Annotated in this window: 49 protein-coding genes and 2 tRNA genes (2 of these 51 running past the window's edge); 18 read left to right on the forward strand and 33 right to left on the reverse strand. The window is 67.2% G+C overall.

Features of this window, described 5'->3' with window-relative positions; translation table 11 throughout:
• Positions 1–576, reverse strand: the start of a protein-coding gene (locus tag ABIC35_RS15990) for a TonB-dependent receptor domain-containing protein (protein ID WP_121073288.1). 1,734 nt of this gene lie to the left of the window's left edge; the window shows 576 of its 2,310 coding nt (coding positions 1–576); it begins with the start codon at positions 574–576; its stop codon lies beyond the left edge, outside the window.
• Positions 577–837: 261 nt separating this feature from the next.
• Between ABIC35_RS15990 and clpB the strand changes: the two genes are divergently transcribed.
• Positions 838–3,417 (forward strand): ATP-dependent chaperone ClpB, encoded by a 2,580-nt coding sequence (gene clpB / locus ABIC35_RS15995; protein WP_121079074.1) that lies wholly within the window; start codon positions 838–840, stop codon positions 3,415–3,417.
• Positions 3,418–3,460: 43 nt separating this feature from the next.
• On the opposite strand, the gene ABIC35_RS16000 is transcribed toward clpB, so the two are convergent.
• The 7 genes from ABIC35_RS16000 to xseA all read right to left on the reverse strand — a co-directional run bounded on the left by ABIC35_RS16000 (position 3,461) and on the right by xseA (position 16,115).
• Positions 3,461–4,438: a 2OG-Fe(II) oxygenase gene (locus tag ABIC35_RS16000; RefSeq protein WP_354278512.1), complete on the reverse strand. Its 978-nt coding sequence runs from the start codon at positions 4,436–4,438 to the stop codon at positions 3,461–3,463.
• 68 nt (positions 4,439–4,506) lie between these two features.
• On the reverse strand, positions 4,507–7,686 hold the full coding sequence (locus ABIC35_RS16005) for a TonB-dependent receptor domain-containing protein (RefSeq protein WP_354278513.1): 3,180 nt from the start codon (positions 7,684–7,686) through the stop codon (positions 4,507–4,509).
• A 395-nt stretch (positions 7,687–8,081) separates the two neighbouring features.
• Complete coding sequence (locus ABIC35_RS16010; protein ID WP_121073286.1) at positions 8,082–10,094, reverse strand: tetratricopeptide repeat-containing sulfotransferase family protein; 2,013 nt, start codon at positions 10,092–10,094, stop codon at positions 8,082–8,084.
• A gap of 93 nt (positions 10,095–10,187) precedes the next feature.
• Positions 10,188–13,271 (reverse strand): TonB-dependent receptor plug domain-containing protein, encoded by a 3,084-nt coding sequence (locus ABIC35_RS16015; RefSeq protein ID WP_121073284.1) that lies wholly within the window; start codon positions 13,269–13,271, stop codon positions 10,188–10,190.
• A gap of 264 nt (positions 13,272–13,535) precedes the next feature.
• Positions 13,536–14,369, reverse strand: coding sequence for a M23 family metallopeptidase (locus ABIC35_RS16020; RefSeq protein ID WP_121073273.1), 834 nt, complete (start codon positions 14,367–14,369; stop codon positions 13,536–13,538).
• The gene (locus ABIC35_RS16025) at positions 14,366–14,566 is read right to left on the reverse strand and encodes a DUF2093 domain-containing protein (RefSeq protein WP_066721469.1); all 201 of its coding nucleotides are present in this window, start codon (positions 14,564–14,566) and stop codon (positions 14,366–14,368) included. Before ABIC35_RS16025 ends, ABIC35_RS16020 begins: the two co-directional genes overlap by 4 nt.
• 40 nt (positions 14,567–14,606) lie before the next feature.
• A complete protein-coding gene (gene xseA / locus ABIC35_RS16030) occupies positions 14,607–16,115 on the reverse strand; it encodes an exodeoxyribonuclease VII large subunit (RefSeq protein WP_121073271.1) in 1,509 nt (502 codons plus the stop codon).
• Here xseA and purD point away from each other — a divergent pair.
• The gene (gene purD / locus ABIC35_RS16035) at positions 16,114–17,379 is read left to right on the forward strand and encodes a phosphoribosylamine--glycine ligase (RefSeq protein WP_121073269.1); all 1,266 of its coding nucleotides are present in this window, start codon (positions 16,114–16,116) and stop codon (positions 17,377–17,379) included. The genes xseA and purD overlap by 2 nt on opposite strands.
• A gap of 101 nt (positions 17,380–17,480) precedes the next feature.
• On the opposite strand, the gene ABIC35_RS16040 is transcribed toward purD, so the two are convergent.
• The 7 genes from ABIC35_RS16040 to rpmI all read right to left on the reverse strand — a co-directional run bounded on the left by ABIC35_RS16040 (position 17,481) and on the right by rpmI (position 22,916).
• Positions 17,481–17,557, reverse strand: a tRNA-Arg gene (locus tag ABIC35_RS16040).
• Positions 17,558–17,620: 63 nt separating this feature from the next.
• Entirely contained in the window at positions 17,621–18,037 is a 417-nt protein-coding gene (locus tag ABIC35_RS16045; protein WP_121073267.1) for a hypothetical protein, read from the reverse strand.
• A gap of 4 nt (positions 18,038–18,041) precedes the next feature.
• Positions 18,042–20,465: a phenylalanine--tRNA ligase subunit beta gene (gene pheT, locus ABIC35_RS16050; protein ID WP_121073265.1), complete on the reverse strand. Its 2,424-nt coding sequence runs from the start codon at positions 20,463–20,465 to the stop codon at positions 18,042–18,044.
• Positions 20,462–21,553, reverse strand: coding sequence for a phenylalanine--tRNA ligase subunit alpha (gene pheS / locus ABIC35_RS16055; RefSeq protein WP_121073263.1), 1,092 nt, complete (start codon positions 21,551–21,553; stop codon positions 20,462–20,464). The genes pheT and pheS overlap by 4 nt, the downstream gene beginning before the upstream one ends.
• Positions 21,554–21,624: 71 nt before the next feature.
• The gene (locus ABIC35_RS16060) at positions 21,625–22,242 is read right to left on the reverse strand and encodes a LysE family translocator (RefSeq protein WP_121073261.1); all 618 of its coding nucleotides are present in this window, start codon (positions 22,240–22,242) and stop codon (positions 21,625–21,627) included.
• A 90-nt stretch (positions 22,243–22,332) separates the two neighbouring features.
• On the reverse strand, positions 22,333–22,698 hold the full coding sequence (gene rplT, locus ABIC35_RS16065) for a 50S ribosomal protein L20 (protein ID WP_066721145.1): 366 nt from the start codon (positions 22,696–22,698) through the stop codon (positions 22,333–22,335).
• A gap of 14 nt (positions 22,699–22,712) precedes the next feature.
• The gene (rpmI, locus tag ABIC35_RS16070; RefSeq protein WP_093298324.1) at positions 22,713–22,916 is read right to left on the reverse strand and encodes a 50S ribosomal protein L35; all 204 of its coding nucleotides are present in this window, start codon (positions 22,914–22,916) and stop codon (positions 22,713–22,715) included.
• Positions 22,917–23,068: 152 nt separating this feature from the next.
• On the opposite strand from rpmI, the gene ABIC35_RS16075 reads away from it, so the two are divergent.
• Positions 23,069–25,204: an AsmA family protein gene (locus ABIC35_RS16075; RefSeq protein ID WP_121073259.1), complete on the forward strand. Its 2,136-nt coding sequence runs from the start codon at positions 23,069–23,071 to the stop codon at positions 25,202–25,204.
• 43 nt (positions 25,205–25,247) lie between these two features.
• Positions 25,248–26,363: a GDSL-type esterase/lipase family protein gene (locus ABIC35_RS16080; protein WP_121073257.1), complete on the forward strand. Its 1,116-nt coding sequence runs from the start codon at positions 25,248–25,250 to the stop codon at positions 26,361–26,363.
• Positions 26,364–26,370: 7 nt separating this feature from the next.
• Here ABIC35_RS16080 and hisN read toward each other — a convergent pair whose 3' ends face one another.
• Entirely contained in the window at positions 26,371–27,153 is a 783-nt protein-coding gene (gene hisN, locus ABIC35_RS16085) for a histidinol-phosphatase (protein WP_121073255.1), read from the reverse strand.
• 64 nt (positions 27,154–27,217) lie between these two features.
• On the opposite strand from hisN, the gene ABIC35_RS16090 reads away from it, so the two are divergent.
• From ABIC35_RS16090 to ABIC35_RS16110, 5 genes are all read left to right on the forward strand, one after another.
• Positions 27,218–28,285, forward strand: a complete 1,068-nt coding sequence (locus ABIC35_RS16090; protein ID WP_354278514.1) for a phospholipase A — start codon at positions 27,218–27,220, stop codon at positions 28,283–28,285.
• Positions 28,286–28,339: 54 nt separating this feature from the next.
• Positions 28,340–28,891: a peroxiredoxin gene (locus ABIC35_RS16095; protein ID WP_121073253.1), complete on the forward strand. Its 552-nt coding sequence runs from the start codon at positions 28,340–28,342 to the stop codon at positions 28,889–28,891.
• Positions 28,892–29,145: 254 nt separating this feature from the next.
• Positions 29,146–30,207, forward strand: a complete 1,062-nt coding sequence (locus ABIC35_RS16100; RefSeq protein WP_121073251.1) for a GGDEF domain-containing protein — start codon at positions 29,146–29,148, stop codon at positions 30,205–30,207.
• A gap of 270 nt (positions 30,208–30,477) precedes the next feature.
• Positions 30,478–30,606, forward strand: a complete 129-nt coding sequence (locus ABIC35_RS16105) for a hypothetical protein (RefSeq protein ID WP_354278515.1) — start codon at positions 30,478–30,480, stop codon at positions 30,604–30,606.
• 97 nt (positions 30,607–30,703) lie between these two features.
• Entirely contained in the window at positions 30,704–31,561 is an 858-nt protein-coding gene (locus ABIC35_RS16110) for an SDR family oxidoreductase (RefSeq protein WP_121073249.1), read from the forward strand.
• Between the two features lie 18 nt (positions 31,562–31,579).
• On the opposite strand, the gene ABIC35_RS16115 is transcribed toward ABIC35_RS16110, so the two are convergent.
• The 7 genes from ABIC35_RS16115 to ABIC35_RS16145 all read right to left on the reverse strand — a co-directional run bounded on the left by ABIC35_RS16115 (position 31,580) and on the right by ABIC35_RS16145 (position 41,780).
• On the reverse strand, positions 31,580–32,194 hold the full coding sequence (locus ABIC35_RS16115) for a YbhB/YbcL family Raf kinase inhibitor-like protein (protein ID WP_121073247.1): 615 nt from the start codon (positions 32,192–32,194) through the stop codon (positions 31,580–31,582).
• A 54-nt stretch (positions 32,195–32,248) separates the two neighbouring features.
• Complete coding sequence (locus tag ABIC35_RS16120; RefSeq protein WP_121073245.1) at positions 32,249–32,920, reverse strand: glutathione S-transferase family protein; 672 nt, start codon at positions 32,918–32,920, stop codon at positions 32,249–32,251.
• Between the two features lie 170 nt (positions 32,921–33,090).
• Positions 33,091–37,611, reverse strand: a complete 4,521-nt coding sequence (gltB, locus tag ABIC35_RS16125) for a glutamate synthase large subunit (protein ID WP_121073243.1) — start codon at positions 37,609–37,611, stop codon at positions 33,091–33,093.
• Between the two features lie 46 nt (positions 37,612–37,657).
• Entirely contained in the window at positions 37,658–38,383 is a 726-nt protein-coding gene (locus ABIC35_RS16130) for a hypothetical protein (protein ID WP_121073241.1), read from the reverse strand.
• Entirely contained in the window at positions 38,380–39,846 is a 1,467-nt protein-coding gene (locus ABIC35_RS16135) for an NAD(P)-dependent oxidoreductase (protein ID WP_121073239.1), read from the reverse strand. Before ABIC35_RS16135 ends, ABIC35_RS16130 begins: the two co-directional genes overlap by 4 nt.
• Before the next feature lie 122 nt (positions 39,847–39,968).
• Positions 39,969–40,775 carry an undecaprenyl-diphosphate phosphatase gene (locus tag ABIC35_RS16140; protein WP_121073237.1) on the reverse strand — a complete coding sequence of 269 codons (807 nt, stop codon included), beginning with the start codon at positions 40,773–40,775 and terminating at the stop codon, positions 39,969–39,971.
• Positions 40,776–40,844: 69 nt separating this feature from the next.
• Positions 40,845–41,780 carry a complex I NDUFA9 subunit family protein gene (locus ABIC35_RS16145; protein ID WP_121073235.1) on the reverse strand — a complete coding sequence of 312 codons (936 nt, stop codon included), beginning with the start codon at positions 41,778–41,780 and terminating at the stop codon, positions 40,845–40,847.
• Positions 41,781–41,923: 143 nt separating this feature from the next.
• Here ABIC35_RS16145 and ABIC35_RS16150 point away from each other — a divergent pair.
• Positions 41,924–42,010 (forward strand) — tRNA-Leu (locus tag ABIC35_RS16150).
• 145 nt (positions 42,011–42,155) lie between these two features.
• On the opposite strand, the gene ABIC35_RS16155 is transcribed toward ABIC35_RS16150, so the two are convergent.
• Positions 42,156–42,758 (reverse strand): hypothetical protein, encoded by a 603-nt coding sequence (locus ABIC35_RS16155; protein ID WP_121073233.1) that lies wholly within the window; start codon positions 42,756–42,758, stop codon positions 42,156–42,158.
• Positions 42,759–42,869: 111 nt separating this feature from the next.
• Here ABIC35_RS16155 and ABIC35_RS16160 point away from each other — a divergent pair, with 111 nt between their 5' ends.
• A complete protein-coding gene (locus tag ABIC35_RS16160; protein ID WP_121073231.1) occupies positions 42,870–43,541 on the forward strand; it encodes a response regulator in 672 nt (223 codons plus the stop codon).
• Positions 43,538–44,845 carry a sensor histidine kinase gene (locus ABIC35_RS16165; protein WP_121073229.1) on the forward strand — a complete coding sequence of 436 codons (1,308 nt, stop codon included), beginning with the start codon at positions 43,538–43,540 and terminating at the stop codon, positions 44,843–44,845. Before ABIC35_RS16160 ends, ABIC35_RS16165 begins: the two co-directional genes overlap by 4 nt.
• 3 nt (positions 44,846–44,848) lie before the next feature.
• Here ABIC35_RS16165 and ABIC35_RS16170 read toward each other — a convergent pair whose 3' ends face one another.
• The gene (locus ABIC35_RS16170; protein WP_121073227.1) at positions 44,849–45,886 is read right to left on the reverse strand and encodes a LacI family DNA-binding transcriptional regulator; all 1,038 of its coding nucleotides are present in this window, start codon (positions 45,884–45,886) and stop codon (positions 44,849–44,851) included.
• A gap of 132 nt (positions 45,887–46,018) precedes the next feature.
• On the opposite strand from ABIC35_RS16170, the gene ABIC35_RS16175 reads away from it, so the two are divergent.
• Complete coding sequence (locus ABIC35_RS16175; RefSeq protein WP_121073225.1) at positions 46,019–46,363, forward strand: L-rhamnose mutarotase; 345 nt, start codon at positions 46,019–46,021, stop codon at positions 46,361–46,363.
• A 15-nt stretch (positions 46,364–46,378) separates the two neighbouring features.
• Here the strand turns inward: ABIC35_RS16175 and ABIC35_RS16180 are convergent, their stop codons facing one another.
• Together ABIC35_RS16180 and ABIC35_RS16185 are read right to left on the reverse strand one after the other, a co-directional pair.
• Entirely contained in the window at positions 46,379–47,386 is a 1,008-nt protein-coding gene (locus tag ABIC35_RS16180; protein WP_121073223.1) for a zinc-binding alcohol dehydrogenase family protein, read from the reverse strand.
• Positions 47,387–47,446: 60 nt separating this feature from the next.
• Positions 47,447–48,277, reverse strand: coding sequence for an amidohydrolase family protein (locus ABIC35_RS16185; protein WP_121073221.1), 831 nt, complete (start codon positions 48,275–48,277; stop codon positions 47,447–47,449).
• A 149-nt stretch (positions 48,278–48,426) separates the two neighbouring features.
• Here ABIC35_RS16185 and ABIC35_RS16190 point away from each other — a divergent pair, with 149 nt between their 5' ends.
• Positions 48,427–49,410, forward strand: coding sequence for an SDR family oxidoreductase (locus ABIC35_RS16190; protein WP_121073219.1), 984 nt, complete (start codon positions 48,427–48,429; stop codon positions 49,408–49,410).
• A gap of 38 nt (positions 49,411–49,448) precedes the next feature.
• Complete coding sequence (locus ABIC35_RS16195; RefSeq protein WP_147425818.1) at positions 49,449–49,667, forward strand: hypothetical protein; 219 nt, start codon at positions 49,449–49,451, stop codon at positions 49,665–49,667.
• 127 nt (positions 49,668–49,794) lie between these two features.
• On the opposite strand, the gene ABIC35_RS16200 is transcribed toward ABIC35_RS16195, so the two are convergent.
• Complete coding sequence (locus ABIC35_RS16200) at positions 49,795–51,054, reverse strand: DUF445 domain-containing protein (RefSeq protein ID WP_354278516.1); 1,260 nt, start codon at positions 51,052–51,054, stop codon at positions 49,795–49,797.
• 37 nt (positions 51,055–51,091) lie between these two features.
• Positions 51,092–51,826, reverse strand: coding sequence for an SDR family NAD(P)-dependent oxidoreductase (locus ABIC35_RS16205; RefSeq protein WP_121073213.1), 735 nt, complete (start codon positions 51,824–51,826; stop codon positions 51,092–51,094).
• Between the two features lie 159 nt (positions 51,827–51,985).
• On the opposite strand from ABIC35_RS16205, the gene ABIC35_RS16210 reads away from it, so the two are divergent.
• The gene (locus ABIC35_RS16210; RefSeq protein WP_121073211.1) at positions 51,986–52,273 is read left to right on the forward strand and encodes a DUF1488 family protein; all 288 of its coding nucleotides are present in this window, start codon (positions 51,986–51,988) and stop codon (positions 52,271–52,273) included.
• Positions 52,270–52,539 carry a hypothetical protein gene (locus ABIC35_RS16215; RefSeq protein ID WP_121073209.1) on the forward strand — a complete coding sequence of 90 codons (270 nt, stop codon included), beginning with the start codon at positions 52,270–52,272 and terminating at the stop codon, positions 52,537–52,539. The genes ABIC35_RS16210 and ABIC35_RS16215 overlap by 4 nt, the downstream gene beginning before the upstream one ends.
• Positions 52,540–52,740: 201 nt before the next feature.
• Here ABIC35_RS16215 and ABIC35_RS16220 read toward each other — a convergent pair whose 3' ends face one another.
• The 4 genes from ABIC35_RS16220 to ABIC35_RS16235 all read right to left on the reverse strand — a co-directional run bounded on the left by ABIC35_RS16220 (position 52,741) and on the right by ABIC35_RS16235 (position 56,325).
• Positions 52,741–53,106, reverse strand: a complete 366-nt coding sequence (locus ABIC35_RS16220; protein WP_147425817.1) for a hypothetical protein — start codon at positions 53,104–53,106, stop codon at positions 52,741–52,743.
• A gap of 66 nt (positions 53,107–53,172) precedes the next feature.
• Entirely contained in the window at positions 53,173–53,367 is a 195-nt protein-coding gene (locus tag ABIC35_RS16225; protein WP_121073207.1) for a hypothetical protein, read from the reverse strand.
• 243 nt (positions 53,368–53,610) lie between these two features.
• Positions 53,611–56,103 (reverse strand): DNA topoisomerase (ATP-hydrolyzing) subunit B, encoded by a 2,493-nt coding sequence (gene gyrB, locus ABIC35_RS16230; RefSeq protein ID WP_121073205.1) that lies wholly within the window; start codon positions 56,101–56,103, stop codon positions 53,611–53,613.
• A 48-nt stretch (positions 56,104–56,151) separates the two neighbouring features.
• The gene (locus tag ABIC35_RS16235) at positions 56,152–56,325 is read right to left on the reverse strand and encodes a hypothetical protein (RefSeq protein ID WP_183049288.1); all 174 of its coding nucleotides are present in this window, start codon (positions 56,323–56,325) and stop codon (positions 56,152–56,154) included.
• Positions 56,326–56,404: 79 nt separating this feature from the next.
• Between ABIC35_RS16235 and ABIC35_RS16240 the strand changes: the two genes are divergently transcribed.
• Positions 56,405–56,504, forward strand: the beginning of a protein-coding gene (locus tag ABIC35_RS16240) for a ligase-associated DNA damage response exonuclease (RefSeq protein ID WP_121073203.1). It continues 896 nt past the right edge of the window; only the first 100 of its 996 coding nucleotides appear in the window; its start codon is at positions 56,405–56,407; its stop codon lies off the right edge, out of view.

Raw genomic sequence — 56,504 nt, forward strand, 5'->3', positions numbered from 1 at the left:
CCAGAAATTGTCGCTGCCGCCGGTGGCGTTGACGTCGATGCCCAGCTTTTCCTTGGGATCGCTCGACAGGAATTCGAGCGTGCCGCCGAGGTTGTTGGTCGCCTGGGTGTCGATCGAGCCCGAGCCCTGCGAGACGCGGGTCTCGGCGATGTTCTCGCTGATGATCGCGCGGCTGATGTGCAGGCCGTTGACGTTGCCGTAGCTGGCGTCGCCCAGCGGAATGCCGTCCAGCGTGAAGCCCAGCTGATTCTGGTTGAAGCTGCGGATCGAGATGCGGCCCGCCCATTCATAGGCGCCGAACGGATCCGCGCCCTGGAAGTTGACACCCGGCAGCTTCTCGATCGCCTTCAAGGGACTGGTGCCCGGCGCGAGCAGCGCGATGTCGGCCTGGGTCAGCGTCTGGATCTGGCGAGTCTCGCCCTTGCCGATCACGACGATGTCATCGGCGCCGCTCTGCGGCTGGGTGTCGTCGATCAGCGTGGCGGTGGGCGCAGACTGCGCGAAGGCCGCGCCGGCAGTGAAGAGCGACGTGCCGGCGAGCAGGCCGGCAGCAAGCATACGGATGCGCATGCGCATGAACCCCTTGGGAAAGCACCAGGCCCCTCGCCCCGTGCTGGGCCGCCGCTAGCCGTGCCGCGTTGCAACATTCGATCGTTCGCGCTGCATTCTCGGGACTCCTGCGTGACGGCGCCGTGACATTTGGATTTACGCTTCGGAAAAGTCCGGATTTCCCGTTGTCCACCATACCCGCAGTACGATAGCCATGACGCACGTCGCCCCTCTTGTGTTGCCCATTTGCAACACTATCTGCTGGTCAACTTCGAACAGGGATCAGGCATGAACCTCGAAAAATTCACCGACCGCGCCAAGGGCTTCCTGCAATCGGCGCAAACCGTGGCGATCCGCATGAACCATCAGCGGATCAGCCCGGAGCATCTTCTGAAGGCGCTGCTCGAGGACGAGCAGGGCATGGCCAGCGGTCTGATCCAGGCGGCAGGCGGCGATGCCAAGCGCGCGCTGGGCGAGACCGATCTGGCGCTCTCCAAGATCCCGTCGGTCAGCGGCTCGGGCGCCCAGTCGACGCCCGGCCTCGACAACGATCTCGTGCGCGTGCTCGACCAGGCCGAGACGATCGCGCAGAAGTCCGGCGACAGCTATGTCACGGTCGAACGGCTGCTGGTCGCGCTGGCGCTGAGCCTCAACACCGCCGCCGGCAAGGCGCTGCAGGCGGCCAATGCCAAGCCCGAGGCGCTCAACACCGCGATCAACAGCATGCGCGGCGGTCGCACCGCCGACACCGCGTCCGCGGAAGATCGCTACGACGCGCTCAAGAAGTTCGCTCGCGACCTCACGGAAGCGGCGCGCGCCGGCAAGCTGGACCCCGTGATCGGCCGCGACGAGGAAATCCGCCGCACCATCCAGATCCTCGCGCGTCGCACCAAGAACAATCCGGTGCTGATCGGCGAGCCCGGCGTCGGCAAGACCGCGATCGCTGAAGGCCTTGCCCTGCGCATCGCCAATGGCGACGTGCCCGATACGCTGAAGGATCGCACGCTGATGGCGCTCGACATGGGCAGCCTGATCGCGGGTGCCAAATATCGCGGCGAGTTCGAGGAGCGCCTCAAGGGCGTGCTCGACGAGGTGAAGGGCGCCGAGGGGCAGATCGTGCTGTTCATCGACGAGATGCACACGCTGATCGGCGCCGGGAAAGCCGAGGGCGCGATGGACGCCGGCAACCTGCTCAAGCCCGCGCTCGCCCGCGGCGAGCTGCACTGCATCGGCGCCACCACGCTCGATGAGTATCAGAAGCATGTCGAGAAGGACCCCGCGCTGCAGCGGCGGTTCCAGCCGGTGTTCGTCGGCGAACCCACAGTCGAGGACACGATCTCGATCCTGCGCGGGCTCAAGGAAAAGTACGAGCTGCACCACGGCGTGCGGATCACCGACGCGGCGATCGTCGCCGCATCGACGCTCTCCAACCGCTACATCGCGGACCGCTTCCTGCCCGACAAGGCGATCGACCTGATGGACGAGGCCGCGAGCCGCATCCGCATGGAAGTGGAATCGAAGCCCGAGGAGATCGAGTCGCTCGACCGGCGGATCATCCAGCTCAAGATCGAGCGCGAGGCGCTGAAGCGCGAGACCGACGAAGCATCGCGCGACCGGCTTGCCACGCTGGAGGAAGACCTCGCCAACCTCGAGGAGCAGTCGGCCGAGCTGACCACCCGCTGGCAGGCGGAGAAGGACAAGATCAATGCCGAGGCGACGATCAAGGCGCAGCTCGACCAGGCGCGGATCGAACTCGACCAGGCCCAGCGTGCGGGCGATCTCGCGCGGGCCGGCGAGCTGTCCTACGGCGTGATCCCGCAGCTCACCCGCCAGCTCGACGAGGCGCAGAACGTCACCAAGGGCGCGATGCTGCGCGAGGAAGTGACCGCCGACGACATCGCCGGGGTGGTCGCGCGCTGGACCGGCATTCCCATGGAACGGATGCTGGAGGGCGAGCGCGAGAAGCTGCTCCACATGGAGGAACAGCTCGGCAAGCGGGTGATCGGTCAGGCCGACGCGGTGAAGGCGGTCTCCACCGCCGTGCGCCGCAGCCGCGCGGGGCTGCAGGATCCGAACCGGCCGCTGGGCAGCTTCCTGTTCCTCGGGCCGACGGGTGTCGGCAAGACGGAGCTGACCAAGGCGCTCGCCGAATTCCTGTTCGACGATCCCAACGCGATGGTGCGCATCGACATGAGCGAGTTCATGGAGAAGCACGCGGTCGCGCGGCTGATCGGCGCCCCTCCGGGCTATGTCGGCTATGAGGAAGGCGGCGTGCTCACCGAAGCGGTGCGGCGCCGGCCCTATCAGGTGGTGCTGTTCGACGAGGTGGAGAAGGCGCACAACGACGTGTTCAACATCCTCCTCCAGGTGCTCGACGACGGTCGCCTGACCGACGGCCAGGGCCGGACGGTGGACTTCTCGAACACGATCGTGATCCTCACCTCGAATCTGGGCAGCCAGTATCTCACCAACCTGGCCGACGGGCATGGGGTGGAGGAGGTCGAGCCGCAGGTGATGGAGGTGGTGCGGGCGCATTTCCGCCCCGAATTCCTCAACCGGCTGGACGAGATCATCCTGTTCCACCGGCTGGGCGCGGACCATATGGCGCCGATCGTCGACATCCAGGTCGGTCGGGTCGCCAAGCTGCTCAAGGACCGCAAGGTGGGCATCGACCTCACCCCGACCGCCCGCGACTGGCTGGGCCGGGTGGGCTATGATCCGGTGTACGGTGCGCGCCCGCTGAAGCGCGCGGTGCAGAAGTATCTGCAGGATCCGCTTGCCGACCTGATCCTGCGCGGCGCGGTGAAGGACGGGTCGACCGTCCATGTCGACGAGGGCGATGGCGCGCTGACGCTCAGCGTCGCGTGAAAATGCGAAGGGACCGCTGCCAGGCGGTCCCTTCGTCTATGATCTAGTTGGGATTCCAGGGAGAATAGGGGGCCGCGCGGATCCAGCGCGTGGCAACCCACTTCACCCCGGCCCGCACCGGCAGACCGGCGTGCCGCACGCGCGGATCGGGCCGGCCGTCTTCCAGCACATTGTCGAAGACCAGCGCGTCGCCGCCGCGTGCAACGACGTCGATGCCGAGCTGGTCGAACCGCGTTTCGCCGCCGGCAAAGCCTTCGTTGAGGTAGAGCAGCACCGTCTTGATCCGCTGGTTGGCCGATCCGGTGATCGCATCGAGATGCGGTCGATATTGCTGCCCAGGCGAATAGCGGAGCAGCGAGACCTGCTCGCCCTGGTGCACATCCGTACCCGTCGCCGCCGCGACCCGGCGTAAAATCGCCTGGACGACCAGACTTTCCCGCGTCGGGCCGATGACGGCATTGTCGGACGTCCGCACCGGATGGTGCACCATGCGATTGGTCGCCGGATCGAAGACGACCGCCGGCTGGAGCAGATCGGCGGACGACATTGCGAGATGCTCGCATTCCGCCGGGGTCAGCAGCTTCGGCAGCCGGAAGATGCGGGGGGAATCGTTCAAGATTTCGGCTTGCGGCAGGTGCCTCGGACCGCCGTGAGCGTCGAGCGCCATTGCGTCCACCAGCGCGAGATGCGCACGGGCGATGGCGTTGCCCTGTTCGACCGCGCGGCGCAGCAGACCAAGCGCGCGCAGCCAGTCGGGGCTGCCGCCCGCGCCGTTTGCGACCAGCGCAACTTCCATGAGCGCGGCGTCGCCATGGCCGGCCTTCGCCGCAGCGTTCAGGGCGAGCATTGCGCGCGGCAGGTCGCGGGGGATAGGCGATCCTATCAGTAGCCACATCGCCAGCTGGAAACACGCGTCACGATCTCCCGACGCACTGTGGTGTTCCACCAGGGTGACGGCGCCGCGCACGTCCCCCGCTTGCAGCAGACGATCGACGACGGCGTTGGAATAGCCGGATGCCATCGGACTCTCTCAAAGAAAAGGGGAGCGGGCTTGCCCGCTCCCCTCGCATTAGCAGCATTGCCGCAAGCTTAGAACTTCACGTTGAAGCCCGCATAGAAACGACGACCGATGTTGTCGTAGATGCCCGATCCGCCACCGATACCGGTGGATCCAAGCGGCGGCTTCTCGTCGGTGAGGTTGTCGACACCGAGGAAGAACTGCTGCTTCGGACGGATCGAAACGCCGACGCGCAGATCGTGATAGGTAACGGCGCGGTACCAGGGAATGTCGGCGAAATCGATATTGGTCGCCGGACGACCCTGGAAGGACTCGAGCGCCTCGATCGACGTCGCCGCCATCTTGCTAAGGTAGCGCAACTGATACCCGAAGAAGAACTTGCCGAACTTGCCATCGATGTTGACGTTGAAGGCATCACGCGGATCACCCACTTCGCCGCGATAATTGTCGGCGAAGCCAGGCTGCGTGGGATCGAGGAAGGCTTCGTTGGTCAGCTGGTGGGTGTAGACGAAGCGCCCGCTCAGGCTGTTTTCCGGCGAGAACTTGTACAGGTACGAAACCTCTGCGTTGATGCCACGCACCTTCAACTGTGCGTAGTTCAACGGCCGCTCGAGCAGGCTTCCCTCCAAGATGCGGAAAGGCGTTCCGGTAACCGAACCGGCGGCATCATCACGCTTGAAGATGCTGCAGAACTGGTTGTTCGTCGTGGGCGAATCGTAGCAGGCGTTCGCGACCTGCTGCGGCGTCGGCGACGTGATCACGTTGTTGACGGAGATATTGTAGTAATCGACCGTCACCGACAGCCCCGGGATCATCGCCGGCTGCACGACGACGCCATAGGTGTACGAGTCCGACTTTTCCGCCTGCAGATTCGGATTGCCCGAAGCAGAGGTCTCCAACGACTGGGCATAGTTGTAGTTGAACCCGCTTCCCACCGCCGCGGCGCAATTTGCCGGACGATATTGCGTGCCGTTGGCGAGGTTAGCCTGCGAGCAGGGATCGCTGAACCCCGGCGCGAAGTTTTGACCGGGTGCTGCGTACAGCTCGGTCAGGTTCGGCGCACGCACCGAACGCGAGTAGGCCGCGCGGAACATGATGCCTTTCACAGGGCTGTATGTACCGTCAAAATTATAGGCCCAGACCGTACCAGCCCCGCCCTTATAGTCGGACACACGCGCTGCAGCGTTGGCAGTCAGCTGCTTGACCAGGAAAACGTCCTTGAGCAGCGGCAGGCTGATTTCGCCGAACGCTTCCTTCACCTCGAACGACGGCGGATTGAATTCGGCCAGTGCGTTGTAGAAGGTGTAGCCCGCTTCGACGAGAGGGTCCGCCTTGAAGAACGCCGTCTCGCGGCGATACTCACCACCGACTGCGACGCCAACCGGGCCGCCCGGAAGGTTGAAGAAGGTGCCGGTATCGCCGGACACGAAACCAGTGAAATCCAGCTGCGTGATTTTGCCATGCGAAACGGTGTCTTGCAGGATATAGTTCTTCGCGTCCTGCGAGACGTTACCTGCACCGAAGGGGTTGAGCGGCTTGCAAGCCGCAATGTCCTTCTGGAGAATCGCGTCGTTGCCGACGAAATCTTCCGCGCGGCTGGGATCCAGTTGCGAAGCGCAGACAATCTGGCCGGCAGCGTTGCGCGCCGAGTCCAGCGCCAAGGCAAGACGCTGCGTGTTCACGTTGCCGAGAACGTGCGTGTTCTCGATGAACTGACCGTAATTGCCCGCAACTTCGTAGCGGAAGTTGGAACCAAGGTCGCCGCGAACGCCGCCCACGATGCGGAATGTCTCGCGACGTGCCGCTTCCGAACGCATGCCGAGATCGGTCAGGTTCTTGCGGAGAACGAAGCGGGTGGCATTGGTGATGCTGCCAGGAGCGACGCCGCTGGCGATCAGCGCGTTGGTGATGGTGGTACGTGCCTGGGTCGAGAGGTACGGGTTATCGAGACGCGGACGTTCGTACAGGCCGTCGATGGTGCCGCCGGTGAAGAAGGCAGGGCCCGAACCGCCCGCGCTGAAGGAATCCGTCCGCACATACTTGGCTTCGATGAACGGCACGAAGGCGCTGGAGATATCGAAGTGCCCGATGACGTTGACCGCATAGCGATCGAGGCGCGGCAGAAGCTGAACGAGCTTGTCCTCGCGGCGGGTGTTGCCGTTACCGCCGATGAACGAGCCGCCCGGTGCCGTGTTGGTGATGGTCGTCGGATTCAAGCTCGCCGTGGTCGAGTTCTGAACGCCGACACGCGAACCGGTCTGCAAAACCAGATCGCCATTGGGAGCGAACAGATAATTACAGGTGAACGGTCGTCCGTTCGGAAAAGCGGCACTAGTCTGGTTGTCGCGGCCGCAGGGAGCGGCGCCGGATGCCGTCGAAGGCGCAAAAGAAACGAGACCACCGCTGTAGATCGTCGCACTGCGCACGTCGCGGAAGAAGACGTTGTCCGGAACGCCGTCAGACCCGTTCGGCAGGCCCGCCGGATCGTTATCAACAGTCAAAAGCGTATCGTTGCGCGCGAAATAGCTGCGGTCAGACGCGAACAGGTCGTTCTGGTGCGCGTATTCGAGATCAACGGCAAGGTTGCCGCGACCGCCCGCGAAGTTCTTGCCCGCCACCAGGCTCGCCGAATAGCTGCCGGCGTCGCTACGGTTGGTGATCGCACCTTGGCCACGCATCTGCAGGCCTTCAAAGTCCTGCTTGAGCTTGAAGTTGACCACGCCCGCGATCGCGTCCGAGCCGTAAACGGCCGAGCTGCCACCGGTGACGATCTCAACGTCCTCGATCAAGTCGGTCGGGAAGGTGTTGAGGTCCGGGGAAACCGCGTTGTTCAGAATGTCGGCGCCGACGTGGCGGCGGCCGTTGACCAGCACCAGCGTGCGCTGGGTGCCGAGACCGTAGAGGTCGACAAGGCTGAGGCCGCCGGTGCCGAGGAAGCGCGACGAATTCTGCTGGCTGAAGGTGCTGCGGACCTGCGGCAGATCGTTGATAACGTCGCCGATCGAGATGCGCGCGGTCTGCTGCAGCTGCTCCGCGGTAACCACGGTGACCGGGGCGGCGCCTTCAAGATTGGCCCGCGCAATGCGCGAGCCGGTGACGATGATGTCCTGCGCTGCAGGCTCTTCCTGCTGCGCACCGCTACCCGCGGTATCCTGGGCGTATGCCGGCAAGCCGGCAAACGCGCCTGCGCTCGCCAGGACCAGCGCCGAAAGCGCCGTTCCGGTACGCAGACCCTTCTGCATCTTGTTCATGGATTTCCCTCGTTTTATCCCGGCTGCGTTCCCCTCGCCGGGATTGTCTCCCCTTCCACCGGCCGCGCCCCATGCACGGCTGGCGGAGATGGTATGAAGGAAGCAAGGAATGCTACGCTCGTAAAGCATACATTCATCTCGCAGAAGCGTTGCGAAGGAAACGTCTCCATTTTGCAACAGTGGAGCAATCCCGTGTCACTCCTGCCCGTTCACGACGCAACATTCCGTTACAAACTACGACAGACTGCCCGAAAATTAAGCAAATCTCGCGGAATGCTTAATCGCAGACATGGAACACCGGCTGACGGCGCGCATGCAAGCGCGGCGCACCGCCTGCCACACGCCTCCCGCGACACGCCTCGCCATCGCCCGACACACCGCCAGGCCGCGGAGCGTCAGTCGCCGGCGTAGCCGAATCGCTCGACCCAAGGCTGCAGCGTCGGAAGTACCGGCGCCAAGTGCTGGCGGTACCGCTCCCATCGCCCAACGGCCCGCCGGTACAGGGACTCGGTCACCTGCGCGTAGCTGGCGGTGGAGATCACCCCCCGCTTCCGGGCCGTATCCCGATGAGCGAGGACGGAATCGTCCCATGGCAGCCCCAGCGACTGGAACAGCGGCCGCAGCGTCGCTTCCGGCGCGTCGACCATCGCCTCGTAGACGATCGGGTGCACCGGCCCCGCGAGCAAGGACGCGGCTTTGGACCAATAGCCGAACGCACGCGAATAGAATTCGGCGGCCGTCTCCAGCGTCAGGAAGTTCGCCATCGCGTTGTTCAGGTTGAAGTTGGTGATGAAGCAGCTCAGCACGACGTCGCAGGGGTGTCGAAGCGCCAAGATCACCGGGGCCTCGGGGAATAAGCGGCGGATTAGCGGAAGGCGCAAAAGATGGAGCGGCGACTTGTCGACCAGCAGGGCACCTTCGCGATGCGTCGCCAGCCGATCGACCTCCGCATAATAGCGGTTTCGAAGCCGATCTGCCTCCTCGTCGGTCAGCGTCGCTAGGCCGGCGAGCCCGCCTGCAGCCTCCTCGACCAGGCGGAGCGGCGGCTGCTCCTCCAGTACCTGCACGTCGGGATGGCCCATCAGCATGGTGTCGAGCAGCGTGGTGCCGGAACGCGGGAAACCCAGAAGGAACGCGACGCGCCGCGTTTCCGGGCGGCGGAGGGGTGCCCAGGAGTCGACCCAGGAAGGTGTCAGCAGGGCATCGTCGGCCGCCAGCGCCGCACGCGTCGTTGCCGCGCGCAGCAGCGGATTGGAAGGGTCGGCGGCGAGCAGATCGTTCATCCGCCGGAAGCTTGCGAACGCGTCGTCGAACGCGCCAACCCCCTCGTGAAACTGTCCGGCCAGCTGCGCGCTGCGGACCGGCTCGACCGTCGGCGGGACGCGCGAAAGGGCTTCCAGCCCTTCGGCGAAGCGCTTTTCGCGCCGGCAGAGCAGCGCTTCAAGAAAAGCTTCCGCGGCGGGCCCGCTGCCGGCCGCCCTTGCGGCGTCGAGGAGCGCCGGCAGCTCTGCCTCGCGATTGCGATGTTCGAGCAGCAGCCCCTGCATGATCAGGGCTTCAGCATGATCCGGGTGCAGGCGGAGGATGCCGGCGATTGCCGCCTCCGCACCGTCGGCGTCCCATTGGTTGAAGCGTTCGCTCGCGAGGGCGAGCTTGTATTCCAGGTTGGCAGGCTCGCGGCGGACGGCCTGTTCCAGCGCATTGATTGCATCCGCCGCGCGCCCCTGCTGCTTGAAGAGCGCCGCGAGTTCCGCCCAGGGCTTGGCGTCGTGGGGGAAATCGTCCGCACAGCGCGACAGCAGGGTGATCGCGTCTTCCGCGCGATCCGCCTGCGCCAGCGCGGCGGCGAGATTGAGACGAATGGGCGCAGCGGGCGAGAGTTCCGCCGCACGCGTGAGCGCCTGAACCGCGCCCGCGGCATCACCACGATCGGCACGCGCATTGCCCAGGTTGTTCCAACTCTCCGCATCGTCAGGAATGGCGGCAACCACGGCCTGGAAGCAGGTTTCGGCCTCGGCATAGTCTTCGCGCCGCTGGGCAAGATACCCGCGGACGCGCCAAAGGCGGCCGGAACGGTCCGCCTGGGCATCGAGCCCGTCTGCCAGCGCCTGCGCCTCGTCGAAGGCGCCCGCATCCGCCAGGGCGCGCAACAGGTTGACGGCGACGCCGACATCCGCCGGCGCATCGCGGTGTGCGATGCGCAGGAATTCGATGCCGGCTTGCAGGTCCCCCAACTGGCAGCACAAGGCACCCAGCAGCCCGGCCACGACCGCGGGAGCGCCGGCAGCGCGATATAATCGCTCGGCGCGGTCGCGCGCGCCGTGAACATCGCCGTGCGACGCAAGCGACAGAATGGAGCGTAGTTCGGACGCCTGGTCGGCAGTCAGCGGGGCGGCGAGCGACGTCATGGGCAGATCCTAGGCCCGAAATAGCTATCGGGCAAAAAAAGGGGCGGCGCCCCAACGGCGCGCCGCCCCTGTCGAGTATAAAACCAAGATGCGTCAGAAGTTGATGGTCGCACCCGCGAAAATGTATCGGCCAAGCGCGTCGTAGACAGCCGGATAGGTGTTGCCGTTGCACGGGCCGGTCGGGCAGGCCGAAGCCCCGCCCGACGCATCACCCGAACTGACCAGCGGCGGCTCGCGATCAAACAGATTGTTCACGCCGAGGCGCAGCGTGTACTTCTTGGTCGGCGCGAAGGTCAGCGCCAGGTCGAAGTAGCTCTGAGCCGCGAGACGCGAGCCGAAGTTGAAATAGTCGCCCTTCAGCGTCTGATCGTTGCTCGAAAGATCGACCTTGACCGGATCGATATAGCGCCACTGCAGCGAAGCACCGATGCCCGACTGCGAAGTGTAGCTCAGCCGTGCCTTGTGGCGCCACTTCGGGTTGGGTGCCGACGGGGTGCCCGACAGATTGCTGCAGGTTACGCCATAATAGCCGGCGCAATCGTACGGGTCGGTCAGACCGTTGTTGATCCGGAAACTGTCCAGATAGGTGCCGATCATCGTAAAGCTAAGGTCGCCGATGCCGTCAATCTTGCGGCTGTAGCCGAAGTTGACGTCGATGCCCTTCGTCTGCACGCGACCAACGTTGCGCGAGATGTCCTGGACGTAGCCGTCGGTGGTCAGCCAGAGCGAGCCGCTGACCGGATTGCGCTTGATCAGCGCGCACGCCGTAGGATTCAGCGAGTTGGTGCAGCTTGCAAGGATTGCATCGGCACCGAAGCCCTGAATTGCGCCCTTCACCTTGATATCGAAATAGTCGACGCTGAGGTTCAGACCCGGAACGAAATCCGGCTGGAACACGACGCCGAACGACTTGGTGGTGGCGATTTCCGGCACCAGCTGGTCGTTGCCGCCGATCAGGCCGTTATACTGGCCCGCCGGGTTAGCGGCGACGCGCTGACCGACGGAAAGCCCCTGCGCCAGACACCCCTTGTCCGCGGCGGTGAGCACGCGGTTCGCGCACGGATCGGTCGAACCGTCCAACGCGACATGCTGCACCGAGAACAGCTCCTGGAGGTTCGGCGCGCGGACAGCGCGGTTGTAGCTGCCACGGAAACGAACCGAGCGAACCGGGGCGAATTCAAGGCCCAACTTGTAGGTGTTGGTATTGAAGGAACGACCGTTGCTAATCTCGTAGTGCGAGTAGCGATAGCCGCCGACAAACGACAGGTCGTACACGAAGTTCTTGTTGACGAGCGGAACCTGTGCTTCGCCAAAACCTTCGGTGACGCGGTAGCTACCGGAGATCGGCAGGGTAGCACCACCCTGGCCGGTCAGGTCACCCGTCGCAAAGCCTTCGTCGACCTTCAAATCGAGCGCTTCGCGCCGATATTCGACGCCGAGATTGATCACCGCGCCGCGGTCCGCCCAAGGCGTCTTGATACCGTAGTTGCCGAGATCGCCGGTGACCGAGCCGCTGGCCACCTGCTCAGAGACGATACCGTGCTGGAAACCGGTCGCCGACAGGTAGTTGACGGCCGCCGGCGTCACCGTGGTAAGGCCACCGAATATGTCGTAGGGGACGCAGTTCGGATCGGCACCGGTGGTGACCGAGCGGCAGGTCGGCGTGCCGTTGACGTTCACGACGTCCAGCGCGTTGTTCAGCTTCCGGACCGAGAACTCGTTGGTGTAGATCTGCGAATAGGTCGTACGGCCATACTGATAGTAGGCGTCGTAGTTCCAGGTTTCGCCCAGCGCTCCCTTGGCGCCGATCACGCCGCGATACTGAGTATGCCCGAAGTCGGCCGAACGCGGACCGCCCTCGACGTTACGGCGCAGCAGCTGGAAGAAGGCCTTGTTGTAGGGCTGGCCGGTCGTCGGATCGATATAGGTGAGCGCGCCCGGACCAGGGTTGGAGACCGCCGTCAGCGGGTAGTTGCCGAGGAAGCCGTTGACCAGGTTCTCGTTCGCGCAGACGATCGACTTCTGCTGCGCCGACATCAGCGGATTGTCGCAGTTGATCGTCAGCGTGTTGCCGAAGTCGCCCGAGGGCGCGATCTGGGCGACCGAGCGATCGTCCATGAAGTTGAACTCGAGATAGGGATGCAGCGCATCGCTGACCTCGTAGTTCACGAAGGCGCCGCCGGTGTAGCGCTCGTCCGGGCGCTGGAAATAGTTGGTAGGCGCGAAATTGTAGCGGGTACGGCCCGGCTGCAGCGTGCGGCCGCTGCCGATCTGGAAGAAGGTCGAGGTGCCGCCGTTGTATAGCACGATGTTGCCCGGCGCCGAAGTCGACGAACCACCGCACTGCAGCGCGGTGGCGCTCGCATTCTGGATGGTGCAGGCGCTGTAGTCGCGGTTCGACTGCACGACGGCGTCGACCTTGCGGTAGCCGAAATAGGCAACGGCATGGCCGCGATTGTCGTCGAACTTGGCGCCGACCGACAGCGTGGCGTTGACCGTGCCGCCGTCGGTGACGCTGCCGGTGGGATAGCCGAAGCCGGAGAAGCCGGCCTTGGTGCGCGCGTCGAGCAGCGGCGGCGTGATGTCGTTGCTGTTGTTGTGCTGGTACAGGCTGTACTGGCCGTCGAGACGGATACCGGTGAAATCGGTGTCCATCACGAAGTTGACGACGCCGGCGACGGCGTCGGCGCCGTAGGTCGACGAGGCGCCGCCGGTCAGCACTTCAACGCGCTTCACCAGCGCATCGGGAATCGAGTTGAGGTCGGCGGCCGACGTCGTCGGATCGCCCGGCATCAGGCGACGACCGTTGATCAGCACCAGCGTGCGCTGCGGCCCCAGGCCGCGAAGGTCGACCGTGGCGGCACCGCTCGCACCGTTCGAGACCGTGCTCGACTGGCCGGCGAACACCTGCGGCAGCGAGTTCAGCATGTCCTCGACGCGGGTCGTGCCCTGCAGCTTAAGGTCTGCGCTGTTCACCACCGTGACCGGGCTGACCGACTCCAGGTTCGGCTGCGGAATGCGCGACCCGGTAACGACGATCTCCTGCGGCGCGGCGGCAGTATCGGCGCTCGCCGGAACCGTGTCTTGCGCCACGGCGGGCGCCGCGAACAGCGCGCCAGCCAGAACGACTGCGGAAAGGGCACAGCCTCCCCGCAGCATCATTTGCGTATTTTTCATGCAGCTACCTCTTTCCCCGGCACGCGATGCATTGCAGCGCATCCCGGCATGTCTCCCCAGCCCTCCCGTTTCGGTCATTCCGGCCGGAAGAGCTTGATGCAGAACGAAGCAGCTATTCTTGGAGGTTGTAAAGCGCAGCTAAGGCCGCAGTGGCCGGTTTAGCAAAACTGTCGCTCAAAAGTCACAGCGTAGCACAGGAAATTACGAGCGTCCGGTTACGAATTGTTACAAAGTTTCCAGACACAGAGCATAATTGCGTAGAAATCAGGCAGGCATTCTGCCCGCGACCAGCAACGGGTCGATACGCGCGCCCCGCCACATGATACCCCAGTGCAGATGCGGACCGGTCGCACGGCCGGTCGCACCGACGGCGCCGAGCAGTTGCCCCTGGCGGACCCTATCCCCCTCCCGCACGTCGATCCGCGACAAGTGCAGAAAGGCGCTCGACAAGCCCATGCCGTGGTCGAGCATCAGCAGATTGCCCTCCAGGGTGAACGGCGCCTCGGCGGCGAGAATCACCACGCCGTCGGCGGGCGCACGCACCGGGGTGCCAGTGGGCAACGCGATGTCGATGCCCGAATGATAGGCACCAGGCTCGCCGGCATAGATGCGCTGCGAACCAAAGAGGGTGGAGATGCGGCCCGTGGCAGGCCAGGCGAAACGCTGGCGCCAGCCTTCCGCCGCGGTCTCAAGAGCGCGCGCGGCCTTGATCCGGGCGAGTTCGGCAGGACGTCGCGCCTCGAACTCCGCGCTAGGCACGGGATATTTGGGGAGCTGATCCAGCCGAGAAATATTCCAGCCGCGCGGCGCGATCTGCAGGTCCTCGCGGACCAGACGGCCATCGCTACCCTTCCCCTCCAGCACAGCAGTGGGGGCGGCATCGCGGTCGAACGCGATCAGGAAGCGGCGGTCGGCGGCGACGGGGATCGGCTGGCCATTGAACTGAAGCTCGGTGGTGCCGGGCGGCACCTGCCCGCGGGCGATGCCGCCCTGCTCGAAGCTGCCGTCGAGCGCGAAAGCGTCCCCACCCGCGCGGGCCGTGCGCGCGATCAGCGTCGTCGCCAGCATCGCCGCGGCAAACCGCCGCCGGTCGATCATGCCTCGAGCAGCGCCTTGGTGGCCGCCTCGGGCGTGGCATAGGCTTCCTGCCGCGCCACGCTCCAGTAGCGGAGCGAGTCGACGGGGATGCGCTCCCCGGTTACCGCGCACAGCACATGGTCGCCGGGCGAGAGGACGCGGAAGCCGTTGGCCATATAGTGCAGCTTGGCGACGCGGGCGGTGTTGGACATCAGCATGGGCGGCGCCATTCCTGCTCTTGAAGGTGGTGGGTGCGCCCTAGAGCAGCGTCGGCTGTTCGGGCTTGGGCGGAACATAGGCCTTGCCCGCGCCGCGCTCAACCCGGGCATCCACCGAACCATCGGCGAAATGCAGCGTCACGGCCTGCGCTGCGCGTGCATCCTCGGCCGAGGCCACCACCTTGCCGGTGCCGCGCCCCTCGACCCACGCATAGCCCTTCTTGAGCGGCAGTTCGGGATCGAGCAGTTCGAGATGCCGGCCCATCGCCGCCAGACGTTCCGAGGCGGTGGCGAAGCGGCGCTCCAGCGTGGCGAGCTTGAGCGCTTCGGCCGGACGGGCGAAGCGCTGGCGAAGCGCGACCAGCTCGCGATCGGCGGCGCGATCGAGCGCAATGCCGCCCAGCCGCTGCCGCGCGGTCGCCAGCCGCTGTTCGAGCGTTGCCGGGCGCAAGGCGGCGCCGGCGCGATCGAGCTGTCCCCGCGCAACGGCCGCGCGACGTTCAAGCCCCAGACCCAGGCGCGCGGCGGCGTCGTCCAGTCGCTGGCGCTGAGGGCCAAGCAGCGCATCGCGGCGCGGCAGCACGCGGACCAGCGCCGCCAGCCGCTCGCCGGCGCGCTCGTGATAGCGGCGTACGCACCGCTCGGTGCGGTGCGACAGCGTCGCGATGCCGTGGCGGACTTCGGAAAGCACCGGCACCGCGATCTCCGCTGCAGCGGTGGGTGTGGGCGCGCGAAGATCGGCGGCGAAGTCGCACAGCGTCGTGTCGGTCTCGTGCCCGACCGCCGAGATGATTGGGATCGAACATTCCGCCACCGCCCGCACCACGACTTCCTCGTTGAACGACCAGAGATCCTCGATCGAGCCGCCGCCGCGCGCGACGATTAGCAGGTCCGGACGCGGCACCGGCCCGCCGGGCTGGATCGCATCGAACCCACGCACCGCCCGCGCGACCTCCTGCGCCGATCCGTCGCCCTGCACCTTTACCGGCCAGACCAGAACGTGGCTGGGGAAACGATCCTCCAGCCGGTGGAGGATATCGCGGATCACTGCGCCGGTGGGCGAGGTCACCACGCCGATCACCTTGGGCATATAGGGCAGCGGCTTTTTCCGCTGGGCGTCGAACAGCCCCTCGCCGGCCAGCTTGGCCTTGAGCTTCTCGAGCAGCGCCATCAGCGCGCCTTCGCCTGCGAGCTCCATCCGCTCGATGACGATCTGATACTTCGAGCGCCCCGGATAGATGGTGAGCTTGCCGGTGGCGATCACCTCCAGCCCGTCCTGCGGCTGGAAGGGCAGCGCGGAAGCCGCACCGCGCCAGATCACCCCGTCGATCACCGCGTCCATGTCCTTGAGCGCGAGATAGGCGTGGCCGGAGGCAGCGCGCTTCCAGCCCGAAATCTCGCCGCGCAGGCGGACATGGCCGAACTCGCCCTCCACCATGCGCTTGAGCCGGCCGGAGAGTTCGCTGACGCTCATCGGCGCCGCGTTGTCCCCGGGCACCGCCTCGGCTACGAGCCGCGTCGATGAAGTCTCGAAAAGGGGGTCGGCCATGAACGTCCTGCTACTGGGTTCGGGGGGGCGCGAACATGCGCTCGCCTGGAAGCTCGCGCAATCGCCGCTGCTGACGCAGCTCTTCGCCGCACCGGGCAATCCGGGCATAGCGGCGCACGCCACGCTCGTCGACCTCGCAGCCACCGATCCGGCGGCGGTGCTCGCCTTTGCGCAGGCGAACGGCATCGGCTTGGTCGTCGTAGGTCCCGAGGCACCGCTGGTCGCGGGTGTGGGCGACGTGTTGCGCGAAGCCGGCGTGCCCGTGTTCGGGCCCAACCGCCTGCCGGCGCAGCTGGAAGGATCGAAGGGCTTCACCAAGGATCTGTGTGCGCGGGCGAACATCCCCACGGCGGGCTATGTCCGCGTCCATGGGCTGGACGAAGCACTGGCGGCGCTGGAGCCGTTCGGCCTGCCGGTGGTGGTCAAGGCCGATGGCCTGGCTGCGGGCAAGGGCGTCACCGTCGCGATGACCCGCGGCGAGGCGATCGGCGCCCTCGAGGCGATCTTCGCCGATGCGGGCGCGAGCGCGGTGATCGAGGAGTTTCTCGACGGCGAGGAAGCCAGCCTGTTCGTCATCACCGACGGCACCGACGCCGTGCTCTTCGGATCGGCGCAGGACCACAAGCGCGTCGGCGAAGGCGATGTCGGCCCGAATACCGGTGGCATGGGCGCCTATAGCCCCGCCCCGGTGCTTACGCCCGCGCTGGAACGCGAAGCGATGGAGCGGATCGTCCAGCCGACCATCGCCGCGCTGGCGGCCGGGGGCATCCCCTATTCGGGCGTGCTCTACGCCGGGCTGATGCTGACCAAGCAGGGCCCCAAGCTGATCGAATACAATGCCCGCTTCGGCGATCCCGAATGCCAGGTGCTGATGCTGCGGCTGGAGGACGACCTGCTCGACCTGCTGCTGGCAACCGCACGCGGCGAACTCGCCGGCCGGCCCGCCCCCCACTTTAGCCCCGACACCGCGCTGACCGTGGTGATGGCCGCGCGCGGCTATCCGGGCACGCCGGAAACCGGCGGCGCAATTCAACGCATCGAGGCGGCGGAAGCCGGCGGCGTGCAGGTGTTCCATGCCGGCACCAGGCGCCAGGGCGATTCGCTCGTGGCGAGCGGCGGCCGCGTGCTCAACGTGACGGCAATGGGGCCGGATATCGCGACGGCGCAGGCCGCGGCCTATCGCGGCGTCGATGCGATCGACTTCCCCACCGGCTTCTGCCGACGCGACATCGGCTGGCGCGAGCTGGCGCGGACGCGCGGCTGACGAACGAAGGAGGCGGCTGCACGCGCAGCCGCCTCCCGACAGCGAAACCGATCGCTACCGTCTGTCGGCGCGATGGGTCGTCCAGCGATGTCGGAAGAAATTGGCGCGCCCGGAACGATTCGAACGTCCGACCCTCAGATTCGTAGTCTGATGCTCTATCCAGCTGAGCTACGGGCGCGCGGTGAGGTGCGGCGCCTAAACGAGGATCGGGGGTAGCGCAACCCCTTTTTGCATCTGCCCCTCAATTATCCCGATAGGGCAGCATGTCCTCGTCGAACGAGCGCGGCTCGCTGCAGTGCCAGGTCGCGCCGTCCCAGCGGTCCTCGCGGTCGTCATACTGGATCAGCGTGCCCACCGGGCAACCGAGCGACGCCAGCTCGTCGCGGCAAAAGGCACGGCCGCGGTCGAGGTCGGTAAGGTCGACGTCGAGGATCGCGCAGGCCGGGCGCCACTGGCCGGCATCGTCGAGCGTCTCGATCAGCGTGCCGCCGCCGCAGGTGCCGAGCCCGGCGATGCGCAGCTCGGCATCGAGGAACACGCCGTAGCGACCCTCGCGCTCGTGCGGGTCCATGTCGCCGGGAAAGGCTACCGAAACCGAATGCGTGTCGAGCGGCTCTGCCAGAAGGGCGTCGAGCCCGGGTAGGAACCGCTCGATCATCGCATCATCCTCGCAGGGTTGCGCCCAGCTTCGTCGCCGCCGCGACGACCTTGTCGGCCACTGCCTTCAGGTCCGCGTCGGTGAAGCTCTTTTCGCCCGGTTGGAGCGTGACTTCAATGGCCAACGACTTCTGCCCCTCCGGCACGCCCTGGCCGGTGAACAGGTCGAACAGCCGTGCGTCGACGATCGTGCCTTTGTCGGCCCCCTTCACGGCGCGGACGAGATCGCCCGCCGCGAGGGTGGTCGGCACCAGGAAGGCGAAGTCGCGCGTCACCGCCTGCAGCGCCGGGGGCGTGAAGGGCGGGCGGGTGAAGCCGGCAGCCTTCTTCGCGGGCAGCGCGTCGAGGTGGATCTCCACCGCCGCCACCGCGCCGTCGAGGTCGAACGCCTTGAGCACGCTCGGGTGCACCATGCCGAAGCTGGCGAGCACGGTCTTGGGCCCCAGCCGCAGCGTCGCCGACTGGCCGGGATGGTAGGCGGCACCCGCCTCCCCCATCACCTGCAGATTGGCGACCGGCGCACCGGCGGCCTCCAGCAGCGCCAGCGCTTCGGCCTTGGCGTCGAAGGCGGTGAAGGGCTGGGCCTTGCCGGCCTGCCAGCCGCGGGCGGTCTTGGCGCCCGCCAGGACGACGCCGAGCGTCAGGCGCTCCTTGTCCGCCAGATAGCGGCGGCCGACCTCGAACAGACGGACGCTGGTCGCGCCGCGCTTTAGGTTGCGCTCGGCCGCCGCCAGCAGGCCGGGCAGCAGCGAGGGGCGCATGACCTTCATGTCCTCGCTGATCGGGTTGGCCAGCGTCCAGGCGCCACCGCCGAAAACTTCTGCCTGTGCTTCGGAGAGGAAGCTCCAGGTGATCGCTTCGTTGAGCCCGCGCGCGGCGGCGGTGCGGCGCATCCGGCGCTCGAGCTTCTGCTCGGGCGTGGCGGTGGGCGTTGCTACGCCGGGCGTGCGCGGCAGCGGGACGGACGGCACGTTGTCGATGCCGGCGATGCGGATCACTTCCTCGACGATGTCGGCGGGGCCATCGATGTCGCGGCGCCAGCTGGGTGCGGTGACGCGGAGTGCGTCGAAGCCTGCGTCCAGCGCGACCGGATCGCCATTGCCGTCGAGCGGCTGGACGGTGAAGCCGAGGCTTTCGAGGATCTCCACCTGCTGTTCCGCGGGCACGGCGAGGCCGCCCAGCGTTTCCGCCAGCTTCGGATCATAGCCGACGACCGCGCCGACCTTGGGCGGGGTGCCGCTGCGGGTCACCTCGCTGGGCGTACCGCCGCACAGCGCCAGCACCAGCCGGGTGGCGATCGCCAGCCCCTCGTCGAGGAACTCGGGATCGACGCCGCGCTCGAAGCGGGTGCGCGCATCGCTGGTCAGCAGCAGCTTCTGGCCGGTGCGGGCGATATGCTCGGGATCGAAATAGGCGCATTCGATCAGCACGTCTTTGGTGTCGTCCGAACAGCCCGAATGCTCGCCGCCCATGATGCCGCCGATGTCGTGCACCGCCGCATCGTCGGCGATCACGGTCATCGTGTCGGTAAGCGTGTAGGTCTTGCCGTTCAGGGCCAGCACGGTCTCGCCGTCCTTGGCCTTGCGCGCGACCAGCCCGCCCGAGAGCTTCGCCATGTCATAGACGTGCAGCGGGCGGCCCAGGCCGAACATGACGAAGTTGGTGATGTCGACCAGCGCGGAAATCGGCTTCTGGCCCACTGCCTTGAGGCGCTGCTGCAGCCAGTCCGGCGACGGGCCGTTCTTCACGCCACGCACGATCTGGCCGTAGAAGGCCGGGCAGCCCGCGGCATCGTCGGTCCGCACGTCCGGACCCGCGCCCTGTGGTGCGAGCGCCGGCAGACCCGCGACCACCGCATCGAGCGGCTTGAGCGTGCCGAGGCCTCCTGCTGCGAGGTCTCGCGCGATGCCGCGCACGCCCATGCAATCCTGGCGATTCGGCGTGATCGAGACGTCGATGACGGGATCGTCGAGGCCGGCATAGTCCGCATAGGCGGTGCCGACCGGCGCATCGGCCGTCAGCTCGATGATGCCGTCATGGTCCTCGCCGAGCTCCAGCTCCATCGTCGAGCACATCATGCCGTTCGATTCGACGCCGCGGATCGCCGAGATCTTCAGCTGCATGCCGTTGGCCGGCACCACCGCGCCGGGAAGACCCAGCACGCCGACCAGCCCCGCCCGCGCATTGGGTGCGCCGCAGACGACCTGCAGCACGCCGTCGCCGGTCTCGACGCTCAGCACCTGCAGCTTGTCGGCCTGGGGGTGGCGCTCGGCGGTCAGCACGCGCGCGACCCGGAAGCCCGTCAGCCGCTCGGCAGGGTTCTCGACGCCTTCGACTTCGAGGCCGACACGGGTCAGCGCCTCGAGGATCTCGGTCAGCGAGGCCTCGGTCTCCAGATGCTCCTTGAGCCAGCTCAGGGTGAACTTCATGCGCCCACTCCCCCGCTCAGCGTGGGCACGTCGAGCGCCGAGAAGCCGTAATGCTTGAGCCAGCGCAGATCGCCGTCGAAGAAGGGGCGCAAGTCGTCCATCCCATATTTGAGCATCGCAAGCCGGTCGACGCCGGTGCCGAAGGCGAAGCCCTGCCATTCATCGGGATCAAGCCCGCAGGCCTCGATCACCCGCCGGTGCACCATGCCGCTGCCCAGCACTTCCATCCAGCCGCCGCCGGGCGCGTCGCCGCTGCCGCCGATCACGCGCTTGCCGTCCTTCCAGGTGAAGCCGACATCGACTTCGGCCGATGGCTCGGTGAAGGGGAAATAGCTGGGGCGCAGGCGCAGCACGATGTCGTCGCGCTCGAAGAACGCCTTGAGGAAGGTCTCCAGCGTCCATTTGAGGTGGCCGAGGGTTATGCCCTTGTCGATCACCAGGCCTTCGATCTGGTGGAACATCGGCGTGTGCGTCGCATCCGAATCCGAACGATAGACGCGGCCCGGCGCGATGATGCGGATCGGCGGCTTCTGGCTGGTCATGGTGCGGATCTGCACGGGGCTGGTGTGCGTGCGCAGCACCATCGGCCGTTCGTGCTCGCCGGCGATGTAGAAGGTGTCGTGCATCGCGCGCGCCGGATGCGTCTCCGGGATGTTGAGCGCGGTGAAATTGTGCCAGTCGTCCTCGACCTCGGGGCCGGTGGCGACCGCGAAGCCCAGATCGGCGAAGATCTCGGCCAGCTCGTCCATCACCTGGCTGACGGGGTGGACCGAGCCGGGCGCGACGCCGTCGACCGGCAGCGTCATGTCCGCCGTCTCGCTGGCGAGGCGCGCGTCGAGCGCGGCCTGCTCCAGCCCCGCCTTGCGGGTGGCCAGCGCCTCGGTGACGGCTTCGCGCAAGGAATGGATGCGCGGACCCTGTTCCTGGCGCTCTTCGGGGGTGAGCTTGCCGAGCGTCTTGAGCAGGCCGGTGATCGCGCCCTGCTTGCCGAGCGCCTGGACGCGCACCGCCTCCAGCGCATCGAGCGCGGTGGCGGCATCGATCGCGGCAAGCAGCTCGCCGCGCAGGGTATCGAGATCGGTGGTCATCGTTTTCCGTTCACTGTGCGAGATGGCTGGAACCCCAGACAGGCCCCTAGGTCAAGGCGTTTAAGGGACCGCTACACCCGGCTGCCGAGCAGCGCGGCGCCAAAGGCGACGAACACGCCGCCGGTGACGCGATTGAACATCCGCTGGCGCGCGGCCGGGGCGAGCCATGCCGCGAACGATCGGCCGCCCAGCGCATAAACCGAGAACCAGAAGGCCTCGATCACCACAAAGGTGGCAATGAGGATCGCGAGCTGCGGCAGGAAGGGCCGACCCACGTCAAGGAACTGCGGGAACAGAGCCGCGGCGAAGACGATCAGCTTGGGATTGGACAGCCCCGTGCCGAGCCCGGTCAGATACCGCGCCCGCACCGACTGACGCACCGGCCGCGGCGCATCGGCATGGGCCTCCTCCACCGGCGCGCGCCAGGCCTTGATGCCCAGCCACACGAGGTAGGCGACCCCCGCATAGCGCAGCACGTCGTACAGCCCGGGCGACGCCTTGAGCAGCGCGCCCAGCCCTGCCGCCGAGGCGATCAGACAGAACAGGTTCGCGCTCATCAGCCCCGCGGTGGTCGGCAGCACGCGGGCGGCGCCCTCGCGGATGCTCTGCACCATCACGTGGAGCATGTTCGGCCCCGGCGTCATCGACACGAAAAACACGGCGGTGACGTAGAGCCACCAGGTCTTCATCGCCACGGGATCACCTCCCCCGGTTGGAATGAAAAAGGGCGCCGAAGCCGCAGCCTCGACGCCCCTATATCAGCTTGCGCGCAGGTCCGCTCAGGCGGCCTGGGGCAGTGCCGCCTTCGCCTGCGCGATGATGGCGCTAAATGCCTCACCTTCGTGCATCGCGATGTCGGCCAGGACCTTCCGGTCCAGTTCGACGCCCGCCAGCTTGAGGCCGTGCATGAACTGCGAATAGGTCAGGCCTTCGGCGCGCACACCAGCGTTGATGCGCTGGATCCACAGGGCGCGGAAGCTGCGCTTCTTTACCTTGCGGTCGCGATAGGCGTACTGGCCGGCCTTTTCGACGGCCTGGCGCGCGATGCGGATGGTGTTCTTGCGACGGCCATAATAGCCCTTCGCCTGATCCAAAATCCGCTTATGCTTCGCCTTGGTGGTCGTACCACGCTTCACTCGTGCCATTTTTCAGGACTCCCTTACTTCAGGCCGTACGGCGCCCACGCGACAACGCGCGCGACGTCTGCATCGGCCAGCACGGAGGTGCCGCGATTGGTACGGATATACTTCGAATTGTGCGAGATCAGGCGGTGACGCTTGCCAGCGACGCCGTGCTTGACCTTGCCGGTGGCGGTGAACTTGAAGCGCTTCTTCACACCGCTCTTGGTCTTGAGCTTGGGCATTTTCGTCTCCTTTTGGTTCGACGATTGCAGACAGCCGCGGCAGCCCTATTAGCCGGACGGTCCCTCGATCGCGGAAAGGCGGCCCCTTAGCCGATGGTTTGGCGATATGCAACCACCGGGGAACCGCGGGACCGCAGGGGATTTTGAAGACCATGGCCGATCTGGACACGCCCGTTCTCGCCGCCGAGCAGGCAGCCCCGCCGCCCCGGCCGGCGCGCGCCATGGGCACGCCGCTCGCCGCGACGATCGCGGTCGTCACGAGCCTCGTCGGCCTTATCGTGCTCGCCTGGGCCATCCTGTTCGTCACCAAAGGACGGTTTCTCAAGGGCACGTTCGAATCGATCGCCAGCAGCAGCGCCCAGCGCAAGGTGCGCGTGGCGGGCGACTTCCAGCTCTATTTCGCGCCGTTCAACCTGAAGTTCGTGGCCGAGGGGCTGAGCGTCGAGAATCCCGATTGGGCCGGCACCAGCCCCTTCTTCACCGCGAAGCGAATCGACGCGCGAATCGCCACCTTCTCGCTGCTCGCGGAGCAGAAGCGCTTCCAGTGGCTCGGCCTCACCGACGGGCGAATCGACCTGCAATGGGATCGCGACGGCAAGCAGAATACGTGGACCTTCGGCAGCGGCGGCGGCAAGCCGCTGACCATGCCGCTGATCCAGCGCGCGCGAATCGTCGGCACGCAGATCCGCTATCTCGATCCGCGCCACCAGCTCGATGCGGCGATTCGCGTCGACACCGTGGCGGCCGAAGACAATCGCTTCGCCGATACGGTCCGGTTCGACGGCAACGGCACCGCGCGCGGCGCCCGCTTCACGCTGGCGGGGGCCCTGCTCTCGTCCAACAAGACGCTGGCGGGCGGCGAGAACCGGCTGCGGCTGCATGCCGAGGGCGTGCGCAGCCAGGTCGACATCGCGGGCACGCTGCCCGGCGCGACGGTGCTGGAGGGCGCCAAGCTCCACATGGACCTGCGCGGGCAGAACCTCGCCGACGTGTTCCTGATCGCCGGCATCGCGGTGCCGGATACCCGCACCTATCGGCTGACCTCGGTCGTCACCAAGGCAGGCGACGAATGGCGCTTCACCGGGATGAAGGGTAGGTTCGGCGACAGCGATCTCGCCGGCAAGTTCACGGTGAAACTGGGCGAGCCGCGCATGCTGGTGACCGCCGACCTGTTCACCCATGTACTCGACATCGTCGATGCCGGGCCGTTCATCGGCTACAACCCCAATGCGCTGGCCGCCCAAGGCGCGCAGGCGGCGGTGACGCAGGTCTCCGGCACGCCGCGGCTGCTGCCGGACGCGCCGCTGCGGATCGATGCGCTCAAGAATTTCGATGCCAAGGTGCAGTGGCAGGTCCGCACCGTCCGCGCGCCCAACCTGCCGGTATCGAACATCGAGCTGGGCCTCGACCTCGACGACCGGCTGCTCAAGCTGAGCCCGCTCAACTTCAGCCTAGCGCGCGGCACGGTGACCTCGGACATCAGCGTCGACGCGCGCAAGACGCCGGTATTCACCACCTACGATATCCGCCTGTCGCCGACGCCGATGGGCGTGCTGCTCGCCGGTTTCGGTGCCGAGCAATCGGGCACCACCGGCATGCTCAAGGCACGCATCCAGATGAGCGGCAGCGGCAACAGCGTGCGCGATTCGCTTTCCAGCGCTAATGGGCGCATCGCGGTGATCCTGCCCAAGGGCGATTTCTGGACGCGCAACACCGAGCTCGCCGAGTTCGACATCGGCACCTTCGTCCAGAAGATGTTCGAGAAGAAGCTGAAAGAGCCGGTGCAGATCAATTGCGGGCTGATCGGCTTCACCGTGCGCGACGGCATCGCCGCGGCGGACCCGATCCTGATCGACACGCAGAAGAACGTGATGCTCGGCCGCGGCGGGTTCAGCTTCAAGAACGAGACGATCGACCTCGCCTTCCGCGCCGATTCGAAACGGTTCAGCCTGTTCTCGGGCCAGTCGCCGGTGGGAATCGGCGGCTATTTCGCCAAGCCGGGGATCAGCGTGATCAGCCCCGAACTGGTCGGCCGTGCCGGCGTCGGCCTGGGGCTGGGCGTCGCCGCCTCGCCGCTGGCTGCCGTGCTCGCGTTCGTCGATTTCGGCGACGCCAAGGCGGCGGATTGCGGACCGGTGCTCTCGGGCGCCACTGCTGCCAGCCAGCGCGACGTGAAGGGCCGCCAGCGCGACGATGTCGGCCGCGGCACCACCGCCAAGTCGGAGAGTGGCAAGGCGAACGCGGGCGAAATGAAGAAGCAGCGCAAGAAGTTCCTCGGCATCTTCTGATCCGCTTGCGGGCATATCGAGGCAGGCGCAGGATCGATCCGCGATGCTGCGCCTCCTGATCCTCTCCGCTGCGCTCGCCATGGCGGGCGACGCCCGACCGCCGCAGCGGGTGACGATCGCGCCCGCCGCGCCGGGGGCGCTGGAACGCGTACCTGTCCATATCGGCGGAAGGGTCGAGGCCACTGCTGCCGGCTATCGCCATCAATGGCCGGGCATCTATTTCGAAGCGGCCTTCCGCGGCCCCCGCGTGGTGCTGCGCTTCGACGACGCGATCAACGAATGGCGCGCGAGCATCGACGGCGCACCGCCGGTGACAATCGACCGCCCGGGCAAGGCCGATGTGACGATCGACGGCCTCGCGCACGGCACGCATCGCATCCGGCTCGACAAGGTTACGGAGAGCGCCGCGCCCGCGCGCTTTGGCGGCTTCTTCGTCGCGCACGGAGGCGGGTTGCCCGCCCCCCGGCCGCGCCGGCGACAGATCGAGTTCATCGGCGATTCGTCGATGGCGGGCTATGGTGCGCGGGCCGATCGGATCGACTGCACCCAGGCGCAGGTCCGCGCCACCACCGACACGCCCGATGCTTTTGCGGCGCTTGCTGCGCAGCATTTGGGGGCCGACTATCAGGTAAACGCGGTCTCCGGCCGCGGCCTGATCCGCAACTTCGGCGGCACCGCGCCGCAGGGGACGATGGAGCAGCTATGGCCGCGCCGCCTGCCGGCCGAGCCCGCGCCCTATGATGATCCGCGCTGGCAGCCGCAGATCGTGATGCTAAAGCTCCAGGCCGACTTCGTCGGCTTCCACCCCGATGCGCGCTGGCCGACGCTGGACGCGCTCGTCGCAGACTATGCCGCGCATTACGGCCAGTTGCTCGCACGGCTCCATGACCGGTACCCGCGTGCTGTCTTCATAGTGTGGTGGTTCGACACCAGCGGCGCGCCGCCCGAGCAGGCCGCGATGCTACGCACTGCCGAAACCCGAATCAGCACCGCAGCCCGGGCCGCGGGCGCGCGCGACCTGCTGTTCCTGCCCTTCCCGGCCGCGCAGTTCCGCGCGACCGCCTGCCATGGCCATTATGGCTTAGAGGCGCAGCGACAGATCGCCGACTGGCTGGTACGCGCGATCGATGCGCACCCCGGCTTCTGGGACAGCCGCTAGCCCAGCCTCAGTGCCCGCGGCAGTCCATCGCCTCGAGGATGTCGTCGATCCGCGCCGGGTCGCCCGCCGCGATCACTTCGCCGTTGCTGCCCGCGTGGAGCGGATCGCCCTGCCAGTCGCACATCCGCCCGCCCGCGCCTTCGATCACCGGCACCAGCGCGGCGAAATCGTGCAGCTTGAGCCCCGCCTCGACGACGATGTCGAGCCAGCCGCTCGCCACGCAGCCATAATTGTAGCAGTCGCCGCCCAGCACCGTGCTCATCACCTTGGCATCGAGATGTTCGAAGGCGTGGAGTTGGCCATCGTCGAACAGCGCAGGCGAGGTGGTGGCGAGGATCGCCTGGTTGAGCTCCCGGCAGATGCGGGTGGTGGCGGGCTTGCCGTTGAACAGCGTCTGGCGGCCGGTCACGCCCAGCCAGCGCTCGTTGATGATCGGCTGGTCGATCACGCCCAGCACGGGCCAGCCATTGTCGACCAGCGCGATCAGCGTGCCGAACACCGGCCGCCCGGCGATGAAGGCGCGGGTGCCGTCGATCGGATCGAGCACCCATTGCCGGCCGCTGGTGCCTTCGCGCACGCCGAATTCCTCGCCGATGATGCCGTCCATCGGCCGCTCCGCGATCAGCAGCTTGCGCATCGCTTCCTCGCCCGCCCGGTCGGCAAGGGTGACGGGCGACTGGTCTTCCTTCGCCTCGACGCCGTGCTCGGCACGGAAATAGGGGCGGATCGCGACGCCGGCGGCGTCGGCGAGGCGGGCGGCAAGCGCGATGTCGGTTTGGGAAACGGCCATGCCCCAGCCCTACCGGGCCGAATTTGACTCGCCAAGGTCACAAACGCCTGCCACTCCGCGGTTTATGCGTGGTGTTACCGCTCTCTCCCTGTTCAGCCTCAGCTTCGTCGCCGTGCCTGCGCTGGCACAGGTGCGCGCGGTGCCGGCCCAGCCCGCCTCGGAGCAGGCGGCGCTGCGCGGCGTCGAGGTGTTCCTGGTCAACGAAGGCGAGGCGCCGATCGCCGATGCCGGCCCGCGCCAGATCGAGATCACCGCCGCCGACGGCACCCGGCTGATGCTGGAACGCACGCCCGGCCCCACGCCCACCATCGCGCCGCACGGCTTCGCCAAGGCGCGCTACGTGCCGGTGGGCGTCGCCGGCGTCGCGGTGCCGCCGGCTGCGCAGCACAAGCCGGCCGAGATGCCCGAGCAGGAAACGGTCGTGCAGAGCTCGACCGGCAGCTCCAGCGGCCTGCTCGCCCGCTTCGAGCCGCACGAGCCGATCTATGGCGCCTTCGGCACCGACGATGCGGGCGGCAAGGTGCAGGTCAGCTTCGCGGTGCGCCCCTTCGCCGAGAATGCCCCGCTCCAGCTTGGCAATCTCCGCTTCGCCTATACCCAGACGATGTTTTGGGCGGTGGACGAGCCCTCGGGCCCGTTCCGCTCGACCAACTACAGCCCCGAACTCTATGCCGATGTCCCCGTCGACGAGACGACGCGGGTGGCGCTGGGCTGGCGGCACGATTCGAACGGCGGCGGGGTCACCGATTCGGTCGACCTCAACCGCATCTTCGTGCGCGGCGAGAAGACCTTCGACCTGGGCGGCGACTGGCGGATCGACGTCGCGCCGCAGGCCTGGTTCTATGTCGGCAGCAGCGGCACCTTCCATGACATGAAGGATTATTACGGCTACACCGCGCTGGCCGCCTCGATCGCGCAGAAGGAGGGCATCAAGCTTGCCCTGACCGCACGCGGCAATGTGAAGACCGGGCACGGCGCGGCCGAAGCCTTCCTCTCCTATCCGCTGCGCCGGCTGGGCGGGGGCCTGGGCATCTACCTCTTCGGACAGGCATTCACCGGCTATGGCGAAGCGCTAGACCGCTACAACGTCAACGACACGCACGCGCGGATCGGCATCGCCTTCACCCGCTAGCCGCCGCGTTTAAGCTGGCGTAGACACGAGCCCAACCAGATCCGGGAGATCGTTATGCGCCTGAAGCTCGCCCTTGCCGCCTTTGCCCTGCCCTTCGCCATGATGCCGGCCAATGCCTCGCTCACCACCGGCGCCAAGGCACCCGTGTTCACCGCCAAGGGCGCGGTGGCCGGCAAGCCGATCACCGTCGACCTCAAGGCCGCGTTGAAGAAAGGCCCGGTCGTGCTCTACTTCTTCCCCGCCGCCTTCACCTCGGGCTGCAATGCCGAGGCGCATGCCTTCGCCGAGGCGCTGCCCGATTTCACCAAGGCGGGCGCGACCGTGATCGGCATGACCGCTGGCAATGTCGACCAGCTCGAGCAGTTCAGCAGCCAATATTGCGCAGGCAAGTTCGCCGTCGCCGCAGCCACACCCGAGGTGGCTACCGGCTATGACGTGGCGCCCAAGAAGCCCGATGGCACCGTCGCCAAGTTCACCAGCCGCACCAGCTATGTGATCGCACCCGACGGCAAGGTGCTGTTCGTCCATTCGGATCCGAACCCGGCCGACCATATCCGACTCACCCTTGCCGCGGTCCAGAAGTACCGCGCGACTCACCGGAACTGACCCCAAGCCGGGTCTGCCAAGGGATTTTCTTCGCACCGATCCGGGGGCGTTAATCCTCCGCATCGGTGCGAAATGCCGGTCGTTCCGCACCAAGCGGCTGAATTCCTGCTATAAAGTGTGGATACCCTGCATTGGCCGGCCGTGTGCGCGTTCAGGATGAACCCAGCGGCAACCAGATATTAGCACTCTCCGCTTATTCCTTGTGCGCAACATAGCGGCCGTCATGCCGTGATTTGCACGGGGGTTAGGAGCGTATGCGCATCGCGCGTGCCATTCGTTCAGAGATGGAGGGGGAGGAGGGCCAAGCGCTCTTCGAGCGGATCGGCGCGTTCCTTCTCGACCAGCGGCTGGCACCGACGCCGACCAACTACGCCTTCGTCCATCGGCTGTTCACCGAACCCGACGACGCGCTTGCCCGCGCAGTCGAGTTGATCACGGAGCGCGGGGTACGGATCACCCCGCGCGACATCCAGACGCTCACCGCCGATCATGGCCCCGAAGAGTCCCAGCAATGCCATGTCGACCTGAAGGCGCGCGCCGAAGGACTGGTCGCACGCACCCAGATGCAGGTCGAAGGCTTTGCCGACATGGTCACTGCCATGCGCGCCGAGACGGCTGATTTCGGCCGCGACCTGGCCGCCAGCGCCGAAGCGATGTCGACCGGCAGCGATGCGCCGAAGGGAAGTGACGGGGTTGTCCGGATCACTGCGGCGATGCTCGATCGCATCCGCGTCGCGGAGGAGAAGCTCGAGAGCACCACGCGCGAGGCCAACGACCTGCGCGAAAAGCTGGAAGAAGCGCGCGACAATGCGCGGCGCGATCCGCTGACCCAGCTGCCAAATCGACGCGCCTTCGAAGAGGCCTTCGCCGCACAAGAGGCAAGCGGCGGCCGCATGTGCGTGGCGGTATGCGACATCGATCACTTCAAATCGGTCAATGATCGCTTCGGCCATGCCGTGGGGGACCGTGTGCTGCGCGTGATCGCCGACGCGCTGAGCGAATGCTGTCGCGGGCATCTGGTCACGCGCTATGGCGGGGAGGAATTCGCCATCCTGTTCACCAATGTGCCGATCGAAACGGCACGCGCGGTGCTCGAACATGCGCGGGGGACGGTCCAGACGAAGCGATACAAGCTGCGGGACAATGACGCGCCGTTGGGGGAGATAACCTTCTCCGCGGGTCTCACGCCCGTCGAACCTGGCGAGATGCACCAGACCGCATTTCACCGCGCGGACCGACTTTTGTATCTCGCGAAGAACGAAGGGCGTAATCAGGTGAAGATGGGCATATCAGACCTTGGCAACTCCCGCCGTTAGATAGCATTTTACGCCGGGCTGGCAGGCATTTTTCGCCAGATTATACGACCCAAAATCAGCACCTTCGTTGATTTACAAATACTTACAGCAGTTGGCACGCTCCCTGCAAACTTGTTGGCATCGGCCGCCGGATGGTCCGCCAGCCGAACCACAGGGAGTAAATACCATGACCGCTCGTCTCGTTTCGCTGCACCAGACCGTTGCCGTAAGCGCCGCCGTTCTGATCACCGCCGCGCTTGTCCTGTTCTCCACCCCCGTGATCCCGGTCGCATGATCGCGCTCGCACCCATGGAGAAGATCAGCATGTTCCGCAGCTTTCTTATCGGCATCGCGTCGTTCGGCATCACCACGGTGATGATCCTCGGCAGCGGCCTGCAGGGCTCCAGCCTCCTCGGCTGACCCTGCCGGCCGCCCCGGCGGCCCCGTTTATTCGGAACTTGAGGCACGCACGCCCGGTTCTTTCGGCACCCCTCCCCAAGACCCAGGAGCCGTGCCGATGTCCGACCAGCATATTATTGACCGAGTCCACGAGGATGCGCTCCCAGGTGAGGAGCGCTCCCTCGATCCCAAGCCGCAGTGGCAGCCACGCTATCGCGGATCGGACCGACTGAAGGACAAGGTGGCTATCGTCACCGGCGCCGACAGCGGGATCGGCCGCGCAGTCGCCGCGCTCTATGCCCGCGAAGGCGCCGATGTCGCGATCGTTTATCTCAACGAACACCAGGATGCCGAGGACACCGCAGAAGCGGTCCGCGCCGAAGGCCGCCGCGCGATCACGATTCCCGGCGATGTCGGCGACAAGGCGTTCTGCGAAGAGGCCGTCGCCAAGGTGATCGCCGAGTTCGGCCGCCTCGACATTCTCGTCAACAATGCCGGTGAGCAGCATCCTGACAAGGACATCACCGACATTACCGAGCAGCAGCTCCGCCGGACCTTCCAGACCAACATCTTCGGGATGTTCTTCATGGTGCAGGCTGCCTCGCCGCACCTCAAGAATGGCGCCGCGATCGTCAACTGCACCTCGGTGACGATGTACCAGGGCGAGCCCGAGTTGCTCGACTATAGCTCGACCAAGGGGGCGATCACCGCCTTCACCCGCAGCCTATCGATGAACCTGATCGAGAAGGGCATCCGCGTGAACGCGGTGGCGCCGGGCCCGATCTGGACGCCGCTCAATCCCAGCGGCGGCGCGTCGCCGGAGAAGCTCGAGCATTTCGGCGAGGACGTGCCGATGGGCCGGCCGGGCCAGCCCAACGAAGTCGCCCCGGCCTTCCTGTTCCTCGCGTGCGAGGATTCGAGCTATATGTCGGGCCAGGTACTCCACCCGAACGGCGGCACCGTCGTAAACGGCTGACCGGCGCCCGCGCCGGTCTCAGACCGGCGCGGTTTCGCCGACCAGCCCCGTCGGGGCTTCCTCGCCGCGCGAATAGACGCCGGTGAGCAGTCCGGCAGCGAGCACATGCCCCGCCATCGCCTTGACCAGCGCGCTGCGGCCGGGATTGTCGCCGATCTCGCACCCGCCGCCGAGCGCAAACAGCTGGAAGGCGTAATTGTGCGGGCCATGGCCGGTCGGCGGATCGGGCGGCAGCCAGCCCTCGCCAAGGAAGCTGTTGCGGCCGACATCCTTGCCCTCGGCATCGCCGGTCCCGTCGGCGCGGATCGCACCTTCCTTCAGGTCGCCTTCGACCGGCAGCCCCCAGATCACCGCGTGGACCAGCGGCTGCGGTGCCGGCGCATCCGGATCCTCGACGATCAGCGCCAGGCATTCGGTACCTTCAGGCACGCCGGTCCAAAACAAGGGCGGGGAGACACCCTCGCCGTCCGCGGTGAAGCGCTCGGGCAGGCGGCCGCCATTGGCAAAGGCCGGGCTGGCGAGGTGCAGCACCTCGAAGCTGCCGAGTTCGGGCTGGACGATCGCCAGCTTGTTGGCGCCGGCGCGCAAGCCTTTCAGCGCGCTTCCAAGCCAGTGCGGTATATGTTCGAGCATCGCGGTCTCTCCCGTTTGGCAGCCAAACGCGCCGGGCCCCGCGATTATCCCGCGTTAGAGGTCCAGCTTCTCGTAATCGGCCGGCGGCGTGATTCCCTCCATCCGCTCGGCGAGCAGCTGGCGGAAGCTCGGGCGGCTCTTCATCCCGATATACCAGCGCTTGGCGAGCTCGTGGCTTTTCCAGTCGATGCCGCCCAGATAATCGGCGACCGAAATCTGCGCCGCCGCGGTGATGTCGGCAAGGCTCATCGTCGCGCCCGCCAGCCAAGTGCGGTGGTCGAGCAGGTAATCGATATAGTCGAGATGGCCGACCGCGGCCTTCATCGCGTCGCGCAGCACCTTGGCGTCGGGCGGCTGGCGATAGACGATGCGCTTGATCATCCGCTCGTGGAGCAGCGGCGCGGTGATGTCGCTGTAGAAATTGTTGTCGAACCACACCACCAGCCGGCGGATCTCGGCGCGATCGACCGCCGAACCGTTGAGCAGCGCGTTCTTGCTCACCGTCTCCTCGAAGAATTCGCAGATCACGGTAGAGTCGATGAGGGTAACGTGGCGCTCGGCGTCGATCATCACCGGGGTCTGGCCGGTAGGATTGAGGTCGAGAAATTCGTCGCGGCGCAGCCACGGCGATTCGCGCACCGGCTCATAGGCGATGCCCTTCTCGCCCAGCAGGAGCCGGACCTTGCGCGAAAAGGGACAGAGCGGGAATTGAAGGAGCTGCCACATGGGAGAAGCCATAAGCAGCGGAAATGGGCCGGGGAAGACTCGTTGTAGCGCGGGTCGCAATTCTAGGAATCATTCGAGGGTCGAGCGCGCTCTTCCGGGGCACGACGGGCGAAGGTTTCCAGGCTTCCGGCAGGGCGAAGGAGGTGGGGACAGGCCCCACCTCCCGTCGATCATTCCGCCGCCACCGCCTCGACGGTGTCGTTGAGCGGATGCGGCAGCCGGGTAAGCATCTCCTTCGGCACCACCTGCCAGAACTTGCCCACTTCGCGGTCCCAGTCCTCCAGCAGGCCCTTCGACCATTTGCTATCGGTCTCCTCGGCATGCGCCTCGACCAGCGACCGGAGCCTGGCTTCCCAGTGGCTGGAGGCGAGCCGGTTCCAGGTGATGTTCTCCGGGTTGGCGTGGCGTTCGAAGCTGCCGTCCACGTCGTACACGAACGCCATGCCGCCGGTCATGCCCGCGCCGAAGTTCATGCCGACGCGGCCCAGCACCACCGCGGTGCCGCCGGTCATGTATTCGCAGCCGTTCGCGCCGCAGCCCTCGACCACCACGTCGGCGCCCGAATTGCGCACCGCGAAGCGCTCGCCCGCCTGCCCGGCGGCGAACAGCCGGCCCGAGGTCGCGCCGTAAAGCACGGTGTTGCCGATGATCGTGTTGTTCCACGATTCGATCGGCGAGCTGACCATCGGCCGCACGACGATCACGCCGCCGGACAGGCCCTTGCCGACATAATCGTTGGCGTCGCCGAACACCTCGAGCGTGATGCCCTTGCACAGGAACGCGCCGAGCGATTGGCCCGCCGAGCCGCGCAGCCGGACATGGACATGCCCGTCCTGCAGCGCCGACATGCCGAACGTGTTCGTGACCTCGGACGAGAGCCGCGTGCCCACCGCGCGGTGGGTGTTCCGCACCGAGTAGGTGAGCTGCATCTTCTCGCCGCGCGCGAACACGGGTGCGGCATCCTTGATCATCTGCGCATCGAGGCTGTCCGGCACGTCATTGCGGAAGGTGCTGAGGCTGAAGCGCCGCTCGGCATCGTCCGCATCCACCTTGGCGAGGATCGGGTTAAGGTCGAGATCGTCGAGATGCTCGGCGCCGCGGCTGACCTGGCGGAGCAGCTCGGTGCGGCCGATCACTTCGTCCAGGCTCTTGAAGCCGAGCTTGGCGAGAATCTCGCGCACTTCCTCGGCGATGAAGGTCATCAGGTTGATGACCTTTTCCGGCGTGCCGACGAACTTGGCGCGCAGCTTCTCGTCCTGGGTGCAGACGCCCACCGGACAGGTGTTCGAATGGCACTGGCGGACCATGATGCAGCCCATCGCCACCAGGCTCAGCGTGCCGATGCCGAATTCTTCGGCGCCGAGGATCGCGGCGATGACGATGTCGCGACCGGTCTTGAGCCCGCCATCGGTGCGCAGCTTGATACGGCCGCGCAGCCCGTTGAGCGTCAGCGTCTGGTTCACCTCGGACAGGCCCATTTCCCAGGGCGTGCCGGCATATTTGATCGAGGTGAACGGCGAGGCGCCGGTGCCGCCATTATGGCCGGCGACCAGGATCACGTCGGCATGCGCCTTGGCCACGCCCGCCGCGACCGTACCGATGCCCGCCGAGCTGACCAGCTTCACGCACACCCGCGCGCGCGGATTGATCTGCTTCAGGTCGTAGATCAGCTGCGCCAGATCCTCGATCGAATAGATGTCGTGGTGCGGCGGCGGCGAGATCAGCGTCACGCCCGGCGTCGCATGGCGCAGCTTGGCGATGAACTCGGTGACCTTAAAGCCGGGCAGCTGCCCGCCCTCGCCGGGCTTGGCGCCCTGGGCCACCTTGATCTCGATCTCGTCGCAGGCGTTGAGATATTCCGCCGTCACGCCGAACCGCCCCGAGGCGACCTGCTTGATCGAGGAGTTGGCATTGTCGCCATTCTCATAGGGCTTGTAGCGCGCCGAATCTTCGCCGCCCTCGCCCGAGACGGCGCGCGCGCCGATCCGGTTCATCGCGATCGCCAGCGTCTCGTGCGCCTCGGGGCTGAGCGCGCCCAGCGACATGCCCGGCGTGACGAAACGCTTGCGGATCTCGGTGATCGCTTCAACCTGGTCGATCGGCACGCCCGTCTCCGGGAAGTTGAACTCCAGCAGGTCGCGCAGATAGACCGGCGGCAGGTCCCGCACCCCGCGCGAAAAGGCGAGGTAGCTGGAATAGCTGTCGTTCGACACGGCGGTCTGCAGCTGGTGCATCAGCTGCGCCGAATAGGCATGTGCCTCACCGCCCGAACGCTGGCGGTAGAAGCCGCCGACCGGCAGCGTCGCGACGCCCGCATCATAGGCCGCCTCGTGGCGCATCATCGCGGAGAGGTGGAGCGAGGCATAGCCTTCGCCCGAGATCTTCGCCGGCATGCCGGGGAACAGATCGTTCACCAGCGCGCGGCTGAGGCCCACCGCCTCGAAATTGTAGCCGCCGCGGTACGAGCTGATCACCGCGATGCCCATCTTCGACAGGATCTTGAGCAGCCCCTCGTCGACCGCCTTGCGGTGGCGCTTGAGGCAATCGGCCAGGCTGATCTCGCCGAACAGGCCACGCGCGTGGCGATCGGCGATCGCGGCTTCGGCCAGATAGGCGTTCACCGTGGTCGCGCCGACGCCGATCAGCACCGCATAATAATGCGTGTCGAGGCACTCGGCGGTGCGGACGTTGACGCTGGCATAGGAGCGCAGCCCCCGGCGGACGAGGTGCGTGTGCACCGCCGCCGCCGCCAGCACGCCGGCGATCGCCGCCTTGTCCGGGCCACTATGCTCGTCGGTGAGGAAGAGTTCGGTGCAGCCGGCGCGAACCGCCTGCTCGGCCTCGTGGCGAATGCGCTTGATCGCGAGCTTCAGCGACTCCGGGTCGCCGTCCGCCGCGAAGGTGCAGTCGATCTCCGCCGCGCTCGACCCGAAATGCGCACGCAGGCGGTGCCAGTCGGCATTGGTGAGCACCGGGCTCTCCAGCACGAGCACCGGGCTCCCCGCCCCCTCGGTATCGAGAATGTTGGCGAGGTTGCCGAACCGCGTCTTGAGCGACATCACGTAGCGCTCGCGCAACGGATCGATCGGCGGGTTGGTCACCTGGCTGAAATTCTGCCGGAAGAACTGGCTGATCAGCCGCGACTTGTACGAGATCACCGCAAGCGGCGTATCGTCGCCCATCGAGCCGATCGCTTCCTTGGCGGTCTCGACCATCGGCGCGAGGATCAGCTCCATGTCCTCCAGCGTCTGCCCGGCGGCGACCTGGCGGCGCGACAGTTCGGCGCGCTCATAATAGGTCTCGGCAGGCGCTGCAGGCAGGTCATCGATCGACAGGAAGCCCTGCACCATCGACGCATAATCGGCCTCGCCGGCGATCTGGTCCTTGATCGCGCGGTCGTGGAGCAGCTTGCCCTCGTCGAGGTCGACCGCGATCATCTCGCCCGGCCCGAGCCGGCCCTTGGCGACGACATTCGCCTCCGGCACCGGCACCATGCCGGTTTCGGAGCCGACGATCAGCAGCCCGTCCGAGGTCTGGGTGTAGCGCAGCGGGCGCAGCGCGTTGCGGTCCATGCCGGCGACCGCCCAGCGACCGTCGGTCATCGCCAGTGCTGCGGGGCCGTCCCACGGCTCCATCACCGAGGCGAGATACTGGTACATTGCGGCGTGCGAGGCCGGGGTGTCCTCGTCCTGCTGCCAGGCTTCGGGCACCAGCATGAGCTTGGCAGTGGGCGCGTCGCGGCCCGAACGGCAGATCGCCTCGAACACCGCGTCAAGCGCGGCGGTGTCCGACGCGCCGGCCGGGATCACCGGCTTGATGTCCTCGCTTTGCTCGCCGAACGCGATGCTCGCCATCTTGATCTCGTGGCTGCGCATCCAGTTCTGGTTGCCGCGGATCGTGTTGATCTCGCCGTTATGCGCGAGGCAGCGGAACGGCTGCGCCAGCCACCATTGCGGGAAGGTGTTGGTGGAATAGCGCTGGTGGAAGATCGCGACGCGGCTCTCGAAGCGCAAATCCTTGAGGTCCGGATAGAAGTCGGACAGCGATTCGGCGAGGAACAGCCCCTTGTAGATGATCGAGCGACACGACAGCGAGCAGATGTAGAAACCGCCGACCTGCGCCGCGATCACCCGCTTTTCGATGCGGCGACGGATCAGGTAGAGCTGGCGCTCGAACTCGGCGGCGTCCATCGCATCGGGCATCGGGCCCGCGATCATGATCTGCTCGATCTCGGGGCGCGTCGCCTGCGCCTTCATGCCGATGACCGACACGTCGACGGGCACCTGGCGCCAGCCATAGATGGTGTAGCCCGCCTCGATGATCTCGCTCTCGACGATGGTGCGGCAGGTCTCCTGCGCGCCCAGGTCGGTGCGCGGCAGGAAGATCATCCCGACGGCGAGGCGGTTCGGCAGCACGCGGTGGCCGCTGCCGACGATCTGCTCGTCGAAGAAGCGCAAGGGGAGATCGACATGGAGGCCCGCGCCGTCGCCGGTCTTGCCGTCGGCATCGACCGCGCCGCGGTGCCACACCGCCTTCAGCGCATCGATCGCCGACTGGACGACGCGGCGCGACGACTGGCCGTCGGTCGCCGCGACCATGCCCACGCCGCAGGCATCGCCTTCATATTCGGGGCGGTACATGCCCTCGCGGGCGAGGCGTTCGCGCTCGGCGGCCAGCTTGATGTCGTCCATGGTATTCCTCGATCTTCGTTCGCGCGTCCTCGGAAGGACGCGGTGCTTACTTCTTGGCGGGCTGCTCAGCCTTGGATCCGAGCAGCTTCAGGATCTTCTCGCGCTGCTCAGGCGTCAGATCCTCGGGCTTGCGCGGCGGCGGCAGGTCCTTGGTGCCGGCCTGGGCTGCCTGCACCAGCGCCGGCATCTGCTGCATGATCTGGGGCATCGCCTCCGCCATGGCCTGCGTCATGTCCGGGCCCATCATCAGCTCCATCGAGCTGCGCGCATAGTGGCTGCCCGCCGGCGTCACGAAGAAGCGCTGAAGCTCCTGAAGCTCGGGCAGCGTGTATTCGCGCGCATAAGCCCGCGCGAGCGCGACGCGTACCTTGGGCTCGAGCGTGGACATCAGCTTGCCCATCTCGCCCATCATCGCGCGCATCATCCGCTGCTGGCGTTCCTTCCAATAGGGATCGTAGATCTCCATCACTTCGCGCAGCGTGGTCTGGCCGAGCGCGGCGACGTCCGCCTCGCTCATCCCACCCATCTGCGCGAAGTCCCGCACCGGAATCTCCGCGGCGGAACCGACCATCGATTCCATCATGCGGTTGAAATTCTCGCCCATCATCCGCTGGTACATGCCCTGCGGGATCAGCTTGTCCGCCAGCTCGCGCGCGACGGCGAGGCGCGCGGGATCGGGGGCGGCGGTCGCCTGCGCGGGCGGAACGGACTGGGTCTGCGCCAGCGCTGGGCTGGCGACGGCGACCAGCATCGCGGTGACGAGCGTCTTCATGCCAAGCTCTCCTCGCGCGCGGCGGCCTGGGCGGTCGGTGCCTTGGCATGCGCCTTCATCCACGCATGCATGTGCGCCGCCACGTCGCGGCCGTCGCGGATCGCCCAGACGACCAGGCTGGCGCCGCGGACGATGTCGCCGGCGGCGAACACGCCGTCCATGCTGGTCATCATCGTCTTGCCATCGGTGCGCAGCGTGCCCCAGCGGGTGACGCCCAGTTCCTCGGCGCCGAACAGCTTCGGCAGGTCCTCGGGCTCGAAGCCGAGCGCCTTGATGACGAGATCGGCCGGCATCTGCAGCGCCCCGCCCGGATCGACTTCCGGCGCGCGGCGGCCCGAGGCGTCGGGCGCGCCGAGGCGCATCTTGGAGGCGCGCACCCCGCTCACCTGCTCGGTGCCTTCGAACGCTTCCGGCGCGGAGAGCCAGACGAACTCGACGCCCTCTTCCTCGGCATTGGCCACTTCGCGCTGCGAGCCCGGCATGTTCGCCCGGTCCCGGCGGTAGAGGCACTTCACCGAGGCCGCGCCCTGGCGGATCGCGGTGCGCACGCAGTCCATCGCGGTGTCGCCACCGCCGACGACCACGACGTGCTTGCCCAGCGCGTTGAGGCTGCCATCGTCATAAGCAGGCACCGCGTCGCCGAAATTCTTGCGGTTCGACGCGGTCAGATAGTCGAGCGCGTCGACCACGCCCTTGGCGCCGACGCCCGGGGCCTTGATCGCGCGCGCCTTGTAGACGCCGGTCGCGACCAGGATCGAGTCATGGCGCTGGCGGAGTTCGCCGAGCGTCGCATCGCGGCCGACCTCGAAATTGCGGTGGAAGACGATACCAGCCTGCTCGAGCCGGTCCACACGGCGCATCACCACGTCCTTCTCCAGCTTGAAGCCGGGGATGCCATAGGTGAGCAACCCGCCCGAACGATCGTAGCGGTCATAGACGTGCACGGCATAGCCATAGCCGCGCAGATATTCGGCGGCGGCGAGCCCCGCGGGCCCCGCACCGATGATGCCGACCGACTGGCCACGGTCGCGCCCGACCTGCACCGGCTCCACCCAGCCCTCGGCCCAGGCGGTATCGGTGATAAACTTCTCGACCGAGCCGATCGTCACCGCGCCATGGCCGGAGAATTCGATCACGCAATTGCCTTCGCACAGCCGGTCCTGCGGGCAGATGCGGCCGCAGATCTCCGGCATGGTCGAGGTGCTGTTGGAGAGCTGGTACGCCTCCTGCAGCCGCCCTTCGGCAGTCAGGCGCAGCCAGTCCGGGATATGGTTGTGGAGCGGGCAGTGCACCGAGCAATAGGGCACGCCGCACTGGCTGCAGCGACCCGCCTGCGACTCCGCATCGGGCACCGCATAGCGCTCCGCGATCTCGCGAAAGTCTTCCGCACGCAGCGGAGCGGGGCGCTTGGCCGGATACGCCTGCGGGCGTCCGACGAATTTGAGCATGGGATCGTCAGCCATGCCGCCCCCCTACAGGAGAGCGGCAGAGCGATAAAGACAGCAATACTTACCTATATGGGTTCAGAACCCAGATTTAGACCTTCCAGGTCCAAAAATATGCACCTAGAAGGGCCGAGTCGGCCTTATCGCATGGATAGCCAAATCAGCGCGGCGGTTCCCGCAACAATGCGATAGAGAGCGAAGGGAGTGAAGCCATGCTTGCTCACGATCCCGACGAACCACTTGATCACGGCAAGTGCTACGACGAACGCGACGACGAACCCTACGCCGATCTCGCCCCAACCCACGCCGCTGGTCGCCAGCATCTCGCGATTCTTGAGTAACTCCAGCGCGGTGGCACCGAGCATCGTCGGGATGGCAAGGAAGAAACTGAACTCGGCCGCGGTGCGCCGCTCGACGCCCAGCGACAGCGCCCCCATGATCGTCGCGCCCGAGCGGCTGACCCCCGGCACCATCGCCAGGCACTGGACGAAGCCGATGCCGAGCACGCGCACCACCGGAATCTCGGCGATGCCGTGGATCGTCGCGGACTTGACCAGCCGCTCGATGACCAGGATCGCCACGCCGCCGACGATCAGCGCCCAGGCGACCACCTTGGGCGCACCGAGCAGTGCCTCGATATGCTTGTGGAGCGCGAGGCCGATCACCGCGGCGGGAATGAAGGCGATCAGCAGGTTGCGCACGAACCGGATCGACACCGGATTGAGCTTGATCAGCCCGTCGAGCACCGCCCAGAAGGTCCGCCAGTAGAGCACCACCACCGCCAGGATCGCGCCCAGCTGAATGACGACGTTGAACATCGCCCAGCGCGCCGAATCATAGCCCATCAGCTCGCTGGCGAGGATCAGGTGCCCGGTCGAGGAGACCGGCAGGAACTCGGTAACGCCTTCGACGATGCCGAGCAGGATCGCCACCAGCAGCGTGGTCATGGACAGGCTCCTTCAAAGGGTCGCGCCGGGCGACCCCCTGCAAGGCGCCGCCCGGCAGGGGGAATGGGTTCAGGCGGTCGCGCGGAAGCGGCTGAAGCGGCCGGCCTGGCGGAAGCGCACCAGCCAGCTCGGCGCCACCGTCGCCATCGGCGTCGGCTGCACGCCCAGCGCGGCGAGGCCCTCGGCACCCGCCGGCACGACATTGTCGGCCTGCAGCATCGCGAACTGGTCGCGCGTGATGGGCGTGCCCGGCAGCGACGCGATCAGGCCGCTAAGCGAATCCGGCAGCTCGACGAAGTGCGGCTTGCGGCCGATCGCACCGGCGATCCAGTGCATCAGCGCCGACATGCTCAGCACGTCCGGGCCGCCCAGCGTGTAGGTCTTGCCGCCATGCGCCGCGGGATCGGCCAGCGCCGCGGTGATCGCCTGGGCGACATCGGCCACGAACACCGGCTGGAACTTGGTCTCGCCGCGCACGATCGGCACGATGTTCAGCGGCGCGCCGGCGATCATGCCGGCGAAGCGGTTCACGAATGCATCCTCGCGGCCGAACACGATCGAGGGACGCAGGATCGTCGCGCCCGGCAAAGCGGCGAGCACGGCCTGTTCGCCGGCGGCCTTGCTGCGGCCATAGGCCGAGGGCGAACCGGCATCGGCACCGAGCGCCGAGATGTGCACCAGCGCGCCGGCACCGGCGGCCTTGGCCGCCCCGGCAACGTTGCGCGCGCCCTGTACATGGACCTTGTCGAAATCCCCCGACAGGATGCCGACGAAGTTCACCACCGCGTCGCTGCCCTGCAACGCGCGGGCGAGCGTCTCGGGCTTGGTGATGTCGCCGACGACGAGCTGGGTCTGGCCCAGATTGCCCTGGGTCTTGAGGAACCAGGCGTCGCGGGGCTTGCGCTCGACGACGCGGACGCGCGCGCCGGCGGCGAGCAGCTCCTGCGCCACGTAGCGGCCGAGGAAGCCCCCACCGCCGATCAGGGTTACCAGCCTGTCCTTCATCTTCCGCCTCTTGCCTCACAAACGTGCGGCCCCAATGCCGTGTGGACGGCTAAACGGCAAGCGCGACGCGAAGTCCAATATTTTTCGCAGAAAGTGTTTGACACCCCCCGCAAACCTCCACTAGAGGCGCCGGCCTACCCCGTGCCCAGATGGCGGAATTGGTAGACGCACCAGCTTCAGGTGCTGGCGATCGCAAGGTCGTGGAGGTTCGAGTCCTCTTCTGGGCACCACTTCTTCCCCGCTGGGGATGAAGGCCAAAAATCCAGATCTACCAACGATGTAGCGCCGCAGTCTTTGGACTGGCGGCGCTTCGTCGTGTCCGGTGCCCAAGCGCAAGGGCCCCCGCACCGTTGGATGCGAGGGCCGAAGCAAGGCTCAGCGGCTCGGCGAGGCGCCGGGCGTCGGAGGCGGCGGGACGGCGGCACCGGCAGCCGGTGCAACGCCTGCTGCGGGCGGCTGGGCTACCGCGCCTTGAGGCGGCGGCGGCGGCACCGCGCCAGGGGCGGTCGGCGCTGCACCCGACGGCGGGGGCGGCGGCGCGCCGGCACCCGGAGGCGGCGGCGGCGGGCCGTGCGGGCCACCCGGCGGGGGCGGCGGCGCGCCTACCGCCTGCACGTTGCCCTGTCCGTCGACGAGATACGAGGCGTGGAGCTGGCCATCGAGATAGCGCCCCTGCACCGTCAGCGCCGCGCCGGATTGCACGTCGGCAGCACCCCGGCCCGCATCGACCAGCGTCCGCCCAGAACCATCCTGCAGCACGAAGCGATCGCCATAGGTTTCGGCGACGCGCCCCTTCACGGTCACGATGCCGCTGGTCTGCGCGAGCCTCGCGACCGCGGTCGGCATCGTCGGCGCCATTTCCACGGTCGGGCGGGTGAGCTGCACCGCGCCTGCGCCGCCTGCAGCCCCCAGCGCCAGCAGCGCGGCGGCCGCCACGGCGAGGCGATTGCGCGGCAGCGTGTTCTTCCAATCGGTCATTCCATCAACTCCTCTTGGGTGTTCGATGGCACCGGTCTAGCGAGTCGCACCCGACCCCCGCTGAACCTCGCGGTTCAGTTTGGGTTTAAGCCGCGGAGCTAGTCGAAACGCATGCGGATCCTGCTGGTAGAAGACGACCCCGATCTCGGCCCCGCCATCGCGCGGGCGCTGCGGGCGGAGCATTGCGCGGTCGACCTCGCCGGCGACGGCATCGACGCGCAGCATCTCGGCGAGACCGAAGCCTATGACGCGGCCGTTCTCGATCTGGGGCTGCCGGGCAGGACCGGCGCCGAGATCCTCGCCGCATGGCGGGCGAACGGGCGCGCGCTGCCGGTTCTGGTGCTCACCGCACGCGAGGCCTGGGCGGACAAGGTGACCGCGTTCAAGGCCGGCGCCGACGATTATCTGACAAAGCCGTTCCGCGTCGAGGAGCTGATGATGCGGCTGCGCGCGCTGGTCCGCCGCGCCGCCGGCCATGCCCAAACGCGGATCGAATGCGGCCCGCTCGCCTTCGAGAGCCAGACCGGCCAGTTCGAGCTGGACGGGCTGCCGCTCAAGCTCACCGCGTTCGAATGGCGGGTGCTGTCGCAGCTGATCCTGCGGCGCGAGGTGGTGATCGAACGGCTCGACCTGCTCGAGCGCGTCTATGAGGGCGATGCCGATGTCGATTCGAACAGCCTCGAGGTCATCATCGGCCGGCTCCGCCGCAAGATCGGCGCCGAGCGGATCGAGACGGTACGCGGCCGCGGCTATCGGCTCACCTGCGGCGGTGGGCCGGCATGACGCGCTGGTCGCTGCGCACCCGGATGATGCTGTTGTCGGCGCTGGTCACGCTGGTGGCGCTGGGGCTCGCCGGCTGGACCATGGCCGGCGTGCTCGACCGGGTGGTGACCGGCGGGGTCGACCAGCGGCTCGACGCGCAGCTGGCGGTGCTGGCGAGCACGGTGCGGGGCGATGGCAGTATCAATCGCGCGCAGCTGGCGGCGCGGCAGGGCGCGCTCGCCGCCGGGCCGGGCTGGCGCTGGCGGATCGACGGCCCGCGCGAGACGCTGGGGAGCGGCGATTTCCCCGCGCTGCGATCCCCCTTCCCCGGCCCCGCCGGCGCCGCGCCCGGGCCGCTGCCGCCCGCGCCGCTCGACGGTGAGGATGCGAAAGGCCGCATCCATGCGCGCCGCCTCGTCGTGGAGAGCAGCGCAGGCCCGGTGACGCTGACCGCCGCCGCACCTGGCCGCGTCATCGGTCGACCGGTGCGCGATGCGCTGGTGCCGCTCGCCAGCGCGATCGTGGCGCTGGCGCTGATCTTCGCCATCGCGGCCTGGGTGCAGCTGCGCTTTGCCTTGCGGCCGCTGGCGGCGCTGGTCGCCCAGATCGGCGCGATCCGGCGCGGCGAGCGCACGGCCGTGGACGAGGCGCAGCCGGCCGAGCTGCAGCCGCTCGCCACCGAGCTCAACGCGCTTGCCGCCGCCAATGCCGCGACGCTGGCCGCCGCGCGGCAATCCGCGGCCAACCTCGCTCACGCGCTGAAGACCCCCGTTGCCACGCTGGCGCTCACCGTCGCGCCCGACACGCCCGAAGCCGCGCAGGTTCGCCGGATCGAAGGCGTGATCCGCCATACCCTCGCCCGCGCCCGCGCCGCCGCAGTGAACCGGCGGGCGAGCACTGCCATCGCGCCGGTGGCGAGGGATGTGGCGGGGGTGCTGGGCACGCTCTATCCGGGCACGGCGATACGGCTGGAGATCGCGGCGGACGCGCGGATCGCGATCGACGCGCATGATCTGGCGGAGATCCTCGGCAACCTGCTCGACAATGCCGCGCGGCACGCCCGCAGCACGGTCGTCCTCACCGCGGCGGCGGCGGACGGTGCCGTGCTGACGATCGACGATGACGGCCCCGGCATCCCTGCCGAACGCCGCGAGCAGGTGCTGCAGCCCGGCGTACGGCTCGACGAAGGCCCGGCCGGCGACGGGTTCGGCCTCGCGATCGTCCGCGATCTCGTGGCGCTGTACGGCGGCACGATGGCGCTGGAAAAGAGTCCGCTGGGCGGCCTGCGCGTGCGGCTCACCTGCCCGGACGGCGCGACGTCTTAGCGATCAGTCCTTCGGCGGCGCGGCGGTCGAGCTGCGCTTGACGATCTCATGCTCCAGGATGCGATCGCGGCGGGCGCGAGTCTTGGCCGAGGCACCGCGCGCTTCATCCGCCACCAGCGCCAGCGCTTCCGCAGCGAGGCGGCGCACCGGCTGGTGGATGGTGGTGAGGGGCGGCCATAGCGTTACCGCCGCCGTCGTGTCGTCGAAGCCGACGACGGTGAGCTGGCGCGGCACGTCGAGCTGGCGACGGTGCGCGACGGAGACGATCGCCGCCGCCATGTCGTCGTTGCTGGCGAACACGGCGGTGGGCGGCGCGGGGCCGTCGAGCAGTTGCTCACCGGCAGCCAGCCCCGAGGCATAGCTGAAATCGCCCTGGACCAGCTGAACCCCCGCATCGGGGAAATCGCGCATCGCATCCTCCACCCCGGCGCGACGCTCGGCGCTCGCTGCCTGGTCGGGATTGCCGACGACGAAGCCGAGCCGTCGATGGCCGAGATCGAGCAGGTGGCGCGTCATCTCATAGGCGGCGCGGCGGTCGTCGATCCGGACGCAGGTGGCGCCGGGCACATGATAGGCGCCGATCGCGGCGATCGGCACCCCGGCATTCTTCAGCGTCCGCAGCACCACCGGCGCCTCGCCGAGCGGCGGCGCGAGCAGGATGCCCGACAGACCCGAGGCCGCAAAGCGCGCCAGCTCCGCCTCGGCCGGCGGCCGCCCGCCCTCCCCCTTGAGCAGCACCAGCCGCGCGCCCCAGGTCGAGGCTTCTTCGAACACCCCGGTCAGCAGCTCGCTCATGAAGGCCGCGCTGGGGTTGGAATAGACCACGCCGATGCGCAATTCGGCCGAGGTTACCAGGCTGCGTGCGGCGACATTGGGGACATAGCTGAGCTCGGCGATCGCCTGCTCCACCGCCTCGCGCGTCGCGGCGCTCACGCCGCTGCGGCCGTTGATCACCCGCGACACGGTCATGGCAGAGACGCCCGCCTTCGCCGCCACGTCGATGATCGTCGCCCCCTGCACCGGCTTGCCCGCCTTCGCCACGTTTCTCTCCCTGCCCCCCGGATTCGGCAGGACGTACGCGATGCGGGCGGATCGGAAAAGCCGCGATGCGGTGCCGGCTTGTGCCGACGCAGTCGGCAGCTATGCAGGCCCCCACCAAGGAGAGGGTTTCCGATGCGCCACGTCCTGCTGCTCGACATGAACGACGATCCCGAGGCGATCGCCGCCTATCGCCACTGGCATCGCCCGGGCGGGCCGCCCGCCGCCGTCACCCAGTCGATCCGCGACGCCGGCATCGAGGCGATGGAAATCTGGCAGGCCGGCGACCGGCTGGTGATGGTGATGGAAACCGGCCCGAGCTTCGACCCCGAGGCCAAGCGCGCCCGCGACGCCGCCGACCCCGACGTCCAGGCCTGGGAGACGCTGATGGACGGCTTCCAGCGCCGGCTCGCCTTTGCCGAGCCCGGCGTGAAATGGGTGCCGACCGAACAGATCTTCGCGCTCGCCGATCAGCCCTGACCGGCGAGCAGCGCGTCAGAAGGCGACGATCGCCTTCAGCACATGATCGGCCTCCTCGATCAGCGCGGGCAGGCGCTGGGGCAGATCATCGGCATCGACGCTGTGGGTGTGGAGCTTGTCGGTGGGCACGTCGCCCGAGCGGATCGCGGCGATCACCCGCTGGAAATCCGTCGCAAGCGCGTTGCGGCTGGCGATCAGCACCGCTTCGCGCTTGTGGAATTCAGGGTCGGCGAAGCTGAGGTCGCCGGGTGCCACGCCGACCAGCAGCAGCGCGCCGCCATGCCCGACGAAGTCGAGGCTGCGACGCATCGCGGGGAGCGAGCCGGTCGCGTCGATCACCACGTCGAAGCCGTCGCCGTTGGTGCGGGCTAACAGACGCTCACCCAGGCCTTCGTCGGCGACTTCGCCATCAAGGCCGAGCTGCTCGCGCGCAAAGGCGAGCCGCTGGGCGCGCTGGTCGACCAGCGTCACGTCGAACCCGTCGAGCCGCGCGAACAGCGCGCTGGCGATACCGATCGGGCCTGCACCGACCACCAGCATCCGCCCCTCGCCGTCCTTGGGCACGCGCGACACGGCGTGCGCGCCGATCGCGAGGAACTCGATCATCGCCGCCTGGTCGACGCTCAGCCCCTCGGCATCGATCACCGCGTTCGCCGGCACCACCAGCAGATCGGCCATGCCGCCGTCGCTGTGCACGCCTAGCACGCGGATATTGACGCAGGCATTGGGCTTGCCCTTGCGGCAAGCGACGCAGTGGCCGCAGGCTATATAAGGATTGATCGCCACCGTCTGGCCGAGCGCGAGCGCCGTGCCCTCGCCCAGTGCAACCACCTCGCCGCCCAGCTCATGCCCCATCACCCGCGGATATTGCAGGAAGGGGTGGCGGCCGGCGAAGATATGATAGTCGGTGCCGCACAGGCCGACGCGGTGGATGCGGATCAGCACCTCGCCCGGGCCAGGCGTGGGGGCCTCGCGCTGGATCTGGGTCAGCTCGAACGGCGCGTTGCAGAGGATGGTACGCATGGCATGGGTCTCCTGTCCAAGCCCTGCCATGACCGTTCGCATATATGCAAGTCGGTTTTCCTAAGCGCCAAACTCCAGGGCGTAGGCGCGGACCGCGTTGCCGCCGAACACCGCCGCTTCTGCTGCCGGGCAATGACGCGCGACATAGTGCGCGATGAGGTCCTGCGTGTCGGCATAGCGGCCAGCCAGTTCGCAGACCGGCCAGTCCGAGCCCCACAGGATGCGATCGGGGCCGAAGCAGGCGAAGACATGGTCCAGATAGCGCTCGAAATCACTTGGCTGCCAGTTGCGCGCGGCCTCGGTGATCAGGCCGGAGACCTTGCAGAACAGGCTGGGGTAACGCGCGGCGGCGACGATCTGCTCGGCCCAGGGCTGCCAGGCGCCCGCGGCAATGTTCGGCTTGGCGGCATGATCGAGGATCAGCCGCCCCTCGCCGACCCGCTCGAGAAAGGCGGGCACGCTGCCGAGTTGCGCGGCGTTGACCAGCACGTCGTAGCTCAGCCCGGCGGCGAGCACCGCGCGAACGCCCGCGACGAACGCATCGCCCAGCAGGAAATCGGCATCGGGCTCGTCCTGCACGACATGGCGATAGCCGAGGATCGGCCCCGCCGCGCGCGCGGCGATCCGGTCGGCGATGTCGGGCGCGCGCAGGTCGATCCAGCCGACCACGCCGGCGATCCGCGGCTGGCGGGCGGCGCAGTTGAGGAGGAACGCGGTTTCCGCCTCGCTCTGCCGGGCCTGTACCGCGATGGCGCGGTCGATGCCAGCCGCCTGCATCTCGCGGGCAAGATCGTCGGGGTCGAAGTCGCGCGCGATGGCGCTGCCGGGTTCGATCCAACCGAATGCTTCGGGGGTATAGTGCCAGAGATGGTGGTGGGCATCGATCCGCATGCCCCTGCATAGCGTAGGCGGATGCTTTTCGAAAAGCGCTCCGCTCGGTGCGAGCAAGGCTTTGTTTTGAAGGGCTTGCAACCCCTGCCCCGCAATCCGGTTGGTCCAGCGAGCGGCCTGACCCGCACCTTCTGTCCCGGAGACCGTCCATGGCGAACAGCCAATCCCCCCGCACTGCCGTTATTACCGGCGCCTCGAGCGGCATCGGCCGCGCCACCGCCGAGCTCTTCGCCGAAAACGGCTGGCGGCTGGTGCTTGCAGCGCGCGACGCCGAGGCGCTGGAGGCGCTCGCCACGGACCTGCGCGCGCGCGGCGCGGCGATCGCGGTCGTGCCGACCGATATCGGCGACAATGCCGCGGTGCTGGCGCTCGCCGAGGCGGCGCAGGCGTTCGGCGGTACCATCGACCTGTGGTTCGCCAATGTCGGCGTGGGCGCGGTCGGGCGGTTCGAGGAGGTGCCGATCGAGGCGCACGAGCAGGTGCTGCGATCGAACCTGCTCGGCCATCTCTACGAGGCGCATGCGGTGCTGCCGATCTTCCAGCGCCAGGGCCGGGGCGTGTTCGTCAACATGATCTCGATGGTGGGCTTCGCCGCCGCGCCGCTGGCCGCCGCCTATTCGGCGAGCAAGTTCGGTCTAAAAGGGCTTTCCGAAGCGCTGCGGGCCGAACAGGCCGCGCACCCGCACATCCATATCTGCGACGTCTATCCGGCGCTGGTCGACACCCCCGCGCTCGACCATCCGGCCAACTATACCGGCAAGGCGATACACCCGCCGCTGCCGCTGGTCGATCCGCGGCGGGTGGCGGCGGCGGTGGTGCGGCTTGCCGATCATCCGCGCGCCACCACTATCGTCGGTGCGCAGACCTGGCCCGCGCGGATCGGTCATGCGCTGGCGCCGACGCTCAGCCTGAAGATCATCGACCGCTGGTTCGAGGGATACTTCGCCCAGGCGCGCCCGGCGGCGGTGACCTCGGGCAACCTGTTCCACCCGCCGGGCGATAGGCCGCGGGTGGACGGCGGCTTCCGAAAGCCGGTGACGCGGCGCCTGCCGCTGCTGTTGGCCGGCGGGACATTGCTGGCCTTGGGCGGTGCGGCACTGCTCCGCCGCGCATCGCGGACGGAACCAAGCTAGGCTATGTTCGTCGCCTCGACGTTGAGAGAGGAATGCCGATGACCACCAATCCGACGCGCGAGCGTACCGAAACCGAACGCCATGCCCATGCCGTCGACGCGCAGGGCGCCCCGCCCCGCGACGGGCGGGTGGATGCGCTGGCCGGCGAAGACCCGGACGGCATCCCGATGACGGGGGAGGAAGACCCGTTCGTGGAAACGGAGCAGTTGCCCGCCGAGACGAGCGACGACGCGGAAGCCGAGGCGCACCCGTCGTAGGCGTACTTTAGCCCCTCCCCTTCAGGGGAGGGGTTGAGGGTGGGGCAGTGTCTCACCGACACCAACCCGCGTTCTGGAATCCCTCCACCCCAACCCCTCCTCCAAGGAGGAGGGGCTTGAGAACGACTTACAGCAAAACATCCACCGCGTGGATCGCCACGCCGACTAGCCCGCCGACCACCGTCCCATTGATCCGGATATATTGCAGGTCCCGCCCCACCGCATTCTCCAGCCGCGAGGTGACCGTCTGCGCATCCCAGCCGCGGATCGTGTCGGAGACCAGCCGGACGATGCCGTCGCCATAGTCCGAAGCCGCGCCCACCGCTGCGCGCCGCACGAAGCGGTTGATCGTCCGCGCGAGCCGGGCATCGGTCTGCAGCGTGCCGCCGAACTGGCGCAGCGCCTCGCCCATCCGGCCGCCCAGCGCCCGCTCGGGATCGCGCGCCAGCCGCAGCATCGCGCCGCGGCTCTGCTCCCACAGCCCTTCCACCCAGCGCTGGAAGCCTTCGTTCTCCAGCATTTCCAGCTTGAAGCTCTCCACCTTGGCCTGCAGCTCGGGATCGTTCTGGAGGCGGTCGGCGAGGCTCTCCAGCCCCTCCTCCACCTTGGCGCGGACGGGGTGCTCGGGGTTCTCCGCCATTTCGTCGATCAGCTTCTTCAGCCCCTCGATGATCTTGGTCGCCAGCGTCTCGTCGAGCCCGGTCCAGCGCATCACCGATCCGGCGCGGGCATGGACCATCTCGCGGATCAGATGCTCGTTGGCCTCCAGGATACGCGCGCCCCCACGGATCATCGAATCGAGCAGCGGCAGGTGCCGGCCGTTGGCGATCGCCGCCGCCAGCGCCTGGCCGAACAGCGGCGCGACGTCGATCGCCCGCAACCGCGAGGCGATCGCGCCCTTCACCATACCGCCCAGCCGCTCCTGGTCGAGCGATTCGAGGACGCTCGCCGCCAGCCTCGAGGCACCCGCGCCGATGCGGCCCGTGCCGTGCGACGGTGCCGCCAGCCAGCGCCCCGCCGCGCCCGCCACGTCGAGCCGCTGCATTCGCCGCGCCACAACGCGCGGGATCAGGAAATTGGCGCGGAGAAACTGGCCCAGCGTCTCGGCGATGCGATCCTTGTTGCGCGGGATGATCGCGGTGTGCGGGATCGGCAGGTGCAGCGGGTGGCGGAACAGCGCGGTCACCGCGAACCAGTCGGCCAGCCCGCCGACCATCGCCGCCTCGGCAAAGGCGCGGACGAAGGGGAGCGCGGGGTGTAGTCCCTGGAAATGGCGGGCGATGAGGAACAGCGCCGCCATCGCCAGCAACAGCCCGGTCGCGACCATCCGCATCCGGCGCAGGCCGGCGGGCGGAGGATCGCTGCGGAGTCTAGGGGTAAGGCTCATAACCGGTGCAACGCTGCGAAGGCCCCGCGCGCTCCGCTCAGCCTTCGCGATGCACCGCGAAGGGGCCGTTGGCCTGGTTCACCGGCATCAGCTCCAGCGTGTTGACCGCGAAGTGCGGCGGCAGCGTCGCCACCCACAGCATCGTCTCGGCGATGTCCTCGGCGGTCATCGGATTGACGCCGGCATAGACCTTGTCCGAGGCATCCTGGCTGCCGGTGCGGACCAGGGTGAACTCGGTTTCGACCATCCCCGGCTCGATCGAGGTGACGCGCACGCCGGTGCCGATCAGGTCGGCGCGCAGGTTGAGCGTGAACTGGCGGACGAACGCCTTGGTCGCGCCGTACACATTGCCGCCCGGATAGGGATAGGTCGCCGCGACCGAGGACAGGTTGATGATGCCGCCCTTGCGCGCAACCAAGCCCGGCAGCAGCTTGTGGGTGATCGAAACCAGCGCGGTCACATTGGTGTCGATCATCGTGCGCCAGTTATCGAGCGAGGCCTTCTGCGCAGGCTCGAGGCCGAGCGCGAGGCCGGCATTGTTGATCAGCAGGTCGATCTGGAAAAAGGGCGCGGGCAGGCTGTCCAGAGCAGCATCGCGCGCGGCTTCGTCGCGGATGTCGAAGGCGAGGGTGTGGACGCGCTCGCCGGCGAGCTTTTCCAGCCGATCGGCGCGGCGGCCGGTCGCCACGACATGCCAGCCGGCATCGGCAAAGGCGCGGACCGAAGCTTCGCCGATCCCGGCGGTGGCGCCGGTGATGAGTACGGTAGGCATGGCAACTCCTGAGCGTAACGGGTTTCCCCTCCTATACGCACGCCGACGTGGTTTGGATCAGCTTTTTGCGAGCGGGGCAGCAACCACGACGCAACGGCCGCCCGCGGAACCGCGCCCATGCCCGTGCAGTTTCGGTCCATGAGCAATGGAGTATATGGCATGGCCGCGCAGCAGCTGGAAATCGACGATACCACCCTCTTCGACAATCTCGACGATCACCAGCTCGAGTTCGATGGTGAGGTCGATGGCGACGCCTACCAGTTCGCGGTGCAGTACAGCGTTCTCGAGGCGCTGAGCGGCAGCCAGCCCGACGGCGACGCTGAGGAAAGCTTCCGACGCTATCGCGACCCGATCGTCCAAGCCGCCCTCACCGCCCTTTCCAAGGGCCCGGACCGGCCGATCATCGTGATCAGCGAGAACGACCTCGACCAGGACGCTCGGGCATGACCGAAGCACGCTGGGGCGACGACGCCAAGAACCCGCCGGTCGACTGGACGATGAGCGCGGCGCTGGAGAATGTCGTGCGCGGCGGCGGCGACATCGCCGAGGTCACCAATCTGGGCAACGCGGTGCGCGCATGGCGCGAGCTGGACCCCGACCACCGCGCGCATGCCGTGCTGATCCTGGACCATCCGGTGCACATGGATGGCGCGGCAGTAAATCGCTTCGAAGGCGAAGGGATCGCGGCGCTTGCGGAGCGGCTTGTCGATTAAAGCGGCCTAAGTATCCCTCTCCCTCTCCCGCTTGCGGGAGAGGGCCGGGGTGAGGGTGAGTCGGGCGAGGGAGAGGGCCGCATTCGCCCCACGCACCCTCACCCTTCCGCCGCCTGACGGCGGCTCCCTCCCTATCCCGCAGGCGGGAGAGGGAAAGTACGGCCGGTTCGCCTTGCTCCCCCGTGGACTGCAAACGGGTAACTAGCTGCCGTTCACCCGTGCAAACGAATACCGTCCACCATCCGCAGCATCACCAAGCAATTCTAATTGGTGAGGATGAACTGCATCGTCGAGACGAAGCTTCAGCGGGTAAGCATCAGACCTGACCACGATGGCCTGCGCTGAGGCTCCAACATGTGCCGTTGGCAGAACATACGGGCCTGCCTTATCCAGCCCGACGATGTAATCAACGCGCCGATTTGCAACGGTCATCATCCCGTCGTGCAAAGCGATCGTGCCGCAACAGCCGTTCGAATATCGGCCATTTGCGATACTCGTCGGCAAACGCGGTTTTCCCGAGAGCGCAAGGTAAGCCCACGCGCCAAGAACCAGGACGACGGTAGCCATCCCAACAGCCTTACTCGCGCTCATGATGAATGTTGGACTGGCAGAGGCATCTCCGCAACCGGGGCGTTAGCCGACGAGCGATCTATATAAAGCCACTAGGCACAGGAAGCTGAGGATGGCGACCGACCACCAAAAACTGATGGGCTCCTGCGCGCGACTGCGCGAGAAGAATCCGAGCGTCACGGTCCCGGTCAAGCGCGCACCCACCAGCAGAATCCCGGTGAACACTCCGAGGGCCAGGAATGCCAAGCGATCTTCCATGAGGCCGTTCTCGCTCGTTGTAATTACGCCTGCAATTGGGAAATCGAAAATCCAACCGCGCGGCCGCTTTTGAGGCGTGAACCGCCAGCCGACTTCAGGATGCTAACGCCCAGATCGCCGACGATGCACAACGTCGTGGCGCTGCCGGAAAAAAGGCAAGGGGACAATCGAAAGTCGGAACCGACTTCGACTGCCCCCTCGCTGGTATGGTGACCCGTCGCCGGCCGCCCGCCGCGCTCCCGATCAGACGTCGAGATTGGCGACGCTGAGCGCATTCTCCTGGATGAAGTCGCGGCGCGGCTCGACCACGTCGCCCATCAGCTGGGTGAAGATCGCGTCGGCCACGTCGGCCTGATCGATCGCCACCTGCAGCATCGAGCGGTTCTGCGGATCCAGCGTGGTCTCCCACAGCTGCTCCGCATTCATCTCGCCTAGCCCCTTGTAGCGCTGGATCGCCAGACCCTTACGCCCGAAGGCGAGGATCGCGTCGAGCAGCTGCGACGGGCGCGACACCAGGCTCTCGCCCTTGCCGACCGCGACGGGAACGTCGTCCTCGGGAACCGGCGCATCGACTTCGGTCGCGAGCCCCTTGTTGGAGACGAGCTTCGATGGCGTGAGATACGCCGGCGCCTGCTCGCTCGCCAGCGTGTGCAGCTTGCGTGCCTCCGCCGAGACGAGGAAGTTCGCCTCGACGATGTGGTGATCGGTCACGCCGCGCCACAGTCGCTCGAAATGATAGCCGCCATCCTCGGTGATGCGTGCGCTCCACCGGGCTTCGGTGTCGGCGGCGTCGAGGCGGTGGACGACCGTCTTCAGTTCCTCGGCATGGCGTTCGCGGCTCACCGACGGATCGAGCGCGCCGCCCAGCGCCAGCGACTCGATGATCATCGGATCGTAGCGGCGCGGCACGTAGCGCATGAGGGTACGCATGCGGCGGGCATGCTCGACCAGTGTACGCAGGTCTTCGCCCGAACGCTGGCTCCCATTGGTGTCGAGCACCGTGCCGCCCACGCCGGCATCGACCAGATACTGGTCGAGCGCGGCATCGTCCTTCAGATACACCTCGGACCGGCCCTTGGTCGCCTTATACAGCGGCGGCTGGGCGATATAGAGGTGCCCGTTGGTGATGATCTCGGGCATCTGACGGTAGAAGAAGGTCAGCAGCAGCGTGCGGATGTGGGCGCCGTCCACGTCGGCGTCGGTCATGATGACGATCTTGTGGTAGCGCAGCTTCTCGATGTTGAAATCGTCGCGGATGCCGGTGCCGAGCGCGGTGATGATCGTGCCGATTTCTCGGCTGGCGAGCATCCGGTCGAAGCGGGCGCGCTCGACGTTGAGGATCTTGCCGCGCAGCGGCAGGATCGCCTGGAAGTGGCGGTCGCGGCCCTGCTTGGCCGATCCGCCGGCCGAGTCACCCTCGACGAAGAAGAGTTCGGACTTGGCGGGATCGCGCTCCTGGCAATCGGCGAGCTTGCCGGGCAGGCTGGCGATGTCCATCACGCCCTTGCGGCGGGTGAGCTCGCGGGCGCGCTTGGCGGCCTCGCGCGCGGCGGCGGCGTCGATCACCTTCTGGATGATCTGCTTCGCGACCGCGGGGTTCTCTTCCAGCCACTCGGCCAGCTTGTCGGCCATCAGGCTTTCGAGCGGCTGGCGGACTTCGGAGGAGACCAGCTTGTCCTTGGTCTGGCTGCTGAACTTGGGGTCCGGCAGCTTGACCGAGACGATCGCGGTCAGGCCCTCGCGCATGTCGTCGCCGGTGAGGGATACCTTCTCCTTCTTCAGCATCCCCGATTTGTCGGCATAGCTGTTGAGCGTGCGGGTCAGCGCCGCGCGGAACGCCGCGAGGTGGGTGCCGCCGTCACGCTGCGGGATGTTGTTGGTGAAGCAGAGGACGTTTTCGTAATAGCTGTCGTTCCACTCCAGCGCGACGTCGATCGTCACGTCGTCGCGGGTGCCGCTGATCGCCACCGGATCGGGCATCAGCGCGACCTTGTTGCGATCGAGATACTTCACGAACGCGGCGATGCCGCCTTCGTAGAACAGCTCGATTTCCTTCACTTCCTCGTGCCGGGCGTCGCGGAGGAACAGCCGCACGCCCGAATTGAGGAAGGCGAGTTCGCGGTAGCGATGCTCGAGCTTCTCGAAATCGTACTCGGTGATCTTGAAGGTTTCCGGGCTGGCGAGGAAGGTCACGCGCGTGCCCTTCTTGCCGTTTGCCGGCCCGATCACCTTCAGGGGCGCCTCGGCATCGCCGTGGCGGAAGCGCATGTAATGCTCTTCGCCGTCGCGCCAGATGTTGAGATCGAGCCACTCGCTGAGCGCGTTGACGACCGACACGCCCACGCCGTGCAGACCGCCCGAAACCTTGTAGGCGTTCGAATCCGAAGTGTTCTCGAACTTGCCGCCCGCATGGAGCTGGGTCATGATCACTTCGGCGGCGGAAACGCCCTCTTCCGAGTGGATGCCGGTCGGAATGCCGCGGCCATTATCCTCAACCGAGACCGATCCGTCGGCGTTGAGCGTGATCTGGATCAGGTCGCAATGCCCAGCCAGCGCCTCGTCGATCGCGTTGTCGGAAACCTCGAACACCATGTGGTGCAGGCCCGAACCGTCGTCGGTGTCGCCGATATACATGCCGGGGCGCTTGCGGACCGCGTCGAGGCCCTTGAGAACCTTGATGGAATCTGCGCCGTACTCGTTCGCGTTGGGATCGTTGGTCTTCGGAGTGTCTGCCATGCCGAGGATATAGGGATTCAGGCGCCGGAACGAAAGCAAAATGGGTGGTTAGCGGTCCCGGTCCGCCGCGTCGTGCGCGTCGTAATTGCGGCGGGTCGCCGCCTCAGTTTCGTCGAGCTGTCGCTTGGAGCTGCGGTTGCGCAGGATTGCCCAGAGCAGCGCGGCGGCAAGAACGATCGGGCCGACGATCACCATCAGGCCCTGCATGCTGGACAAGTCCATGGCGTCTCTCTCCATTTTGCCGGAGTCAACGAAGTCCAAGCCCCTTTCGATCCGCGCCCGCGCGCCCATATTGCGACCTATGGCGCTCGGCAGCTGGCTCACCCCCGATCCTTGCGGGATCTACCTTCCAGACGCGGATGCGTGGATCGACCCGTCCAAGCCGGTCGCGCGGGCGATCA

Source organism: Sphingomonas trueperi, assembly GCF_040545965.1.
In the GTDB taxonomy this organism is placed as follows: Bacteria; Pseudomonadota; Alphaproteobacteria; order Sphingomonadales; family Sphingomonadaceae; genus Sphingomonas; species Sphingomonas trueperi_C.

Excerpts from the sequence above, each read along its gene's own strand:
- clpB (WP_121079074.1), top strand. The coding sequence starts at position 838 with ATGAACCTCGAAAAATTCACCGACCGCGCCAAGGGCTTCCTGCAATCG.
- ABIC35_RS16000 (WP_354278512.1), bottom strand. The coding sequence starts at position 4,438 with ATGGCATCCGGCTATTCCAACGCCGTCGTCGATCGTCTGCTGCAAGCG.
- ABIC35_RS16005 (WP_354278513.1), bottom strand. The coding sequence starts at position 7,686 with ATGAACAAGATGCAGAAGGGTCTGCGTACCGGAACGGCGCTTTCGGCG.
- ABIC35_RS16010 (WP_121073286.1), bottom strand. The coding sequence starts at position 10,094 with ATGACGTCGCTCGCCGCCCCGCTGACTGCCGACCAGGCGTCCGAACTA.
- ABIC35_RS16015 (WP_121073284.1), bottom strand. The coding sequence starts at position 13,271 with ATGAAAAATACGCAAATGATGCTGCGGGGAGGCTGTGCCCTTTCCGCA.
- ABIC35_RS16020 (WP_121073273.1), bottom strand. The coding sequence starts at position 14,369 with ATGATCGACCGGCGGCGGTTTGCCGCGGCGATGCTGGCGACGACGCTG.
- ABIC35_RS16025 (WP_066721469.1), bottom strand. The coding sequence starts at position 14,566 with ATGCTGATGTCCAACACCGCCCGCGTCGCCAAGCTGCACTATATGGCC.
- purD (WP_121073269.1), top strand. The coding sequence starts at position 16,114 with ATGAACGTCCTGCTACTGGGTTCGGGGGGGCGCGAACATGCGCTCGCC.
- xseA (WP_121073271.1), bottom strand. The coding sequence starts at position 16,115 with ATGGCCGACCCCCTTTTCGAGACTTCATCGACGCGGCTCGTAGCCGAG.
- ABIC35_RS16045 (WP_121073267.1), bottom strand. The coding sequence starts at position 18,037 with ATGATCGAGCGGTTCCTACCCGGGCTCGACGCCCTTCTGGCAGAGCCG.
- pheT (WP_121073265.1), bottom strand. The coding sequence starts at position 20,465 with ATGAAGTTCACCCTGAGCTGGCTCAAGGAGCATCTGGAGACCGAGGCC.
- pheS (WP_121073263.1), bottom strand. The coding sequence starts at position 21,553 with ATGACCACCGATCTCGATACCCTGCGCGGCGAGCTGCTTGCCGCGATC.
- ABIC35_RS16060 (WP_121073261.1), bottom strand. The coding sequence starts at position 22,242 with ATGAAGACCTGGTGGCTCTACGTCACCGCCGTGTTTTTCGTGTCGATG.
- rplT (WP_066721145.1), bottom strand. The coding sequence starts at position 22,698 with ATGGCACGAGTGAAGCGTGGTACGACCACCAAGGCGAAGCATAAGCGG.
- rpmI (WP_093298324.1), bottom strand. The coding sequence starts at position 22,916 with ATGCCCAAGCTCAAGACCAAGAGCGGTGTGAAGAAGCGCTTCAAGTTC.
- ABIC35_RS16075 (WP_121073259.1), top strand. The coding sequence starts at position 23,069 with ATGGCCGATCTGGACACGCCCGTTCTCGCCGCCGAGCAGGCAGCCCCG.
- ABIC35_RS16080 (WP_121073257.1), top strand. The coding sequence starts at position 25,248 with ATGCTGCGCCTCCTGATCCTCTCCGCTGCGCTCGCCATGGCGGGCGAC.
- hisN (WP_121073255.1), bottom strand. The coding sequence starts at position 27,153 with ATGGCCGTTTCCCAAACCGACATCGCGCTTGCCGCCCGCCTCGCCGAC.
- ABIC35_RS16090 (WP_354278514.1), top strand. The coding sequence starts at position 27,218 with ATGCGTGGTGTTACCGCTCTCTCCCTGTTCAGCCTCAGCTTCGTCGCC.
- ABIC35_RS16095 (WP_121073253.1), top strand. The coding sequence starts at position 28,340 with ATGCGCCTGAAGCTCGCCCTTGCCGCCTTTGCCCTGCCCTTCGCCATG.
- ABIC35_RS16100 (WP_121073251.1), top strand. The coding sequence starts at position 29,146 with ATGCGCATCGCGCGTGCCATTCGTTCAGAGATGGAGGGGGAGGAGGGC.
- ABIC35_RS16105 (WP_354278515.1), top strand. The coding sequence starts at position 30,478 with ATGATCGCGCTCGCACCCATGGAGAAGATCAGCATGTTCCGCAGCTTT.
- ABIC35_RS16110 (WP_121073249.1), top strand. The coding sequence starts at position 30,704 with ATGTCCGACCAGCATATTATTGACCGAGTCCACGAGGATGCGCTCCCA.
- ABIC35_RS16115 (WP_121073247.1), bottom strand. The coding sequence starts at position 32,194 with ATGCTCGAACATATACCGCACTGGCTTGGAAGCGCGCTGAAAGGCTTG.
- ABIC35_RS16120 (WP_121073245.1), bottom strand. The coding sequence starts at position 32,920 with ATGTGGCAGCTCCTTCAATTCCCGCTCTGTCCCTTTTCGCGCAAGGTC.
- gltB (WP_121073243.1), bottom strand. The coding sequence starts at position 37,611 with ATGGACGACATCAAGCTGGCCGCCGAGCGCGAACGCCTCGCCCGCGAG.
- ABIC35_RS16130 (WP_121073241.1), bottom strand. The coding sequence starts at position 38,383 with ATGAAGACGCTCGTCACCGCGATGCTGGTCGCCGTCGCCAGCCCAGCG.
- ABIC35_RS16135 (WP_121073239.1), bottom strand. The coding sequence starts at position 39,846 with ATGGCTGACGATCCCATGCTCAAATTCGTCGGACGCCCGCAGGCGTAT.
- ABIC35_RS16140 (WP_121073237.1), bottom strand. The coding sequence starts at position 40,775 with ATGACCACGCTGCTGGTGGCGATCCTGCTCGGCATCGTCGAAGGCGTT.
- ABIC35_RS16145 (WP_121073235.1), bottom strand. The coding sequence starts at position 41,780 with ATGAAGGACAGGCTGGTAACCCTGATCGGCGGTGGGGGCTTCCTCGGC.
- ABIC35_RS16155 (WP_121073233.1), bottom strand. The coding sequence starts at position 42,758 with ATGACCGATTGGAAGAACACGCTGCCGCGCAATCGCCTCGCCGTGGCG.
- ABIC35_RS16160 (WP_121073231.1), top strand. The coding sequence starts at position 42,870 with ATGCGGATCCTGCTGGTAGAAGACGACCCCGATCTCGGCCCCGCCATC.
- ABIC35_RS16165 (WP_121073229.1), top strand. The coding sequence starts at position 43,538 with ATGACGCGCTGGTCGCTGCGCACCCGGATGATGCTGTTGTCGGCGCTG.
- ABIC35_RS16175 (WP_121073225.1), top strand. The coding sequence starts at position 46,019 with ATGCGCCACGTCCTGCTGCTCGACATGAACGACGATCCCGAGGCGATC.
- ABIC35_RS16180 (WP_121073223.1), bottom strand. The coding sequence starts at position 47,386 with ATGCGTACCATCCTCTGCAACGCGCCGTTCGAGCTGACCCAGATCCAG.
- ABIC35_RS16185 (WP_121073221.1), bottom strand. The coding sequence starts at position 48,277 with ATGCGGATCGATGCCCACCACCATCTCTGGCACTATACCCCCGAAGCA.
- ABIC35_RS16190 (WP_121073219.1), top strand. The coding sequence starts at position 48,427 with ATGGCGAACAGCCAATCCCCCCGCACTGCCGTTATTACCGGCGCCTCG.
- ABIC35_RS16195 (WP_147425818.1), top strand. The coding sequence starts at position 49,449 with ATGACCACCAATCCGACGCGCGAGCGTACCGAAACCGAACGCCATGCC.
- ABIC35_RS16200 (WP_354278516.1), bottom strand. The coding sequence starts at position 51,054 with ATGAGCCTTACCCCTAGACTCCGCAGCGATCCTCCGCCCGCCGGCCTG.
- ABIC35_RS16205 (WP_121073213.1), bottom strand. The coding sequence starts at position 51,826 with ATGCCTACCGTACTCATCACCGGCGCCACCGCCGGGATCGGCGAAGCT.
- ABIC35_RS16210 (WP_121073211.1), top strand. The coding sequence starts at position 51,986 with ATGGCCGCGCAGCAGCTGGAAATCGACGATACCACCCTCTTCGACAAT.
- ABIC35_RS16215 (WP_121073209.1), top strand. The coding sequence starts at position 52,270 with ATGACCGAAGCACGCTGGGGCGACGACGCCAAGAACCCGCCGGTCGAC.
- ABIC35_RS16220 (WP_147425817.1), bottom strand. The coding sequence starts at position 53,106 with ATGGCTACCGTCGTCCTGGTTCTTGGCGCGTGGGCTTACCTTGCGCTC.
- ABIC35_RS16225 (WP_121073207.1), bottom strand. The coding sequence starts at position 53,367 with ATGGAAGATCGCTTGGCATTCCTGGCCCTCGGAGTGTTCACCGGGATT.
- gyrB (WP_121073205.1), bottom strand. The coding sequence starts at position 56,103 with ATGGCAGACACTCCGAAGACCAACGATCCCAACGCGAACGAGTACGGC.
- ABIC35_RS16235 (WP_183049288.1), bottom strand. The coding sequence starts at position 56,325 with ATGGACTTGTCCAGCATGCAGGGCCTGATGGTGATCGTCGGCCCGATC.